The following is a 57,671-nucleotide window of genomic DNA, read 5'->3' as shown; positions in this document are numbered from 1 at the left end:
ACCGCGCTGCTCGCCGCCGTCGCCCGCGACTGCGCCGAACTGGCCCCCGACGGCGTCATCCGCCTCAACGGCCACCGGCGCAACGCCACCGACCTGCTGCACGAGCTCTTCGCGGCGGCGCACCGCACCTCGGCCTACCGCCCGGGACCCACCGAACTCAGCGCCGCGCTCCGGGAGATCGGCGCCGTCGTGCTGATCGACGACGTGGAGTTCGGCGGCGCCCCCCTCCAGGAGATCCTCGACGCCACCCCCGAGTGCGCCTTCGTGATCTCCGCCACCCAGGACGCCCCCGCCCCGGCGGCCGACTCCCGCCTCGAAGAACTCGCGCTTCCCGGGCTCAGCCGCACCGGCTGCCTCGAACTCGCCGAACTCTCCCTGGGCCGCCAGCTCTCCGAGGCCGAGACCGACTGGGCCTCCGATCTGTGGCTGCAGACCGAGGGCCTGCCGCGCCGCTTCGTCCAGGCCGCCGCCCTCCTCAGGGGGCGCGAGGCCGGGGAGCAGGCGCCGCTGCCGGAGAGCGCCGCGCTGACCGCGAGCGTCGCCGGCCTGCTCACCCCGCGCGCCTCGGAGATCCTGCGGTACGCCGTCGCGCTCGGCGGCGAACTGCCGGGCCGCGACCGGCTGGCCGCCTTCCTCCAGGACCCCGCCGCCCCCGAGGCGTACGCCGAACTGCTCGGCAGCGGCCTGCTGACCCAGGCGGGCGGCGGGCACCGGCTCGCCGCGGGCGTGGTGGAGGAGCTCACCGAGGCCGGCTTCGCGGAGGGCGCGCCGGAGCGGGCCCGGACCGCCACCCAGCACTACACCTGGTGGCTGGCGGACACCGTCGTCGCCCCGGAGCGGGTCGCGGAGGAGGCGGGCGCCCTGGTCGCCACCGTCCGCGCCGCGCAGCGCGCCGGGCTCGACGCCGCGGTCGGCGGCCTCGCCCGCGCCGCCGCGCCGCTCCTGGCCGCCTCGCTGCGGTGGAGCGCCTGGGAACGGATGCTGCGCAGCGGCCAGGAGTCCGCCAGGTCGGCCGGGGAGGTGGCCCAGCAGGCCTACTTCCACCACGAGCTGGGCGTGCTCGCCATCTGCCAGGGCCAACTCGACCGTGCACGGGCGGAGTTGGAGGCTTCCACCGCGCTGCGCGCCGTGCTGGCCGACGCGGTCGGCGCGGTCGCGGGCCGCCGGGCGCTGGCCCTGGTCGATGACCTCTCGCGCCCGCCGGCCCCGCCGCCCGCCGCCTTCACGCCCCCGCTGGGCATCCCGCCCGCGGCCTCGCCCGCGCCCCCCGCGCCGGTGCCGGGCCCGCCCGGGTCCGAGGATGCGACCCAGCTCCTCGGACGGGCCGTCGCCCCGGAGGAAGAGACCGGGACGATGGCGCCGGTGGGCAGGCGCGGCGCGCGGAGAAACGTTTTCGCCGCGGGGGCGGGCGCGTTGCTCGTCGCGGTGCTCGGCACCGTGGTGGCCTTCGGCCTCAGCTCGGGCGGCGAGGAGGAGCCGGACGGCGGCACGACCCCCGACCCCGCGGCCACGGACGCCGACACCCCGCTGACCACCGACGAGGACTCCCCCACCGAGGAGGAGACGTCCGCCTCGCCCTCGGACTCGGCCTCGCCCACGGAGTCGGAGTCCCCGAGCGACTCGAACACCTCCGAGGCCCCCGAGGACCCGGCGCGGCCCTCCGGCTCCCCGGACCAGCCGACGGCCTCCGCCTCGGGCGAGGTGGGCTCGGACGGCGGCTCCGGCGGCGGCAGCGGCGACGGCTCCGACGGCGGCTCGCACGGCGGAGGCTCCGCGGACGGCGGCACGGGCGACGGGGGCACCTCGCCCGGCACCTCGGAGGGCACGAGCGAGGGCGGCGACGACGGCGGCTCCGAGGGCACCGACCCGGGCACGAGCGAGGGCGGCTCCGAGGGGACCGACACGGGCGCGAGCGAGGGCACGTCCGAGGGGACGGACGAGGGCACCTCCGAGGGCACCGACACCGGCACCTCGGAGGGCACCGACGCGGGCGGCGACGCGGAGGGCGCCGGCGGCACCCCCACGGGGGCCACCGCCTCGGCGACCGGCAGTTCGCCGACGGCCACGGCCACCGGCGTCGGCCGGGCCTGAACGGGCGGCCGCCCGCCCCGCGTGGCGCCTTCGCGCCGGGGCGCACGGGCGCGAAGGCGCGGGACGTCCCGTGCACGGGACACCCCGTGCGCCGGGCGCCGCGGTTTCGGCGGGCCCCGCGCTCCGGCGGGGCCCGCGGGCTCAGAACAGGCGGAGCTTGTCGTCCTCGATGCCGCGCAGGCCGTCGTAGTCGAGGGTGACGCAGCGGATGCCGCGGTCCGTGGCGAGCGTGCGTGCCTGGGGCTTGATCTCCTGGGCGGCGAACACGCCGCGGACCGGGGCGAGCAGCGGGTCCCGGTTGAGCAACTCCAGGTAGCGCGTGAGCTGTTCCACGCCGTCGATCTCCCCGCGGCGCTTGATCTCCACGGCCACCGTCACCCCCTCCGCGTCCCGGCACAGGATGTCCACGGGGCCGATGGCCGTCGGGTACTCGCGGCGGATCAGCGCATAGCCCTCGCCGAGCGTCTCCATCCGGTCGGCGAGCAGCTCCTGGAGGTGCGCCTCCACGCCGTCCTTGATCAGCCCGGGGTCCACGCCGAGTTCGTGCGAGGAGTCGTGGAGTATCTCCTCAAGCGTGATGATCAGCTTTTCGCCACCCTTGTTCTCCACCGTCCACACCGCGTGGGCTGTCTCCCCCTCCCGCGTGCCGCCGCCCTCCGGCCCCTCCCCGGGCCGGGTCTCGCGCAGGGTGCACGGCGGCGACATCCAGTTGAGGGGCTTGTAGGCGCGGTCGTCCGCGTGGATCGAGACGGAGTTGTCGGCCTTGATCAGGATCAGCCGCGGCGCCGAGGGCAGGTGGGCGGTGAGACGGCCGGCGTAGTCGACGGAGCAGCGGGCGATGACGAGACGCATGAGGTCAGCCTAGAGGCAGCCGGGAGTGCCGCCGACCGGCCCGCCCGCCGCCGCCCCGCCGCCCTCCCGCGCCTTCGCAAGGGCCCACGGCCGGGCCGCGGTCCCGGGCCCGCTGGGGCCAACCGGGGCCGGGGCGCGCCCCGTTGACGGCGCCGTGCCGAGGGCGGGGGCGGGGACGGCCGGGAAGGCGCCGCGGGAAGGGTCCCGGGGCGGCGTGCGGGAAGGGGGCGCCGGGCGGATGGAGGCGGACCGCGGGGGACCGGGGCACGGCGGCGGCACGGCGGCGGGCGGCAACGCGACGGCCGGGGGCGGACGGCGGGAGGGGAGGCGGGAGGGGGCGGCGGGAGGGGCGGCGGAGTGCGGTGCGGCAGGCGGGTCGCGGGTCCCGTGGGGCGGGGCGATATGTCTGCGATAGGCGTGATTCTCCGGTGGCCGGTTATGTGCTCAATCCACTGACATGCACGGGCTAAGACGCCTAACGTTGGCTCGTGGCCGTCGCCGTCCGGACCGCGGGATCACCCGCGAGCGTGGCGACCGTGCGGCGTGGCCGCGGACCAGGTCGGCACGACCCCGCCACCCGGGGGTCCGAGAGGAGAATGCATGTCGCTCGACGTCTCACCAGCATTGTTGGAGCAGGCCGAGCGAGGGGAGGTCGACGAGGCCGAGTTCGTCGACTGCGTCCGAACGTCTCTGCCCTTCGCCTGGGACATGATCAGCAACCTGGTCGCCAGGCTGAAGGTCGACGGCGGCGAGTTCGCCGACAACACGACGCCGCCCCCAAACGAGCACGCCAGGGGGCAGCTGCTGCGCGCGCTCGCAAGCGACGCGATACGGGGAGCGCTGGAGAGGCACTTCGGGGTGCGGCTCGCCTTCCAGAACTGCCACCGGGTCGCCGTCTTCCCGCTCGGCGCCCCGGACGCGGCGCGGGCGCGGTTCACCTCGGTGCGAAGCCAGATCCTCAACCAGTCGCCCGAGTTGCGGGACTGCTGAGGGAATCCGGCGCTGCCGCTCCCTCCGCCGCGGGCGGGAGGAGCGGCAGCACCTCGTCCGCCAGCCGCCGGACGTTCAGCTCCGTGGCCGCCGTGTCCCCCGAGCCCTCGACCAGCAGGGCGAACCGGCTGATCCCGGTGCGCTCGGCGGTGGCGGCCAGCCGGTCCGCGCACAGCCGCGGGTCGCCCACCGGGTGCAGCTCGCTGAGCAGTTCGGTGTAGGCCAGGGGGTCGCGCATCGCGCGCGGGCGGCCGTCGAAGGTCTGGTGGGCGGCCAGGCCCTGCCGCAGCCAGCCGGGCAGCGCCCCGCGCAGCGTCTCCACCGCCTCGGTGTGGCTGTCGCCGACCTGGACCACCCCGGCCGACACGTGGCCGGCCGCGGCGCTGACCTCGCCCGGCACGCCCGCCGCGGCGGCGGCCGACCGCCACAGGGCGACCATCTCCGCCTTCTCCGCGTCGCCGATGTGCATGCCGAGCAGCATCGGCAGCCCGCGCTCGCCGGCCAGCCGCACCGTGCCGGGCGAGGTGCAGGCGACCAGCACGGGCGGTGGCTCCGGGGGCGCGGGGGTGACCGGCACCTCGCGGAAGCGGTAACGCGCTCCCTGCGCGCCCACGCGCTCCGTGCGCAGCCAGCGCAGCAGCAGGTCGAGTGACTCCGGGAAGTCGCGTTCCAGGGCCTCGGCCCCGCCGCCGAAGACCTCCAGGTCGACCCAGGGGCCGCCGCGCCCGACGCCCAGGTCGAAGCGGCCACCGGAGACCAGATGCAGCAGGGCGGCCTGCTCGCCCAGCGCCACCGGGTGCGTCGTGGAGAGCACGCTGACCGCGGTGCCGACCCGGATCTGCCGGGTGCGGCCGAGCAGCAGCGCGGCCAGGGTCGGGGCGGAGGGGCACAGGCCGTAGGGCACGAAGTGGTGCTCGGCGAGCCACACGGTGTCCAGGCCCACCTCGTCGGCGACGACGGCCGAGCGCACCGCCCGGTGCAGCGCCTCGCGTTCGCTCTGCCCGGGGTACCGCCCGGCCAGCACAAAAGTTCCTATCTGCAGCTCGGTCATCGCCCGTTGCCCCTTCCCGCCCGCGGCTGGTGCCCCTTTTCCCAGGGATCAACGGGCGACACGTGCCAAGGGCACGGGCCAGCGGCAATTTTTTCCGATGATCACTTGACGGGTGGGTTTCGCCGGATGCGTAGACTCGACCCCATGTCCCCGCGTCGTAACCGGCCGCGCGGCCGTCGGCAGCCGAGCCCCGTCGGTCACGAAGGACCCCGCGACCCCGGCATCGAGAACACCGAGACCTGGCGGGGCGAGGAGTGGGTGGTCCGCCGCATCGGCGGGTCCGCCGCGGCCAAGCACTACCGCTGCCCCGGCTGCGACCAGGAGATCCCGCCCGGCGTGCCGCACGTCGTCGCCTGGCCGCGGCTGGGCGCCGTCGAGGACCGCAGGCACTGGCACGCCGCCTGCTGGGCGGCCAGGGACCGCCGCGCCGCCCGCCCGCTGCGCTCCCGCAGCGCCCCCAGGTACTGACCACGGCCGCGCCGCCCCCGGCGCCGGCGGGTGCCCTGGCGCCGAACGGGCCGGGGGCGGGCGGGCGTTGACGGGCCCGCCAACGCCCGCCCGGCCTCAGGCGTCGGTGGCGTTCAGCCGGGCGTAGGCCCCCAGCAGGGCGGCCAGGGTGACCCCGGCGAGCAGCCAGAGCAGGGGCCAGCCGGTGGCGTTGTCGCTGTCGTCCATCGGGATGTGGTACAGCGAGGCCAGCCCGTTCAGCGGCGAGAACTGGATCAGCTTCTCGCGGGTGCTCTCCAGGCTGTCGCCCACCATGAAGAGCGCGATGAGCAGCGGCAGCAGCACCACGCCGACCATCGTCGTGATGGCGCCCGCCGAGTGCCGCAGCAGGCCGCCGACGGCCAGGCCGAGCAGGCCGAGCAGCGAGACGTAGAGCGCGGCGCCCACCGTGGCGCCCATCCAGTGCCCGGTGGTCGCCACCAGCTGCCCGTTCTCGACCGAGCCCTCCATGAACGGGTCGTCCTCGGCATAGCCCGGCAGGACCTGGTCGCCGAGCAGGGCGGAGTGGATCAGGCTCGTCAGCAGGCAGGCGACCAGGGTCATGCTGAACGCGAGCAGGAAGAACACCAGCGCCTTGGCCAGCAGGACCCGGCCGCGGTGGGGGCAGGCGGTCAGGGTGGTGCGCATCATGCCGGTGCCGTACTCGGAGGTGATCACCAGCACCCCGAGGGTGATGATGCACAGCTGCCCGAGCATCAGCCCGAAGAAGCCGCCGGCCAGCAGCGGCATGCCCACGTAGTCCTCGCTGCTGAGGGCGAGCGCGAACAGCAGGCCGACGCCGACGGTGAGCGCGAACATGATCACGAGCGTCCACACCGTCGACCTGACCGAGCGGATCTTCGTCCACTCGGAGCGGATGGCGTCGCCCAGGGTCGTCGCCCGTACCGGGATCGGGGAGGCGTAGCCGGGCCCGGGCGTCCCCATCGGCGGCTGCCCGCCCGGGAATTGGCCGGGAGGCTGCCCCGGCACCTGTCCCGGCACCTGTCCGAACGCCCCGGGCGCCGGCTGGTACGCGGCGGGCGGGGGCGCGGCGGCCTGGGGCGCCGGCGGCATCGCCGCGGGCGCGGCGGCCGGGGGGAAGGCGGGCGCGGGCGCCGAGGGCTGCGGGGGCATCGGGGGCGGAGTGCTCATCGGTCGTCCTCGGGGCTGGAGGTGTCCTGGCCGGGCGCGGCGGGTCCCGGCAGCGCCGCGAGCCTGGTGGTCGCGTGCTCGGGGGCGGGCGCCGCCGCGGGCGCCGGATGCCCGCCGGGCGGGGCGGCCGGCGGAGCGGGGGCGGCGGCGGGGGCCGCGGCCGGCACCGGCTGGGCCGGGAGGGGCTGGGCCGGGTGCGGCGGCTGGGCGGCGGCGGGAGGCGCGTACCCCGCCTGCGGCGGGAAGGCGCCGCCGGGGCCGGGCTGCGGGGCCGCCGGGGCGGTCAGCCCGAGGCGCTGGTCGGCCGTCGAGCGGAAGTCGACCGCGCCCTGCGTCATCCGCATGTACGCCTCCTCGAGCGAGGCCTCGTGCGGCGACAGCTCCCACAGCCTGACGTCCGCCGCGTGCGCCAGATCGCTGATCCTGGGCAGCGGCAGCCCGGTGACCCGGAGCGCGCCGTCCGGTTCCGGCAGCACCTGGGCGCCCGCCCCGGTCAGCGCGGCGGCCAGCGCCTCGCGCTGCTCCGGCGCGCCGTCCGGGGTGCGGACGCGGGCGAAGTCGGTGGAGTTGTGCGCGATGAACTCCTTCACCGGCATGTCGGCCATCAGCTGCCCGCGCCCGATCACGATCAGGTGGTCGGCCGTCTGCGCCATCTCGCTCATCAGGTGGCTGGAGACGAAGACCGTCCTGCCCTCGGCCGCCAGGCGCCGCATCAGGTTCCTGACCCACAGGATGCCCTCCGGGTCGAGCCCGTTGACCGGCTCGTCGAAGAGGAGCACCTGGGGGTCGCCGAGCAGGGCCGCGGCGATGCCGAGCCGCTGCCCCATGCCGAGCGAGAAGCCCTTGGAACGCTTCCCCGCCACGTCCTGCAGGCCGACGACCCCGAGCACCTCCTCCACCCGGCGCGCCGGGATGCCGGAGAGCTGCGCCAGGCACAGCAGGTGGGCGCGGGCGCTCCGGCCGCCGTGCTTGGCGTTGGCATCGAGCAGGGCACCCACGGTGCGCGCCGCGTTCGGCAGCTGCCGGTAGGGGTAGCCGCCGATGGTGACGCTGCCGCTGCTGGGGGCGTCAAGCCCGAGGATCATCCGCATCGTCGTCGACTTGCCGGCGCCGTTCGGGCCGAGGAAGCCGGTGACCTTCCCCGGCTGGACCCGGAAGCTCAGGTTGTGGACGGCCGTCTTCTGGCCGTAGCTCTTCGTCAGGCCGACTGCCTCGATCATCGCCTCACCCCGCGGCGGCCGCGCGCCGTAGATACTCGTCCCATTGGGGCTATGACCATATCGGCGCCCGCGTGGTTCCCCGGGCCCGGAGGCGATCCGCTCAGGCGTCCCGCTTCTTCAGCAGCAGATAGCCCCCGAGCAGCGCGGCGATCACCCACAGGGCCATGATGCCCAGGCCCCCCCACGGTCCGTAGGGCCGGTCGTCGGCCTCGACGACGGACATGACGCGCTGCCCCGCCTGGTCGGGCAGGTAGCGGCCGAGCTTCTCGGTGGCGGGGACGTTGGCCAGGATGCTGGAGACCAGGAAGAAGAACGGCATCAGCACCCCGAAGGACAGCATCGGGCTGCGCAGCATCCAGGTCGCCCCCATGGCGAACAGCGCGATCAGCCCCATGTAGAGCCCGCCGCCGAACACCGCCCGCAGCACGCCGGGTTCGCCGAGCGTGGTGCGGTGGTCGCCGAGCATCGCCTGCCCGCCGAAGAAGGCCAGGAAGCTGGTGGCGGTGCCCACCGCGAGCGCCAGCGCGGTGGCGACCGTCAGCTTGGCCGCCATCAGCAGGCCGCGCCGCGGCACCGCGGACAGCGAGGCGCGGATCAGGCCGGTGCTGTACTCGCCCGAGACCACGAGGATGCCGAACGCGATCATGGCCAGCTGGCCGAGGGAGGTGCCGGCGAAGCTGGTGAGGGTGGGGTCGAAGGTGATCCGGTCGGCGGTGGAAAGCTCGTCGAAGGTGTTCCTGATCAGCAGGCTGATCAGCATGCCGAGCGCCACGGTCACCACCACGGCGGCGGCCAGCGTCCAGACCGTGGAGCGCACCGAGGTGATCTTCGTCCACTCGGAGCGCAGCACCCGGCCGGCGGTTGTGGTGTCCACGGCTCAGCCCCCCTGCGCCTGGGGGCCGTGTTCCGCGGCGTGCGCCTGGTACTCCACCGCGCCGCGGGTCAGCCGCATGAACGCCTCTTCGAGCGAGGCCCGCCGCAGGGTCAGCTCGTGCAGCACCAGGCCGTGCTCCGCGGCGAGTTCGCCGATGCGTGGGGCCTGACTGCCCGGCACCTCCAGGCAGTCTTCGCCCTCCCGCACGGGCAGCCCGGCCGCCGCGAGCACGTCCCGCATCCGCTCCGGCTCGGGGGTGCAGACCCGGACGAAGGTGTGGGCGTTCTCCTCGATGAACCGCGCCATGGAGGTGTCGGCCAGCAGCCTGCCCCGGCCGATGACCACCAAATGATCGGCCGTCAAAGCCATTTCGCTCATCAGATGGCTGGAAACAAACACCGTGCGGCCGTCGGCGGCCAATTGCTTCATCAATTGGCGAACCCAGTGAATGCCCTCCGGATCAAGTCCGTTCACCGGCTCGTCGAACATCAGGATGCGGGGATCGCCGAGCATCGCGCTCGCGATCCCGAGACGCTGTCCCATGCCGAGCGAGAAGGACTTGGGACGCTTGCGGGCCACCGCCGTCAGCCCCACGAGTTCCAGCACCTCGTCGATGCGCCGCAGCGGGATGCCGTTGCTCTGCGCCAGGCAGAGCAGGTGGTCGTGGGCCGTGCGGCCCGGGTGCACCGCCCTGGCCTCCAGCAGGGCGCCGATCGCGGTCAGCGGCTCGGGCAGGCGCTCGTACGGCATGCCGTCGATCCGCACCGAGCCGCCCGTCGGGTGGTCGAGGCCCAGGATCATCCGCATCGTGGTGGACTTGCCGGCGCCGTTCGGGCCGAGGAAGCCGGTCACCCGACCCGGCCTGACCGAGAACGTCAGGCCGTCCACGGCCGTCCGCTCCCCGTACCGCTTGGTGAGGCCAGCCAGCTCGATCATGGCCTCGACGCTAAGGCGGCGCAGGGGCCGCCGCCCGGTGAGGCGGCGGCCCCTGCGCCGAAGGAGTGGGGCGCTGGGCCCCAGGGGGGAGCCCCGCTCAGCGGGACTGCTGCGCGGGAACGCCCTTCGTCAGGCCGTCGTCGCCGTCGTCGTCGCCCAGGGAGGCGGCGGCGACCTGGGCGCCGGTCAGCGTGGCCAGCATCTCGCGGACGTTGGTCAGCTGGGCGTTGATGCTGTCGCGGCGGTTGGTCAGGGCGGCCAGCTCGCGCTCGGACTCGCTGCGGATGCGGTCGGCCTTGGCGTTCGCGTCGGCCACGATGTCCTCGGCCTGCCGCTGCGCGGTCTCCACCGTCTGGCGGGCGCGGCGCTCGGCGTCGGTGCGCAGCTTCTCGGCCTCGAGACGCAGCTGCTCGGCGCGGTGCTCGATCTCCGCCAGCCGCTTCTCGGCCTTGGCCTGGCGCGAGGCCAGGTCCCGCTCGGACTGCTCGCGCCGCTTGGCGAGGTTGGTCTCGAAGTCGGCGGCGGCCTGCGCGGCCTTGGCGCGGGTGTCCTCGAAGAGGGCGTCCGCCTCCTCGCGCTTGGCCTGGGCGTCCTTCTCGGCCTCGGCCCGGGTGGCCGCGGCCTCGCCCTGGGCCTTCTCGACGATGCGGGAGCCCTCCTCCTCGGCCTTCGCCTTGCGCTCCGCGGCGTAGCCCTCGGCGTCGTTGCGCACCTGCTGGGCGGCGGCCTCGGCCAGCTCACGGTGCTGCTCCGCGGCCCGCCTGGCCTCCTCGCGCAGATCCTTCGCCTCCTCCTCGGCGAGCCGCAGGATCTTCTCGACCCGGGCGCCGAGGCCGGCGTAGGAAGGCTCGGCGTCGGTGATCTGGGCCTGGGCGTTCTGCGTCTCGAGGTGCAGCTCCTCGATCCGCTTCTCCAGGGAGGTGATACGAGCCAGGGCGCTGTCGCGATCGGCAACGAGCTTCGAAATGCGGTCGTCCACCTGCCCGCGGTCGTAGCCGCGCCGCACGAGCTCGAAGCCGAAGGGGGAGGAAGTGTCGCTCATGGGGTTCCTGTCGATTCAGACGGGTGACTGAGTGGCTGTGTCGGTAACGGGTGGGGCTTGGGCGTGCAGCGCTTCGAGGTTCGAGCTCCTAAAGCCATCGAGACGGCAGAGTCCATGCCCTCTGGGGGCATCATCCTAGGGGGCGAACCGGCGTGTCTTCGAGCGGATGCCGATTCTCTGTGGAGAATGTTCGCCCCATCCGCCCATTGCCGCCGCTCTTTAGAGTGGCTAGCCGCCAGGGCGCTTGCCGCCGGGGCGCGGCGCCCCGGCCGCGGCGGGCACCGTGCCGTTGGCGCCGCCCTTGCCCTGGCCCTTCGGCCCCTTGCCGCCTGGCTTGGGCGCCTCGAAGGACTCCAGGGCCTCCAGCACGTCCTGGACCCGGGAGATCTCCGCGTTGATGTCCGCACGGCGCCGGGAGAGCTTGTCCAGCTCGCGCCGGCCCTCCTCGACCATCCGCTTGGCCTCGCGCTCCGCCTCGGCCCGCTCGCGCTGCGCCTCCCGCTGCAGGCGTGCCCGCTGCTGCTCGGCCTCCTTGAGCAGGGCCTCCGCCTTCTTCACCGCGTCGACCCGGGTCCGGTTCGCCTGCGCGCCCGCCTCGGCGAGCAGCTTCTCCGCGGCCGAGCGCGCCTCGGCACGCTGCTCCTCGGCCGCCTTCATCAGCTTGTCCACCCGCTCGCCCGCGGCCCTGGCCTGCTCGGCGGACTCCCGCCGCGCCCGGTCGTGCAGCTCCTCGACCTCGGCCTCCACCCGGTTGCGCAGCTCCTCGGCCCGTTCCCTTATGGCGGCGGCGTCCCTGCGTGCCTCGTCCAGCAGCTTGTTGGCGTCCTTGCGGGCCTTCTCGACCAGCTCGGCCCCGGCCTGCTGGGCGTCGGCGACGCGGCGGCTCGCCTCCTTGCGGGCCGCGCTCACCATCACGTCGGCCTGCTCCTCGGCGGCCGAGGAGATCCGCAGCGACTCCTCCTGCGCCTTGGCGAGCAGCTCGTCGGCCTGGGCGGCGGCCTCGCTGCGCTTGCGGGCCGCCTCGCGCCGCGCCCGGTCCTGGATCTCGTCGGCCTCGGCCCGGGTGCGCTCCGCCTCCTGCTCGGCCGTGGCCCGCACCCGCTCGGCCTCGGCGATGGCCTCCTTGACGGTCCGCTCGGCCAGCGCGGAGGCCGCCTCCTTCTCCTCGGCGGACTCCCGCAGCACCCGGGCGGCCTCCCGCTCGGCCTCGGCCCGGTGGGTGGCGATCTCGGCCTCGGCCGCCTCCCGGAGGCCGGCCACCGAGTCGCGCACCTGCTGGGCCTTGTGCTCGGCCGCGGCCACCAGGGTCTCGGCCCTGCGCTCCGCGTCGTCCATCCTGGCGCGGGCGGCGGCCCGCAGCTCCTCCGCCTGCTCGCGCGCCTGGGCCCGCTCGCGGTGGGCGGCGTCCCTGGCCTCGGCGAGCAGCCGGTCCCCCTCGGCCCGCAGCCGCGCCGCCTCCTCCTGGGCCGCGGACAGGGCCTCGGCCGCCTCGCTCGCGGTGCGCTCGGCCGCCGCGGCGGCGTCGGCGCGCATCCGGTCGGCGGCCTGCCTGGCCTCCTCGCGCAGCCGGTCGCCCTCGGCGATGGCCTCGCCGCGCAGCCTGACGGCGACCTCCTCGCCCTCGGACCTGGACCTGGCCGCGTCCGTCGCGGCCTCGTCGCGCAGCCGCTGGGCGGCCTCCTCGGCCTGCTCGGTGAGCGTCCTGATCCGCTCGGCGGCCTCGGCGCGCAGCCGCTCGCCCTCCGCGGCGGACTCGGCGCGCAGCCGCTCGGCCTCCACCCGGGCCGCGGCCAGGGCCTCCTCGGCCTCGCTCACCTTCTCCTCGGCCTCGTTGCGCAGCCGCTCGAGTTCGGCCGCGGCCGCCTCCCGCTCGGCCTTGGCCGCCTCCCTGGCCTCGGCCCGCATCCGGCGCGCGGCCTCCTCGGCCTCCTGGGTGGTGCGCTCGGCCCACTGGCCGGCCTCGGTGCGCTGCTTCTCCGCCTCGGTGCGGGCCTTCCGCAGCGCCTGCTCGGCCTGGTTGCGCAGCGTCGTGGCGCGTTCGATCGCCTCGGTGCGCACCCGCTCGCTCTCCGTGGTGGCCGCCGTCCTGGTCTCCTCGGCGTCCGCCTTGGCCTGCCCGAGCAGCTCCTCGGCGCTCGCCGCGGCCTGCTCGATCTGCTGCACGGCCTCCTTGCGCGCCTCCGCGCGCAGCCGCTCCGCCTCCTGCGCCGCCTCGGCCCGCAGCTGCTCGGCCTCGCCGCGCAGCCGCCTGGCCTCCTCCTGGAGCTCGACGGTCTTGGCCCGGTACTCCTTGGTGTCGTCCTGGGCCGCGCCCTTGAGCTGCTCGGCCACGTCGTGCGCCTCGGCGCGCAGCCGGTCGGCCTCGGCCTCCGCCTCCGTGCGCAGCCGCTCGGCCTCCTCGGTGGCGGCCTTCGTGGTCGCCTGGGCGTCCTTGGCCGCCTTGGTGAGCACCTCCTCGGCGGTGCGGGCCGCGTCGGCGAGCTGGGCCGCGTACTCCTCGGCGGACTTGGTCCTGGCCTCCTCGGCGGCCTCGGCCAGCAGCTGCTCGGCCCGCGCCCTGGCCTCGTCGAGGGCCTGCTGCGCCTCGGTGCGGCGCTGCTCGGCGTCCCGGGTGGCCTCGCTGACCATCCTGGCGATCTCCGCCTTGGCGGTGGCCGTGCGCTGCTCGTACTCCGACTCGGCCGCAGAACGCCGCTTGTCCGCCTCGGCCTTCGCCTCGGCGAGCAGCCGTTCCGCCTCCTCGCGGGCGGTCCGCAGCGCGGCCTGCGCCTCGGCGGCCCGCTCCTCCGCCCTGCGGACCAGGGCGGCGGCCTCCTTGCGCCCGGTCTCCGCCTCCTGGGTGGCGCTGGCGCGCAGCTGCTCGGCCCGCTCCCCGGCCTCCTGGGCCTGGGTGGAGGCGGCGTTCAGCAGGCGCTCGGAGTCGGCGCGGGCGCGGCGCAGCAGCTCCTCCGCCTCGGCCCGGGCGCTCTCCGCCTCCATGGCCATCCGCTGCCTGGCCTCTTCGGTCAGCCGCAGCGCCTCGGCCCTGGCCTGGTTGACGGTCCGCTCGGCCTCGGCCCTGGTCTCCTGGAGCAGCCGGCCCGCCTGCGCCTCGCTGCGGGCGCGCAGCTGCTCGGCCCAGGCGACGTTCTCGTTGACGTGCGACTCGACGGTGGACCGGCGCTGGGCGAGCTCCTCGTCGAGGCGCTGGCGCCTGGCGACGGCCTCGGCGTGCAGCTCGGCCTCCATCCTGGCGCGCTGCTCGGCCTGCTCCTGCAGGGCGCGCTGGGACCTGGCCCTGGCCTCGCGCAGCTCGCGCTCGGCGTCGATGCGCATCTGGTCGGCCTGGTGGTGGGCGGTGCGCAGGACCTGCTCGGCATGCGAGGCGGGGTCGCCGTAGACGGGGCGCAGCGCGAGGGCGCGGCGCGCCTCGTGCAGCTTGGCGCGCAGGACCTCGACCTGGTAGCCGAGGTCGTCGGCGTGGTCGACCGCCTTGTCCCGCTCCTTCTTGAGCCGGTCCATTTCGGCTTCGAGCTGCGAGAGGTGGTCGTCAGCCTGGTAGGCGTCGTAGCCCCGCACTGCGCGGTCCCATCCGTCCCCTGGTCGTGGAAAAGCTGATCCGGTCATCGGCCGAACGCGGGACGTGGAGAAAGCTCGTTGCCCCGGCTGGGCCACTCTACCGGCCGGGGCAGCTTGCGTCAGTGGCCCGAGGGGTCTCCTGATGCCGGGGCGGGGGCCGCGGTGACGATTTCCGTCAGCACGCCGTGGCAGTCCTTGGGATGCAGGAACGTGATGCGCGAGCCCATCGAGCCGCGGCGCGGCTGCTCGTAGAGCACCCGGATGCCCTTGTCGCGGATGGCCTCGGAGTCGGCGTCCACGTCGGCGGTGCCGAAGGCGATGTGGTGCACCCCCTCGCCGTTCTTCGCCAGCCACTTGGCGACCGGGGAGTCCTCGCGGATGGGCTGGACGAGCTGGAGCCAGGAGGCGGCGCCGTCGTCGGTGCCGTTGATCCGCAGCATGGCCTCCCGCACGCCCTGCTCCTCGTTCACTTCCGAGTGAAAGACCTCGAAACCATAGGTGTCGCGGTAGAACTCGGCGGTGGCCTCTAGATCGAAACAGGCGATCCCGATGTGATCGATGCGCGTCAACATTCCACCAGTGCAGCGGCATTGGCGGACCCTGGCAACGTGCCGGGTGTCACATGGACGCCCGGCTGACCGGCTGCGTCACGCTCAGTACATTGGCGTGAACCAGCGTTTACTCCTGAATCTCCCGAGGAGAGGCCCATGACCACGACAAATGCGGCCAGAACAGGTTCGGTGATCGTCGCAGGCGCTCGCACTCCGATGGGGCGGCTCCTAGGTTCCCTTAAGACCTTCACAAGCGTCGAGCTGGGCGGGATCGCGATCAAGGCCGCCCTGGAGCGGGCCGGGATCACCGGCGAGCAGGTCGAGTACGTGATCGTGGGCCAGGTCCTCCAGGCGGGTGCCGGGCAGATCCCGGCCAGGCAGGCCGCCGTGCGGGCGGGGATTCCCATGACGGTGCCCGCCCTCACGGTGAACAAGGTGTGCCTCTCCGGGCTCGACGCCATCGCGCTGGCCGACCAGCTGATCCGGGCGGGCGAGTTCGACGTGGTCGTGGCCGGCGGCCAGGAGTCGATGACCGGCGCGCCCCACCTGCTGCCCAAGTCCCGCAGCGGCTACAAGTACGGCGCCGTCCAGATGCTCGACGCGATGGCGCACGACGGCCTCACCGACCCCTTCGAGGGCATCGCGATGGGCGAGTCGACCGAGCGGCACAACGCCCGCCTCGGCATCACCCGCGCCGAGCAGGACGCGGTGGCCGCCGCCTCGCACCAGCGGGCCGCGGCGGCGCGCAAGAACGGGCTGTTCGACGAGGAGATCGTCCCGGTCTCCGTGCCGCAGCGGAAGGGCGAGCCGCTCGTCTTCTCGCAGGACGAGGGCATCAGGCCGGACACCACGGAGGAGTCCCTGGCGCGGCTGCGCCCGGCCTTCAGCGCGGACGGCACGATCACCGCGGGCAGCTCCTCGCAGATCTCCGACGGTGCGGCGGCCGTCGTGGTGATGTCCCGCGCGAAGGCCGAGGAGCTCGGCCTGTCCTGGCTGGCCGAGATCGGCCCGCACGGCAACGTCGCCGGGCCGGACAACTCCCTCCAGTCCCAGCCGGCCCGCGCGATCGCGCACGCGCTGGACAAGGCCGGGCTCACCGTGGCGGACCTGGACCTGATCGAGATCAACGAGGCGTTCGCCTCCGTCGTCGTCCAGTCAATGAAGGAACTCGGCGTTTCGCTCGAAAAGGTGAATGTGAACGGAGGTGCCATCGCGCTCGGCCACCCCATCGGCATGTCGGGGGCGCGGCTCGCGCTGCACCTGGCCCTGGAGCTGCGGCGGCGCGGCGGTGGCATCGGGGCGGCCGGCCTGTGCGGTGGCGGCGGGCAGGGCGACGCCCTGATCCTGCGCGTGCCGCGGTCCTGACCGGCCCCGGGGAAAGGACACGGCTTGGCGACGGTGGACGTTCCCGCGTTGGTCGCCCAGGCCAGGGCCGGACGCCCGCGGGCGGTGGCGAGGCTGATCTCCCTGGTGGAGAACGCCTCGCCGCTGCTGCGCGAGACGATGGCGGCCCTGGCCCCCCACACCGGGCACGCGTACGTGATCGGCCTGACGGGCCCGCCCGGGGTGGGCAAGTCCACGGCGACCTCGGCGCTGGTCGGCGCGTACCGCAGGGCGGGCAGGCGGGTCGGCGTGCTGGCGGTCGACCCCTCCTCGCCGTTCTCCGGCGGGGCGCTGCTCGGGGACCGGGTGCGGATGGCGGAGCACGCCGGGGACCCGGGCGTCTACATCCGCTCGATGGCCAGCCGGGGGCACCTGGGCGGCCTGGCCTGGGCGGCGCCGCAGGCGGTGCGGGTGCTCGACGCGGCCGGCTGCGACGTGGTGCTCGTGGAGACGGTGGGCGTGGGCCAGTCCGAGGTGGACGTCGCGGCGCAGGCCGACAGCACCGTCGTGCTGGTCGCGCCCGGCATGGGAGACGGCATCCAGGCGGCCAAGGCCGGAATCCTGGAGATCGGGGACGTCTTCGTGGTCAACAAGGCGGACCGGGAGGGCGCTTCGGACACGCTCCGCGAGCTGAACCACATGCTCGGCCTCGGCGCCCCCCGCTCCGCCGGGGACTGGCGGCCCGCGGTGGTCGGCGCGGTCGCGGTCCGCGGCGAGGGCATCGACGAGGTGGTCGAGGCGCTCGGCCGGCACCGGGCCTGGCTGGAGGAACGCGGCGAGCTTGCCGCGCGCCGCCTGCGCCGGGCCGCGCGCGAGGTGGAGACGATCGCCCTCACGGCCCTGCGCGGCCGGATCGCCGCGCTGCACGGCGACCGGCGCCTCACGGCGCTGGCCGGGGAGGTGGCCCGCGGCGGGCTCGACCCCTACGGCGCGGCGGACCGGCTGGTCGCGGCGGTCACGGGCGGCTGAGGCCCGCCGGGTTTCGGCCCCGGGCGGCGCGCGGCGCGGGGAAGGCCGTGCGGCCCGCCGTCCCGGGCCGGCGGCGGCGCGGTTCGCGGGCGGCGGTTAGCGGGCGGCGTCAACGGGCACCGGGCGCGGGCGTTGCCCCGGGCGGCGGGCGCCTCAGGCCGCCTGCGCGGCCAGCTCCTTGGCGTAGCACAGCGCGTGGCCCTCGGCCGCGTACCTGCCGAACGGCGGGGTGCGGAGGTACCCCGAGGTGTCGTAGAGGGCGATCGCCTCGGGCTGGAGCACCCCGGTGGCCAGGCGCACCCTGCGCAGGCCGAGCTCGTCGGCGGCCAGCCGCTCCAGCTCCTTCAGCAGCGACCTGGCCAGTCCGCGGCGGCGCGCCCACGGGGCGACGTACATGCGCTTGACCTCGCCGGTGCCGGGTTCCTCGGTCGGCTGCACCGCACCGCAGGCCGCCGGGCGCCCGTCGGCCACGGCGACGAGGTAACGGGCCCCCGGCCGCACCGGGGTCCTGTTGGGCCCGTACCTGGCGACCAGCTCCGCCATGGCCGCCTCCAGCAGGCCGGCCAGACCGGGGTCGTCCGGCGCACGTTCCTCTATAAACATGTCGTCGAGTGTATAGGTATGAGCGCTGCGGCGCGCGAGAGCCCCCGCGTTCGCCCCCGGCGAGGGGGCGGGAGGGGGCGCGGGCCGAAAGCGGAGGAAGGGCGGTGAGGGGCCGGGGGCGGCAGGGGCGGGGGAGGGGCCCCCGTCAGGGGCGGCCGCGGTGCGCGTGCAGGTGCTCGGCGACCGGGGCCAGGGAGCGGCGCAGCGCCGCGAGGTCCTCCGGCGCGAGCAGGTCGAGGAAGTGGCGGCGCACCGACTCGACGTGGTGCGGGGCCACCCGGCGCATGGTGTCCCAGCCGTGCTCGGTGAGGACGGCGAACAGGCCGCGCTTGTCGGAGTCGCAGTTCTCCCGGCGCACCAGGCCGGCCCGTTCCATGCGGGTGATCTGGTGGGACAGCCGGCTCTTGGACTGGAGCGTGGCGGCGGCCAGGTCGCTCATCCGCATCCGGTGGCCCTCCGACTCCGAGAGGTTCACCAGGATCTCGTAGTCGTTCATGGTCAGGCCGAACGGCTGCAGGTCCCGCTCCAGCTGGTTCATGAGCATCCGGGAGACCTCCAGATGGGTACGCCAGGCGCACTGCTCCGCCTCGGTCAGCCAACGGGTGCCGGTCTCGGTGTCCATGGGTGCACTGTAACCAACGCCACCGACCCGGCCCGGGCGCTCGCCTCGGGGGCTGCCACAATGGGAGTGCTTGTGCTTTCTTTCACATGTCGGGGGCACAGGCGGTATATCCCGATATCTCGATACCTCGCATACGTCCGGCGGCCCGCCCCCGCGGGCCGCCTGCGTCCCGTTCCTCCCACGGCTCACGAAAGCGGCTTTCCGATGGATCTCAAGACCGCAGGCGCCCTGCGCCGCCTCCGGCTGGTGTCCGCCCCCGAGGCGGTCTCCTTCCTCGTCCTGCTGGTGTGCTCGGTCCTCAAGCGGACCACCGACTTCGACGCGGTGCCCGTGATGGGCGCGGTGCACGGGCTGCTGTTCATCCTCTACGTGCTCTTCTGGGCCGACGCCTGGAACCGCGCCAAGTGGCCGCTGCGGAGCGCCGCCTGGTACCTGCTGATGTCCGTCCTGCCCACCGGCGGCTTCTTCGCCGAGCGGCGGCTGCGCCGGGCCCAGGACGACGCGGTCATCGCCGCCAGGGCGCGCCGCGAGGGCATCGTCAACGCCTGAGCCCCTCCCGCCCGTAACCCGCGCGGCCCGCTTCGGCTCGACACCGTCCGGAGCCCGGCATTGAGTTGGGGTATCGGTATTCCCGACGTGCCCGGCTGCATCCCGATATGCCGGGTTGTTTCCGGTGTGCGCGGCGCTCGCGATGCCCGCGACGTGCGCAATCCCCGCAGTCTCCGCTGATTCCCGCTGTGTTCGCCGCCCTCGGCGTTCCCGGCGCATGCGGTGCCCGCGGCGTTTGCGGCGTTGTGCGGCAGGCGCGGCGCAGCGCGGAACGTGTCGATGCGAGGAGGGAATTGTGCTGCTCCAGCGGACCCAGCACCTCGGCGACGGCGAGGAAGCGGAGGAAGCGGAGGAAGCGGAGCCCGGTGGCGAAGGCGGCCGCGAGGGCCGCGTGGCCCCCGGGGGCTACGACTACGCGGCCTACAGCTGCCTCGCCGGGCCCCTCGCCGAGCCGGAGCCCGGCTACCGCGTGCGGTACCGCAGCCTGCTCTCGCAGGAGCCGCACCGCCTGCGGGCGTTGCTGCTGATGCTGCTCGGCCCGCTGCTGTCCGCCGTCCTGATGCTGTGGCTGATATGGCCGAGCCACCGCGCCACCCGCGACCACGCGCCCGGCTGGCTGCTCGCCGCCGACGTGACGATGCTCGTCTGCATCGGGCTCGTCGAGCTGTTCCGGCTGGTCAACATCGTCTCCATGGCGCACGCCACCCTCGTCGCCAGGGACCCGGTCCCGGTGGTCCCCGAGCCGGGCACCAGGGTCGCCTTCCTCACCACCTTCGTGCCCGGCCGGGAGCCCCTGGCCACCGTCGAGGCCACCCTGCGGGCCGCCACCCGGCTGACCCACCCGGGGCCGCTCGACGTCTGGCTGCTCGACGAGGGCGACGATCCCGCGGCCCGCCGGCTGTGCGCCGAACTCGGCGTGCACCACTTCAGCCGCAAGGGGATCGCCCGCTGGAACCAGCCGAGCGGCCCGCACCGGGCGCGCACCAAGCACGGCAACTACAACGCCTGGCTGGCGGCGCACGGCGAGGAGTACGACTTCTTCGCCTCCGTCGACACCGACCACGCGCCGCTGCCCGACTTCCTCACCAGGATGCTCGGCTACTTCCGCGACCCCGACGTCGCCTTCGTGGTCGGCCCGCAGGTCTACGGCAACTACGAGGCCCCGGTCACCAAGGCGGCCGAGAGCCAGCAGTTCCTCTTCCACGCCCTGATCCAGCGGGCGGGCAACCGCTACGGCTCCCCGATGTTCGTCGGCACCAACAACGCCGTCCGCGTCCGCGCCGTCCTGGACATCGGCGGGCTGCGCGACTCGGTGACCGAGGACATGGCCACCGGCTTCGAACTGCACCGCAGGGTCAACCCGGCCACCGGCAACCGCTGGCGCTCGGTCTACACCCCCGACGTGCTCGCCGTCGGCGAGGGCCCCTCCACCTGGACCGACTTCTTCTCCCAGCAACTGCGCTGGTCCCGCGGCACCTACGAGACGATCCTGCGCCAGTACGGCCGCGGGCCCCGCGGCCACGCCCCCGGGCCGCTCCTCAACTACTCGCTGATGCTGGCCTTTTACCCCATGGCGGCCCTCACCTGGACCCTCGGGGCCCTCGGCTGCGCCCTCTACCTGCTGCTCGGCGCCTCGGGCACCCAGGTCTCCTCCTCCGTGTGGATGATGCTCTACAGCGACGTCGCCGCCCTCCAGATCGGCCTGTACGTCTGGAACCGCCGGCACAACGTCTCCCCGCACGAGCCCGCCGGCTCCTCGGGCGCCGCCGGCATGGTGATGTCCGCCCTCTCCGCGCCCCTGTACGCCAGGTCGCTGCTGGACGCGCTGCTGCGCCGGGGCAGCGGCTTCGTCGTCACCCCCAAGGGCGGGGCCGCCAGCCGGGACCGGCCCGCCACCTTCCGGCTGCACCTGTACTGGGCGGCGCTGCTCGGGGCCGCGCTCCTCGCCTCCCTGCCGCTCGGCCACACCCACGCGGCCATGCGCACCTGGGCGCTGCTCGCCCTCGCCGTCTGCCTCGGCCCGCCCGGCGTCTGGTCCCTCACCACCAGGCGCGCGGGCCTGCGGGGGGCGCCCGCCCGGACCCGCCGGAGAACCCACCCGCCCGCGCCCGCGGGCGAGACGGAACCGCACCCCGAGGCCAGGCCCGAGATGGCCGTGACGAGTGGGAGCCGACCATGACCTACCGCCCGGGCAACCGCCTGAAGAAGACCGTCCTCGGCACCGGCGCCGCCCTGCTGCTCGCCGGCCTGAACATGCCCGCCGCCCTGAGCTTCGCCACCGAGCGGCTGCACGAGTACCGCATCTCACGCCCCGCGTACCAGGCGCGCTACGGCTCCTGGGAACTGGTCGACGTGCCCGAGGAGTTCCGGGTCAACTCCATCCACGCCGCGCTCCTGCACACCGGGAAGGTGCTCCTGGTCGCCGGCTCGGGGAACGACCGGGAGCAGTTCGACGCGGGCACCTTCGCATCCGTGCTCTGGGACCCGGAGAAGAACACCTTCAAGAAGATCCCCACCCCCGAGGACCTCTTCTGCTCGGGCCACGCCGCCCTGCCCGACGGCAACCTCCTGGTGGCCGGCGGCACGGCGCGCTACGAGGTGCTCGGCGACGCCGTCACCCACGCGGGCGGCCCGATGCTGCTGAAGAACGAGGACCCCGACCGGGGGCGGACGTTCCCCGCGGGCACCACGCTGCGCGGCCCGGACGGGGACGCGTACCGCACCGAGTCCGCCGTCACCCTCCCGCCCGCGGGCAAGGAGGGGGCCGGCCGCAACGTGCGGATCACCGCGAGCGAGGCACGCGTCTTCGTCTCCGCCGTCGAGGAGGGGGAGGAGGGGGTGACCACCGAGCCGGCCCAGTACGAGATCGCCGGGCTGCGCGGCGCCGACGCCCGCAACCTCTACGGCCTGGCCGGCGCCCTCACCCTGGAGGACCAGGACTATCAGGGCATCAGGGCCGCCTACGAGTTCGACCCGGAGGCCGAGCGCTACGTCCAGGTCGACCCGATGGCCGAGGCCCGCTGGTACCCCACGCTCACCACGCTGCCCGACGGCCGGGTGCTGACCGTCTCCGGGCTCGACGACGTGGGCGAGGTGGTCCCCGGCATCACCGAGATCTACGACCCGGAGACCAGGACCTGGTCCAAGGGCCCCGAGCGCTACTTCCCCACCTACCCGGCGCTCTTCCTCACCCAGGGCGGCGAGCTGTTCTACACCGGGGCCAACGCGGGCTACGGGCCGGCCGACAAGGGCCGCGTCCCCGGCCTGTGGGACCTGGAGACCAACAGCTTCACCGAGATCGGCGGCCTCACCGACGCCGACCAGCTGGAGACCGCGGCCTCCCTGCTGCTGCCGCCCGCCCAGAGCCAGCGGTTCATGCTGCTCGGCGGCGGGGGCGTGGGGGAGTCGGAGAAGGCGACCGCGCGCACCGCGCTCATCGACCTCACCGAGGAGCGGCCCCGCTACCACGACGGGCCGCCGCTGCCCCAGGGCACCCGCTACCTGAGCAGCGTGATCATGCCGGACGACACCGTGTTCACCACCGGCGGCTCCCGGGACTACCGGGGCCGGGGCCGCAGCGACATCCTCAAGGCGCAGTTCTACGACCCGGCCGCGAACGCCTTCACCCCGGCCGCCGCCCCCACCGTCGGCCGCAACTACCACTCCGAGGCGCTGCTGCTCCCCGACGGGCGGGTGGCGACCTTCGGCTCCGACCCGCTGTTCGCCGACAAGGACAACACCCGCGCGGGCACCTTCGAGAAGCGCATCGAGGTCTACACCCCGCCCTACCTCTTCGACGGCCGCGAGCAGCGCCGCCCGGTCCTCGGCGAGGGCCCCGAGGAGGCCCGGCTCGGCGCCACCGTCCGCTTCGCCACCGGCGACGCCGACCGCATCGCCACGGCCAGGCTGATGCGGCCGAGCGCGGTCACCCACACCACGGACGTCGAACAGCGCTCGATCCGGCTCGACGTCAGGCGCGGGCACGGCGAGGTGGCCCTCACCCTCCCCGAGGACCCCTCGCTGGTCCCGCCCGGCTGGTACATGCTCTTCGTCACCGACCGGGAGGGCACCCCCTCCGAGGCGGCCTGGCTGCACATCCCCGCCTGACCGCGTCGCGCCCGGCCGCCCCCGGCCCCTGGCCCGCAGACCCCAGCCCCCGCCGCCCGCACCCGCCGGGCCGCGGGGGCCGGGCCGCGCGGCCGGGGGCTCAGGAGGCGCGCCCGGCGGCGGCCTCGGCCAGCGCGAGCCCGTACTCCGGCCACCAGGTGCCGGCGGGCGGCCCGCCGCGGCACTCGCCGTCGGACTCGCCCGGCCGCTTGATCCACAGGTAGGCGTCGATCAGCGGGTCGCCGGTGTGGGCGGTGGGCGGCTCGCCCAGGGCGCGGCCCGGCGGGTTGCACCAGGGCTCGTCCACGCCCTCCCAGGGGCCGTTGCCGTTGCGGCTGGTGTCCACGACGAAGTGCGCGCCGTCGAGCAGCGCGGACAGGCGGTGCCCGTACTCGGCGCTGTCCTGGAGGGTCTGGAAGTTGGAGACGTTGAGCGCGAAGCCGTCGGCCCGGGCGATGCCGGAGCGCCGCAGCGGGTCGGTCAGCAGGGCCGGGTCCTCGATCCAGCTCGGGTTGCCCGCGTCGAGGTAGACCCGGGTGTGCGGCTGCGCCTTCAGCCGCTCCACCGCCTCGGCCAGCGCCCGGTAGCGCTCGTCGACGTACATCGAGGCGGTGCAGCCGTCGGCCGTGTGCGGCACCGCGTCCGGCTCCAGGACCACCAGGGCGTGGGCCTCGCCGATGGCCTCCGCGAACGCCCCGATCCAGCGCCGGTAGGCCGCCGCGTCCCCGGCGCCGCCCTCCGAGTACTGGCCGCAGTCCCGGTGCGGGATGTTGTAGGCCACGAGCACCGCCGTGCTGCCGTCGGCCGCGGCGGCCGAGGTGATCCGCCGCACCTGCGCCGCCGGGTCGCGGTGGCCCGAGGGCCAGAAGGCGAGCGGGCGCTCGGAGATCAGCCGCAGCGTCCGCGCGTCCCCGGACCGGCCGGCCTCCTCCCAGCGGGCGACCTGGCGGGCGGCCGGGCTGTCCGGGTCCACCCAGAACCGCTCCTCGACGCCCGCGGCCGGCGCGGTGGCCGCCGAGGCGCCGTCGCCCGGCGCTCCCGCGGGCGAGTCCCCCGAGCAGCCGAGGAGGAGGGCGGCGAGCAGCGGGGAGCACAGGGCGGGGCGCAGCGGGGAACGGCGGCGGAAAAGGCTGATGAGGCGGCCGTACATGGCGTCATCGTGCCACGGCGGAGCGTGCCCGCCGGGTAACGGCGGGTGACAGCGGGTGGCGAGGGGCCGCGCGGGACGGCGGGCGAGCGGCCCTGGGCCCTTGGGGGGCGGCCCCCGGGTACCGGGTTCGGGAGACCGGTCGTATGACCAGCCGGTAGGGTCACTGTCGTGCCCAAGCCGCTCAGTCTCCCGTTCGACCCCATCGCCCGCGCCGACGAGTTGTGGAAGAAGCGCTGGGGAGCCGCGCCGGCCATGGCCGCGATCACCTCGATCATGCGCGCCCACCAGATCCTGCTCGCCCGGGTGGACGCGATCGTGCGGCCCTACGATCTCACCTTCGCCAGGTACGAGGCGCTGGTGCTGCTCACCTTCAGTCGTAAGGGTGAACTGTCGATGTCCAAGATCGGCGAGCGGCTGATGGTGCACCCCACCTCGGTGACCAACACCGTGGACCGGCTGGTGCGCTCGGGCCTGGTCACCAAGCGGCCGAACCCGAACGACGGCCGCGGCACCCTGGCCTCGATCACCGACAAGGGCCGGGAGGTGTGCGAGGCGGCCACGCGGGACCTGATGGACGCGGAGTTCGGCCTCGGCGCCTACGACGCGGCGGCCTGCGAGGAGATCTTCACGCTGCTGCGCCCGCTGCGGGTGGCCGCCCACGACTTCGACGGCGCCGCGGAGGCGGCGGGGCGCGGGGACGACGGCGGCGAGCAGGGCTACGGGGTCTGGGAGCCCGAGGGGCCCGGGGAAGATCGCCCCGAATGACCCGTTAGGCTCGGGCACATGAAGCGGAGTGTGCTCACCCGGTACCGGACCCTCGCCTACGTCACCGCGGTGATGCTGCTTGCCCTGTGCGGCTGCATCCTGGTGTACGGCTTCAACAGCGGCGAGACGGTGCCGCTCGTGGTGGCGCAGGTGCACGGCGTGCTGTACATCGTCTACCTGGTCTGCGCCTTCGACCTCGGGCAGAAGGCCCGCTGGCCCTTCGGCAAGCTGATCTGGGTGCTGCTCGCCGGGACCATCCCGACCGCGGCCTTCTTCGTCGAGCGCCGGATCACGGCCCAGGTCCTGCCCCTGGTCGCCGAGGAGGAGGCCGAGCCGGCCCAGGTCTGAACAGGCCTGAGCGGGTGCTCGGGTGCTGAGCAGGTCCAAGCGGATCTGCCGGGCCTCGCGCGGGCGCGCGGCACGGCGGGCGCCGCGGTTAGTAGGACGACCAACTATATCGCAGTAGATTGGCGTCATGGACGCTGACGCCATTTCCGCCGGCCGCCAACGATGGCAGGCCCGCTTCGACGCGGCCCGTACCCGGGACGCCGACTTCACCACGCTCTCCGGCGACCCCGTGGAGCCCGTGTACGGCCCGCGGCCCCATGACACCTACGAGGGCTTCGAGCGCATCGGATGGCCCGGGGAGTTCCCCTTCACCCGCGGCCTCCACCCCACCGGCTACCGCGGCAGGACCTGGACGATCCGCCAGTTCGCCGGCTTCGGCAACGCGGAGCAGACCAACCGGCGCTACCGGATGATCCTGGACGCGGGCGGCGGCGGGCTCTCCGTCGCCTTCGACATGCCCACGCTGATGGGCCGGGACTCCGACGACCCGCGCTCCCTGGGCGAGGTCGGCCACTGCGGGGTGGCGATCGACTCGGCCGCCGACATGGAGACCCTCTTCCGCGGCATCCCGCTGGGCGAGGTCACCACCTCCATGACGATCAGCGGCCCGGCGATCCCCGTCTTCTGCATGTACCTGGTCGCCGCCGAGCGGCAGGGCGCCGACCCGGCGGCGCTCAACGGCACGCTCCAGACCGACATCTTCAAGGAGTACATCGCGCAGAAGGAGTGGCTCTTCGAGCCGGGGCCCCACCTGCGGCTGATCGGCGACCTCATGGAGTACACCGCCCGCCGCATCCCCGCCTACAAGCCGCTGTCGGTGTCCGGCTACCACATCAGGGAGGCCGGGGCCACGGCCGCGCAGGAGCTGGCCTTCACCCTGGCCGACGGCTTCGGCTACGTGGAGCTCGGCCTCGCCAGGGGCCTGGACGTCAACACCTTCGCGCCCGGCCTGTCCTTCTTCTTCGACGCGCACATCGACTTCTTCGAGGAGATCGCCAAGTTCCGGGCGGCCCGCCGGATCTGGGCCCGCTGGATGCGCGACGTGTACGGGGCCACCGCGGAGCGCGCCCAGTGGCTGCGTTTCCACACCCAGACCGCGGGCGTCTCGCTCACCGCCCAGCAGCCGTACAACAACGTCGTGCGGACGGCGGTCGAGGCGCTGGCCGCCATCCTGGGCGGCACCAACTCCCTGCACACCAACGCCCTGGACGAGACCCTGGCGCTGCCGAGCGAGCAGGCCGCCGAGATCGCGCTGCGCACCCAGCAGGTGCTGATGGAGGAGACCGGCGTCACCTCCGTCGCCGACCCGCTGGGCGGGGCCTGGTACGTGGAGCAGCTCACCGACCGGATCGAGACCGAGGCGGAGAAGATCTTCGAGCAGATCAAGGAACGGGGCAGGCGCGCGGTCCCCGACGGGAAGCACCCCATCGGGCCGATCACCTCGGGGCTGCTGGCCGGCATCGAGGACGGGTGGTTCACCGGGCAGATCGCCGAGGCCGCCTTCCGCTACCAGCAGGCCCTGGAGAAGGGGGAGAAGCGTGTCGTCGGGGTCAACTGCCACACCGGCTCCGTCACCGGCGACCTGGAGATCCTGCGGGTGAGCCACGAGGTGGAGCGCGAGCAGGTCAAGGCGCTCGCCGCGCGCCGCGCGGCCCGGGACCAGGCGGCGGTGCACGGCGCGCTGGCCGCGCTGCGGGAGGCGGCCCGGGGGGAGGCCGGCCTGATCGAGCCGATGCTGGAGGCGGTGCGCGCGGAGGCCACGCTCGGCGAGATCTGCGGCCTGCTGCGCGAGGAGTGGGGCACCTACAGCGAGCCTCCCGGGTTCTGACCCGAGGGGGCGCGGCGGCGCGGCCCGCACCCCCCGCGGGCGGGCCCGCCGCCGGGGCGCGGGCCGCCGGGCGCGGGCGCGTACCCGAAGGGGGCGCGGAGGGGGGAGACTGGTGCCATGCAGCCACGCAACATGTCCATGAGCGGAGCCGTTGACCTCTCCGCGGTGAAGGCGGCCGCCGAGGCCAAGCAGAAGGCCGAGCAGGCCAGGGCACAGCGGGCGGCCCAGCCGGGCGGTGAGGCGGCTGCCGCGGCGCCGCTGGTGATCGACGTCGACGAGGCGGGCTTCGAGCAGCAGGTGCTCCAGCGCAGCACCGAGGTGCCCGTGGTCATCGACTTCTGGGCCGACTGGTGCCAGCCGTGCAAGCAGCTGAGCCCGATCCTGGAGCGCCTCGCCGAGGAGTACGCCGGCAAGTTCGTGCTCGCCAAGATCGACGTCGACGCCAACCAGATGCTCTTCCAGCAGTTCGGGGTGCAGGGCATCCCCGCGGTCTTCGCCGTGCTGGCCGGGCAGGCCCTGCCGCTGTTCCAGGGGGCGGCCCCCGAGCCCCAGGTGCGGCAGGTCCTCGACCAGCTGATCGCCGCGGCCGAGCAGCGGTTCGGCATCGTCGGCCAGCCGGTGGACCCGGCCGCTGCCGCCGCCGCGCGCGAGGCGGGCCCGCCCGCCCCGCCGGTCAACCCGGCGCTGGCCGCGGCGCACGCCGCGCTGGACGCCGGGGACCTCGGCGGCGCCATCCAGGCCTACGAGAACGTGCTGTCCGAGGAGCCGGGCGACGTGGAGGCCAAGCTCGGCCTGGCCCAGGCGAAGCTGCTCAGCCGCGTGCAGGGCGCGGACGCCGAGAGCGTCCGCAAGGCCGCGGCCGAGCGGCCGGGGGATGTGCAGGCCCAACTGGCCGTCGCCGACCTGGACTTGGTGGGCGGGCACGTCGAGGACGCCTTCGGCAGGCTGGTCGCCACGGTGCAGCGCACCGCGGGCGAGGACCGGGAGGCCGCCCGGCTGCGGCTGCTGGAGCTGTTCGAGGTCGTCGGCGCCGAGGACCCCAGGGTGAGCAGCGCGCGCTCGGCGCTGGCCCGCGTGCTTTTCTAGCCATTCGCCCCGGGGCACGCGCCGGCGCTCATCCGAGTGCTCCGCGGCTCATCCGCCCTACGGCGGCCGCGTTTTACCAAAACTTGGTAATCGCGGCCGCCATTACCGTCTGTAGTGGCGGTGCGAGGTTTCCTTGCGGTTACGTCCGTTTGGTGGCCGAGTGTGCCTTTCTGGTGGGTGCACATGGGGTGCGGCTCGCCGCGTATGCGGCATTGCGTTCTCACACGCGCATTACCCGTTAGTAACGAACCCCTTGTGCCGCAGCGTGAGATGCACCACGATCGGCCAAGCCGATGGAGCCACACGTCGGTCTCGGAACAGGGGGGTTCCCGCCACGGTGGGACCTGTTTCGCAGCGAGCCGCGTCCAATCAGCGGTCAGTGGCTTGTCGCCGGGGTGCAGCCCGGGGATACGCGCGTCTCCTCTCCGGCCCGGCGCGGCTGTACTGACCCAAGGGGCCTCGCAGGGGCTTGGAGATGTTCGTCCGAAAAGGAGGAAAGTCATGGAGTCACAGGCTCGCGGCGGCACCAGATGGCGGCGGTTCGGTCTGGTCATGGTGCCGAGCGTGGCCGCTACCGCCGCGATAGGTGTCGCCCTGGCCCAGGGTGCGCTGGCCGCGTCGCTCAGCATCTCTGGGCAGGAGTTCAAGGTGCACGTCGACCGCCTCGTGGGCGAGGGCTTCGCCCAGTACGGCACGGTCATCGCGCCTTCAGGGGAGGGCCACGTGGCGGCCGCGGTGTCCGCGTTCGACCACGCCGACCTGTACAACCTCTGCCAGAGCGTCGTCGTTCCCGTCCCGCTGTTCGGCGATGTCACGTTGGTGATCAATGCCGGCTCCGACGAGGAGAATCCGGCGGAGGCCGACAACCTGTTCATCGACGTGGCCCAGCTGGACGCCGACGCCACCTTCAGCAACGTCAACATCGGCGTGGACACCGCGGATGTGAGCGGCGGTGCGCCCAGCGACTGGTACCACGGCGCGCCGGGGACGTTCGCCCAGAACGCCGACAGCGTCGTGCTCACGGACGTCGAGCAGACGGCCTGGGCCACCACCGCCGGGACGTTCAAGCTCAGCGACCTGTCCCTGAGGCTGTACAACGGCGGCCACGAGTGCTTCTGACGGTCTGAAAGGGACCGAGCGCGGGGCGGGGGCGTGCCGGAGGGGCCGCGCCCCCGTCCCCGGGAGCCGTATCGTGCATCCCGCCACCACAACCGTGTCATCAGGGGAGTACGTGCCGTGAGCACCAACACCGAGGAACTGCCGAAGACGTCCTGGACCGCGCACCTCACCAGGGCACGGGCGGCCTTCCGGGCCTTCAGGTGGCGCAGGCCGTTCTGGGCGGGGCTGTTCGTGATGATCGCCGGACTGCCCATTCTTTACTTTCCGTACGCAAACCTGACGCTGGGGCAGCTCACGATCCGCATGGCCACCACCGGGGGGGCCGGCTCTCTGGTCATCGGCATCCTGCTGATCGTGCTCGGGCTCGCCACCTGGTTCCAGCCGCACGTGCGGATATTCGCCGGCGTCGCCGCCATCATGCTTTCGCTCGTCTCGCTGGTCGTCTCCAACTTCGGCGGCTTCCTGATCGGGTTCTTCTTCGGGCTCGTGGGCGGCGGGATGAGCATCGCGTGGGTCCCGGGGCAGGCCGCCCCGGCGCCGGCGCAGGACGCGGGGGCCCGGCCGGTGCCCGAGCCGAGCCCCGGCACCGGGAGCGCGCTGGCCTCCTTCGGGTCGGGGGCGCCCGAGCCCGAGAAAGACACGGGGAAGGTGAACGAACGTGCCGAGTGACGAGATAGCCACGGCGCGGGACGAGGGTGACGCGGGGGACGCGCGGCAACCCGTCCGCAGGAAGACGCTGTTGCGGCGCCTGCACATGCCGGTGGGCAAGGCCATCGCGCTGGCGGCGATGCCCTCGGCGGCCCTGATGGGCATGGGGTTCACGTCCCCGCTCGCCAAGGCGGACCCGCAGCCGGCCAACCCGTTCCAGGACGGCCCCTGCGTGGAGATCCCGGACGAGGGACTGCCCGAGGAGTACGCGGAGCTGTTCGAGACGGCCGAGGGCGTCGAGACGGACCCGGGCGCCGAAGACCCGGAGGACGACGCCGGTGACGGTGCGGATGCCGGGGACGCCGCGGAGGAGGGCGCGGGCGAGGCCGCGGAGGACGGCTCGGGGGACGAGGCGGACGCGGACGGGACGCGCGAGGCGGACCAGGGCGGGCGGCAGGGGGCGGCGGAGGACTCCCGTGAGCCCGCGGACGAGCGCGAGGAGGACGGCGGTTCCGCGGACTCCCCGGAGACGGACGAGAACCAGGGTGGCGCGGAGGACGGCGAGGAGGCGGAGACCGGGGAAGGCGAGGACGCGGAGTCCGGCTCGTCCGGCGGCCTGCTCGGCGGGCTGCTCGGCGGGGTGGGCGACACGCTCGGCGGGCTCGGGAACGCCGTCGGCGGCCTCCTGGACCCGAGCGGGCGGCAGGCCGGGGAGGAGACCGGCGAGCGGGACGCGGCGGGCCAGGACGAGGCCCCGGCCGGCGACGCCGGCCAGGACGGGCAGGAGGCCCGGGACGGCGCCGCGGAGGACGGGGAGTCCGGCGGCGCCGCGGACGAGCCGGAGGGCGAGGAGGCCGGCGACGAGGCGGAGGGCTCCGGGGACGCCGAAGGCGCCGGGGACGCCGGGGACGCCGGGGACGCCGAGGCGGACGACGGGACCGCGGAGGACGCGGCGGGCGACGAGGCCGGCGCCGCGGACGAGGAGGCGCAGGACCCGGCGGCCGGGGACCCCTTCGCGCCCGACGACCAGGGCAGGCTCCCCTACCCCTGCCCCCTGGAGCTGGAGGTCGCGGGCACCGGCGAGCAGACGCCCATGACCCTGCCGAACGACCCCTGGTACCTGCAGGCCAGCTCACTGCTGCTGCGGGGACTGCACTACCACGGCGTCGTCAACGTCGTCACCGCCGACGGCTCGGTGAAGCAGGTGCTCAAGTTCACCGCGGAGAAGGTGGACATCGGCGACCTGCACCAGATCGTCGACGCGGAGAACGGCGTGCGCTACCACGTCGCGACCGCGCCCGGCTCCAACTCGACGTTCAGGAACGGCACGGTGACCATGTACACCGAGCGGCTCCAGGGCAACCTCTTCGGCCTTATCCCGACCGTCTACGACCCCGCCCACCAGCCGCCGCTCGACCTGCCGCTCGCGTACTTCACCGACGTCTTCGTCGCGCAGGCCGGGCAGTTCGGCGGCGACCTGACGCTCCAGGGCATGAACATGTACACGACGGAGGACGGGCCGACGCAGATTCCCGACTGACGCGCGTTGAACGGGCGGTTCACCACGGCAAACCGGGGCGAACCGCCCTCGCGCGCCCGCCGCACGCGGCCCGTGCGACGCCGAAGGCCCGGCGGCGCACGGGCCGCGGCGCGTGCCGGGCCCGGCGCGCCGGGGGCGCGCCGCGGTGGCCTCAGACGCCGTGCTGCCGGCCGCCGAGGTGGTGGACGCGGACCATGTTCGTGGTGCCGGGGACCCCGGGCGGGGAGCCGGCGGTGATGATCATGGTGTCGCCCTGCTGGTAGCGGTTGAGCCGCGTCAGCTCCGCGTCGCAGAGCTCGACCATCTCGTCGGTGTGGTTGACGTGCGGCACCACGGTCGTCTCGACGCCCCAGCTCAGCGTGAGCTGGTTGCGGGTGGCGGGCTCCGAGGTGAAGGCCAGGATCGGCTGGGTGGCGCGGTAGCGGGACAGGCGCCTGGCGGTGTCCCCGGACTTGGTGAAGGCCACCAGCGCCTGGGCGCCGAGGAAGTCGGCCATCTCGCAGGCCGCCCTGGCGACGGAACCGCCCTGCGTGCGCGGCTTCTTGCCGGCGACCAGCGGCTGCAGGCCCCGGGAGAGCCACTCCTGCTCGGCGGCGACGACGATCTTCGACATCGTCTTGACCGTCTCCACCGGATACCGGCCGACCGAGGACTCCGCGGAGAGCATCACCGCGTCCGCCCCGTCCAGGATCGCGTTGGCCACGTCGGAGGCCTCGGCGCGGGTGGGCCGGGAGTTGGTGATCATGGACTCCATCATCTGGGTCGCCACGATCACCGGCTTGGCGTTGCGGCGGCACATCTCGATCAGCCGCTTCTGCACCATCGGGACCTTCTCCAGCGGGTACTCGACCGCCAGGTCGCCGCGGGCCACCATCACGCCGTCGAAGGCGAGGACGACCTCCTCCATGTTGTCGACCGCCTGCGGCTTCTCGACCTTGGCGATCACCGGGACCCGCCGGCCCACGCGGTCCATCACCCGGTGCACGTCGCGGACGTCGGCGGCGTCGCGCACGAAGGAGAGGGCCACCATGTCCACGCCGAGCCGCAGCGCGAACTCCAGGTCCTCGACGTCCTTCTCGGAGAGCGCCGGGACGTTGACCGCGACGCCCGGCAGGTTGATCCCCTTGTGGTCGGAGACCACGCCGCCCTCGATGACGATGGTCCGCACCCGCGGCCCGTCCACCTCGGTGACCTGGAGGGCGACGTTGCCGTCGTTGATGAGGATGGTCTCGCCCTTGGCCACGTCGCCCGGCAGGCCCTCGTAGGTGGTGCCGCAGATGGAGCGGTCGCCCGGGACGTCCTCGGTGGTGATGGTGAACTCGTCGCCGCGCTTGAGCTCCACGGGCCCGTTGGCGAAGGTCTGGAGCCGGATCTTGGGGCCCTGGAGGTCGGCGAGCACGCCGACGGCCTTCCCCGTCTCCTCGCTGGCCTTGCGGACGCGGTGGTACCGCTCCTCGTGCTCCTGGTGCGAGCCGTGGCTGAAGTTGAACCGGGCCACGTTCATGCCGGCGTCGATCATCGACTTCAGCATGTCGAAGGAGTCGACGGCGGGGCCCAAGGTGCAGACGATTTTGGAACGGCGCATGACAGCGATCCTATCGTTTTGTTCCGCGGCGGAATTATGCGGATTGCTCAGGGGACACCAGCGCGTAGGTCTGGGTGGCGATCTCCAGTTCCTCGTCCGTGGGCACCACGGCGACCGCGACCCGAGCGTACTCCGGCGAGATGAGCCGGGGCTCGCCCGAGCGGGCCGCGTTGCGCCCCGGGTCCACGGCGAGCCCGAGGACCTCCAGGCCCTCGATCGCCGCGGCCCGCACGGGGGCGGAGTTCTCCCCGACCCCGGCCGTGAACACCACCGCGTCCACCCGGCCCAGCACCGCGACGTAGGCGCCGAGGTACTTGCGCAGCCGGTGGATGTAGACGTCGAACGCCAGCCTGGCGGCCGCCTCGCCCCGCTCCGCCCGGTCGAGCACCTCGCGCATGTCGTTCGCCCCGCACAGGCCCAGCAGCCCGGAGCGCTTGTTCAGCAGGGTGTCGATCTCGTCCACCGTCAGCCCGCCCCGGCGCGCGAGATGGAAGACGACCGCGGGGTCGAGGTCGCCCGAGCGCGTGCCCATCACCAGGCCCTCCAGCGGGGTGAGGCCCATCGAGGTCTCCACGCACCTGCCGCCGGCCACCGCGGAGGCCGAGGCGCCGTTGCCCAGGTGCAGGACGATGACGTTGACCTCGGCCACCTCCCGGCCGAGCAGCGCGGCCGCCCGGCGCGACACGTAGGCGTGCGAGGTGCCGTGGAAGCCGTAGCGGCGGATCAGATGCGCGTCCGCGGTGGCGGCGTCGATCGCGTAACGGGCCGCGTGCTCGGGGATGGTGGCGTGGAAGGCCGTGTCGAAGACCGCGACCTGCGGCAGGCGCGGGTTGAGGGCCAGGGCGGTCCTGATGCCCGTCAGATTGGCGGGGTTGTGCAGCGGCGCAAGCGGCACCAGGCGCTCGATCTCCGCCAGCACCTCGTCGGTCACCAGCGTCGGCTCGGTGAACGACCGGCCGCCGTGCACCACCCGGTGCCCGACGCCGGCCAGCTCCGCCGAGCCGAGGCCGAGCCCGTCCGCGTCCAGCTCCTCCGCCACCAGGCGCAGGGCCTGCTCGTGGCCGGCGATCCGCTCCCGGCGCTCGCGGCGCCGGCCGCCGGCCGGGGTGTGGACCAGCCGCGGCGCCTCCTCGCCGATGCGCTCCACCAGGCCGGTGGCCAGGCGGCGGTGGCCCCTCATGTCGAGCAGCTGGTACTTCACGGAGGAGGAGCCGGAGTTGAGCACCAGCACCCGGGTCGCGCCGCTCACCGGCCCGCCTCCCGCCCCGCCGCGCCGGCGCCCGCCCCGCCCGCCGGGCCGCCCGGGTCGTCCGCGGGGGCCACGTCCTGGGCCTGCACGGCCGTGATCGCGACCGTGTTGACGATGTCCTGCACCAGGGCCCCGCGCGAGAGGTCGTTGACGGGCTTGCGCAGGCCCTGGAGCACCGGGCCGACGGCGACGGCGCCCGCCGAGCGCTGCACCGCCTTGTAGGTGTTGTTCCCGGTGTTCAGGTCCGGGAAGATCAGGACGGTCGCCTGCCCGGCCACGGCCGAGCCCGGCAGCTTCGTCGCCGCCACCGAGGGCTCGACCGCCGCGTCGTACTGGATCGGGCCCTCGACCCGCAGGTCGGGGCGGAGTTCGCGCACCAGCCCGGTGGCCTCGCGCACCTTGTCCACGTCGGCCCCGCTGCCCGAGGTGCCCGTCGAGTACGAGAGCATCGCCACCCGCGGCTCCACGCCGAACCTGGCCGCGGTGGCCGCGGACTGGATCGCGATGTCGGCCAGCTGCCCGGCGTCGGGGTCGGGGTTGACGGCGCAGTCGCCGTACACCAGGACCTTGTCCGCGAGGCACATGAAGAAGACCGAGGAGACGATGGCCGCGCCGGGGCGGGTCCTGATGACCTCGAAGGCGGGGCGGATGGTGGCGGCCGTGGAGTGCGCGGCGCCCGACACCATGCCGTCGGCGAGCCCCTCCTCGACCATCAGCGTGCCGAAGTAGGACACGTCGCCGACCACGTCAAAGGCCAGCTCCGGGGTGACGCCGCGGTGGGCGCGCAGCCGGGCGTACACCTCGGCGAAGCGCTCCCGCAGCGGTGAGGTGGCCGGGTCGACGACCCGCGCGGCGGCCGGCCCGCCGGGCTCCGCCCGCCTCCCGAACCCCGCCGCCCCCGGTTCCGCCGCGCCCTCGCGCGGTTCTTCCGGTTCTTCCGGCCCGAGCAGCCGCAGGCCCAGGCCCAGGTCGGCGACGCGCTTGCGGATCGCGTCCGGCTCGCCCAGCAGCGTCAGGTCGCACACGTTGCGCCGCAGCAGGATCTCCGCGGCCCGCAGCACCCGCTCCTCCGTGCCCTCGGGCAGCACGATCCGGCGCCGGTCGGCGCGCGCCCGTTCGATCAGCTCGTGCTCGAACATCATCGGGGTGACCCGGTCGCTGCGCACCACCGAGAGCCGCTCGGTGAGCGCCGCGGTGTCCACGTGCGTCTCGAACAGGCCCAGTGCCAGCTCCGCCTTCCGCGGCGCCGCCGCCGTCAGCCGCCCCTCCAGGCCGGAGACCGCGGTGGCGGTCGGGTAGGAGCCCTCGGGGACGGCGAGCAAGGGCGTGCCGGGCGCGAGCCGTTGGGCCAGCGCCATCGTCTGCGGGCCCGGCCGCTCGCCGAGGGTGAGCAGCAGCCCCGCGAGGGGCGGGGCGCCCGCCGAGTGGGCGGCGAGCGCGCCGACGACCAGGTCCTCGCGGTCGCCGGGGGTGATGACCATGCAGCCCTCGCGCAGCGCGGTCAGGAAGGTGGGCAGCATCGCGCCGCCGAACACGAAGTCGCGGATGTCCCTGGCCAGGCCGCTCGCGTCGCCGAGCAGGACCTCCGCGCCCAGCTCCTCGGCGACCTGCGCCACCGTCGGCGCGGCGAGCGCCGGGTCCTCGGGCAGCGCGTACACCGGCTCCGGCAGCTGGGCGCCCAGCTCGCGGACCGCGCGCAGGGTGTCGCCCTCCCGCACCCGGTTGGCGATCACGGCGATGACGTCGCAGCCGAGCGAGGTGAACGCGTGCCTGGCGTTGCGCACCTCGGCGACCACCGACTCCGCGCCCTGGCCGTGCCCGGCGACCACGGCGAGCACCCCGGCGCCGAACTCGTTGGCCAGCCGCGCGTTCAGCGCCAGTTCGGCGGGCAGTTGCGTGTCGGCGTAGTCGGTGCCGAGCACGAGCACCACCTCGAACGCGCGGGCCACCTCGTGGTAGCGGTCCAGGAGCGCGGTCACCAGCTCGTCGGTGCCGCGCTCGGCGAGCAGGGCCGCCGCCCGGTCGTATGCCATCCCCGTGGCCGCCGCCGCCGTCTGGGTGAGCCGGTAGCGGGAGCGCAGCAGCGCGAACACGCCGTCCTTGTCGTCCTCGCCGCCCTCGGGCTCGTGGGCGAGCGGGCGGAATACCCCCACCCGGTCCACCTGCCGGGTCAGCAGCTCCATGACCCCGAGCTCGATCACCTGCCGGCCGTCGCCCCGGCCGATGCCGGCCACGTACACACTGCGCGTCACAGTCCCGTTCCGTCCCGTCCCACCGATCGCAAGCCCGCCGTGGCACTGGCCGGGCAGTATGCCCCGGGGATCGGTGGGGAACGCGCGCCCGCGCGCACGTCCCGCCCGCCGGTCCTCCGGCGTACTTTTGACCGTACCCGCGGCAGCCCTTGGGGCGCGCGGCGGGTTCGTGAGCGCCGTTAGAGCGCGCCCCCGGACCGTGACAGAATTCCGAGCGGCCTCGAAGGCGCGGCCGACCAACCATAGCGAGCAGGAGAGCATGCCCCATGAGAATCGGAGTTCTCACCGCAGGCGGCGACTGTCCTGGTCTGAATGCTGTGATCCGCTCGGTCGTGCACCGGGCAGTGGTGGACCGCGCGGACCAGGTCATCGGATTCGAGGACGGCTTCAAGGGGCTCCTCGAAGGCCGCTACCGTGAGCTCGACATCAACGCGGTGAGCGGCATTCTCGCGCGCGGCGGCACGATTCTCGGCTCCAGCCGCCTGGAGCGGGCCCGGCTGCGCGAGGCGTGCGACAACGCGGAGGCGTTCCGCCGCAAGCTCAGCCTGGACGCGCTGATCCCCATCGGGGGTGAGGGCACCCTGACCGCGGCCCGGATGCTGGCCGACGCCGGCATCCCGGTGGTGGGCGTGCCCAAGACGATCGACAACGACATCTCGGCCACCGACCGCACCTTCGGCTTCGACACGGCCGTCGGCGTCGCCACCGAGGCCATCGACCGGCTGAAGACGACCGCCGAGTCGCACCAGCGGGTGATGGTGGTCGAGGTGATGGGGCGGCACGCGGGCTGGATCGCGCTGGAGGCCGGGATGGCGGGCGGCGCGCACGGGATCTGCATCCCGGAGCGGCCCTTCCAGGTGGACAGCCTGTGCAAGATGATCGAGGACCGGTTCACCCGCGGCAAGAAGTTCGCCGTGATCTGCGTGGCCGAGGGGGCCAGGCCCGCCGAGGGCTCGATGCCCTACGAGCGGGGCGAGATCGACGCCTACGGGCACGAGCGCTTCCGCGGGATCGGCACCCTGCTGGCCGGCGAGCTCGAACACCGCCTCGGCACCGAGGCCAGGCCGGTCATCCTCGGTCACATCCAGCGCGGCGGCACCCCCACCGCGTACGACCGGGTGCTGGCCACCCGCTTCGGCTGGCACGCGGTGGAGGCCGCGCACCGGGGCGAGTTCGGGATGATGACCGCCCTGCGCGGCACCGACATCGTGATGACGCCGCTGGCCAGCGCCACGATGGAGCTGAAGCGGGTCCCGCAGAACCGGATGGACGAGACGGAGGCCGTCTTCTAGGGGGCTTCCCCTCGGCGGCCGTGCGCCGCCCGGGCCGGGAACCCGCCGCGGGGCGGGGGCCGGGCCCGGGCGGCGCTTTTTTTGCCTGCCAGGCGCGCCGCGCTGCGGGCGCGCCGCGGCGGGTCCCGCGCCGCGGTCCCCCCCCGCCGCGGCGCGCGGCCGGCCCGTGCCGAGCTCTCTGCCGGTGCCCGGGGCCGATACGGGGGCTGTCCCCACTGTCAGCGGCTGTCAGCGGCTGTCAGTCTCCTGTGCGGGGGCTGACAGCGCGGCCCGGCAGCCTGGTCTGCATCGGACGTGAAGATCCGCAATCACCCATGGAGGGGAGCTCTCGTGACATACGCCTTCCAGGCCGAGGGCCTGGTCAAGCGCTTCGGCCAGACCACCGCGCTGGCCGGCGTCGACCTGGCGGCCCGCCCCGGCACCGTGCTCGGCGTCCTGGGGCCGAACGGCGCCGGCAAGACCACCGCGGTCCGCATCCTGGCCACGCTGCTGCGGCCGGACGGCGGCCGGGCCTCGGTCGCCGGCTACGACGTGGTCAGGCAGCCCGACGAGGTCCGCCGCAGGATCGGCCTCACCGGCCAGTACGCCTCCGTCGACGAGGACCTGACCGGCATGGAGAACCTGGTGCTCATCGGCCGGCTGCTCGACCTGTCCAGGTCCGAGGCCCGCGTCAGGGCCGCCGCGCTGCTGGAGCAGTTCGACCTCACCGAGGCGGGCGGGCGCCGGGCCGGGACCTACTCGGGCGGCATGCGCCGCCGGCTCGACCTGGCCGCCAGCCTGGTCGCCAGGCCCGAGGTGGTCTACCTCGACGAGCCGACCACGGGCCTCGACCCGGCCAAGCGGGACGACGTGTGGACGCTGGTCAGGGAGCAGGTCGCCGAGGGCGTGACCGTGCTGCTGACCACCCAGTACCTGGAGGAGGCCGACGCGCTCGCCGACGAGATAGCCGTGATCGACCACGGCTCGGTCATCGCGCACGGCACCCCGCACGAGCTGAAGGCCGTCGTCGGCGGCCAGACCCTGGAGGTACGGCCGCTGAACCCGGCCGACGTGCCCGCGGTGGCCACCCTGCTCGAAGGGGTCACCGGACACCGCCCCGACTCGCCCGCCAGGGGCGTGCTCAGCGTGCCGGTGGACGGGGACGCGGCGCTCGCGCCCGTGGTCGCGCTGCTGGCCGAGCAGCGCATCGAGGTCACCGAGCTCTCGCTGCGGCTGCCCAGCCTGGACGAGGTGTTCTACTCCCTCACCGGGGAGCGCGCCGACCGGGAGGCGCAGGGCAGCGGCGAGCGGGACGGCAGTCCCGGCGGCGAGCCGGGCCGGCCGGGCACGCAGGACAGGAACGAACCCGACGCGCGGGGCCCGCGGGAGGAGTCTCCCCGGGGACACCTCTCCGGCGCCGCGCAGGCCCGCACCCCGCAGGCCACGAACCGGAAGGAGGCGCCCGCCGCATGAGCACAGAGACCGCCGTCCGCCCGGCCGCCCTCGGCGGCCCGCGCCGCAGCAGCCCCGGTTTCCGGGTGCTCTCGCACAGCCTCACCCTGGCCTGGCGCAGCCTGGTCAAGACCCTCCGCACCCCGGAGCAGCTGATCGACGTCACCCTGCAACCGGTGATCTTCGTCGTGATGTTCCTCTACCTGCTCGGCGGGGCCGTCTCCGGTTCCACCGACGAGTACCTGAGGTTCCTGCTCCCGGCGATCATGGTGCAGACCGTGGTCTTCGCCACGGTCTCCACGGGCGTCAACCTCAACACCGACATCAAGAAGGGCGTCTTCGACCGGTTCCGCAGCCTGCCGATCGCCAGGTCGGCGCCGCTGCTCGGCTCCGTCCTCGGGGACATGGTCAGGTTCGTCGTCTGCATCGCGGTGCTGCTCGGCTTCGGCTACGCCCTCGGCTTCCGGATCGGGACCGACCCGTTCTCGGCGCTCGCCGCCTGCCTGCTGGTCATGGTCTTCGGCTTCGCGCTGATCTGGGCCTCGGTGGTGATCGGCGTCGTCGCCAGGGAGCCTGGCAGCGTGCAGGGGATCATGTTCATGCTGATGTTCCCGCTGACCTTCGGGACCAACATGATCACCCCCACCGACACCCTGCCCGGCTGGCTGCAGTGGTGGGTCAAGGTCAACCCGGTCACCGACGTGATGGAGGCCGCCCGCGGGCTGCTCACCGGGGGCGCGGTCGCCGGGCCCGTCACCCACACCCTGCTGTGGTCAGTGGGCCTGTTCGCGGTGTTCTTCCCCCTCGCGGTCCGCTGCTACCGCCGCAAGGCGTAGCAGCGCGCAGGACTCCTCCCGCGGCAGGGCCAGCCCCCGGTCGTAGGCGGCCCGGTAGGCGTCGGCGCCGAGCTCGGCGCGCAGGCGTTCCACCAGGGCCGCCACGTCCGGGTTCAGCGGGTCGGCCGCGCCGCGCACCCCGGTGGAGGCGCCCAGCGCCCGCGCCGCCCGCTCGGCCTCGCCGCGGGCGGCGCACAGGCACGCGACCGCCACCCCGACCGCGCCGGCCACCGGCATGTCGCGGACGTCGAGGGCCTCGTCGAAGGCCGCCACCAGCCGCTCGGAGGCCCGGTCCAGGTCGCCTTCGGCGAGGTCGATGAGCGCGTGGCTCGCGCCGAGCAGCGCGCTGAGCTGGGGCTGGGCGAAGGTGTGCCGCGCGAACACCTCCGCGACCTTCTCGTAGTGCGCCCTGGCCTCGGCGAGCTCGCCCGAGTAGCGGGCCAGGTCGCCCAGCACGATCATGGCGTGGGCGTATGCGTGCGGCCCGTCCCCGCGCCGCCGCGACCGCTCCGCGATGCCCGCCAGCTCCTCCGCGACCCCCTCGGTCTGGCCGGCGTAGATCCGCAGGCCGGCCAGCCGCAGGCTCAGCTGCTCCGGCTCGTCCTCGGTGTGCAGCGTCCGCATCAGCCGCATCGCCTCCTCGAAGGCCGCGGCCGCCTCGGGGAGCTCGCCGGCGAGCCGGTGCGCCTCGCCCAGTACGGAGAGCGTCATCCCCAGCCCCCAGCGGTCGCCCGCCCGCCTGAACTCCTCGGCCGCCAGGTCGAGTTCCTCGTGACCGGCGGTGAAGTTGCCCTCGTTTTCCCGGATCGCTGCGCGCATCAGGCGCAGCATCCCGCGCACCCACGGGTCCTCCTCGCGCAGTCCGCGCTGCGTCAGCCGCAAGCCCTCCGCCTCCCGGTCGCCGAACATCGCCAGACCCGGTTCGAGGACCGCGAGGATCTTCGGCCGCGGACCGTCGCCCGCCTTCCGCAGCTGCTCGCGCAATTCCTCGGCGGCCGCCTCCGCCTCCTGCGGGTGGCCGCTCGCCGCCTTGCTGAGCACCTGGAAGCCCAGGGCGACCGCCCGGCTCTCCCAGGGGGACTCGCCCGGCACGCCGAGGGCCAGGTCAAGCCAGTGCGCCGCGTCCGGGTGGGTGCCGCGCATCGTCCAGAACATCGCGAGGGCGGCGGCCAGCCGCACGGCCGTCGCCGCGTCCTCGGTGCCGACCGCGTGGTGCAGGGCGGCCAGCAGGTTGTCCCGCTCGGCCATCAGCAGGTCGATCCACTCGATCTGCTCGGGCCCCCGCAGCCGCGGCTCCGCCGTCTCGGCGAGCTCCAGGAAGTACGCGGCGTGCGCGTCCCGCACCCGGCGGGCCCTGCCCTGCTCGGCCAGCCGCTCCAGGCCGTACTCCCGCAGCGTCTCCAGCATCCGGAACCGCGGGGTGGCCGCGTCGGCGCTGGGGGCGCGCTGCAGCAGGGACTTGTCCGCGAGCGAGGTCAGCAGGTCGAGGGCCTCGGGCCCCGGCACCCCGCACACCCCCTCCGCGGTCTGCGGGGTGACCCCGCCGGAGAACACGGCCAGCTGCTCGGCCAGATCGCGCTCGGGCCCGGTGAGCAGTTCCCAGCTCCAGGCGACGACCGCACGCAGCGTCTGGTGCCTGGGCATCGCGGTGCGGCTGCCGCCGGTCAGCAGCCGGAACCTGTCGTCGAGCCTGGCGGCCAGGTGGCCGGGGTCGAGGGAACGCAGCCTGGCCGCGGCCAGCTCGATCGCCAGCGGCAGCCCGTCCAGCCGGCGGCAGATCTCCACGACCGCCGCCACGTTCGAGTCGTCCACGACGAACCCGGGCCGCACGGCGACCGCCCGGTCGGTGAACAGCCGGACCGCCGGGGTGGCGACCGCCTCCTCGGCCGGCGCCTCGGGCCTGGGCAGCCGCAGCGGGCCGACCGGGGACAGGGTCTCCCCGAGGATGCCGAGCGGTTCCCTGCTGGTGGCCAGGATGTGCAACTCCTCGCAGCCGCCCAGCAGGTGGTCGGCCAGCAGCGCGGCCGCCGCGACCAGGTGCTCGCAGTTGTCGAGCACCAGCAGGCTCCGCGGCCCCGACAGCGCCTGGACCAGCAGGCCGAGGGTGTCCTGCCGGACCGGGGTGCGGCGCGGGTCGACCCGCAGCGACAGCGCGCCGCCCAGCGCGTCGAGCACCGCCTGCGGCACGTCCTCCTCTCCGGTGACCGGGGCCAGCTCCGCCACCCACACGCCGCCGGGGAAGTCCTCGGCCAGCGCGGCGGCCGTGGTCGTCGCCAGCCGGGTCTTGCCCGCGCCCCCCGGGCCGACCAGGGTGACCAGGCGGTTCTCCGCGGTCTGCTTGGCGATCAGCCGCAGTTCCTCCTCCCGCCCGATGAAGCTGGTCAGCGCGGCCCGCGGCCTGGCGGGGCGCGGCCACGCCCCGGCCGGCGCCGGGCCGGGCGGCGTGGCCCGCAGCAGCGCCAGGTGCAACTCGCGCAAGGCGGGGGAGGGGTCCGTGCCGAGCTCCTCGGCGAGCAGGCCGCGGTACTCCTCGTAGGCGGCCAGGGCCTCGGCGTGCCGGCCGGCCGCGTACCTGGTGCGCATCAGCAGGCCGCGCGGGCGCTCCCGCAGCGGCTGTGCCGCGACCAGCTCCTCCACCTCGGCCACCACCTCCGCGGCGCGGCCCAGCGCGAGCTCCGCCTCGTACAGGTCCTCCCGCGCGGTCAGCCGCAGCTCCTCCAGGCGGGCCGCGGGCGCCAGGGCGTACGCGGTCTCGCCGGCGTCGGCCAGCGCGGGCCCGCGCCACAGGGCCAGGGCCTCGCGCAGCAGGCCCGCCGCCTGGGCCGCCTCGCCCGCGGCCAGCGCCCGGTGCCCCTGCGCGGCCAGCTGCTCGAAGCGGAAGGCGTCCACCGCCTCGGGCGGCACCGCCAGCCGGTAGCCGCCGGGCTCGGAGACGATCACGTCGGGGCGGGGCAGCGCGCGGCGCAGCCTGGAGACCAGCGACTGGAGGGCGTTGGCCTGGTCGGCGGGCACCGCCTCGCCCCACACGGCGTCGGCCAGCGCCTCCACCCGCACCGGGCACCCGGCGTCGAGGGCGAGCCGGATCAGCAACGCGCGCAGCCTGGCCCCGCCGATGGCGAGCGGACGTCCTTGGGTGGGGCCCACCTGGAGTGGCCCGAGAATGCCGACCTGCACGCGAGCCAGTCTCTCACCGGTGCCGCGGGGCGGACCGCCCGCAGGCGCCCGCCGCCCGGGGCCGGCGTCCCGGGCGGCACGCCGCGCGGCTCAGTGGCCGTGGCCGAGATCCGCGGGGTCGGTGTTCGCGCCGCACAGCACGACGCAGACCTCCTCCGCGGGCGCGGGCACGTAGGCCCCGCAGCGCAGCGCCGCCCAGGCGGTGGCCGCCGCGTGCTCCACGGCGAGCCGGTGCTCGTGCCACAGCGCCCGCCTGGCCGCCACGATCTCCGCGTCGGGCACGAGCACCGAGGCGGCGTGCGGCCGGCCGGCCCAGTACAGGGCGTCGGCCGAGACGCGCCGCGCGCCGAGGGAGTCGGCGGCCACCGAGTCCACCGGCACGTCCACCGGCGCCCCGGCCGCCAGCGCCGCGTGCAGGGCGCGGCAGCGTTCCGGCTCGACCGCCACCACGCGGACCCCGTGGGCGGCGGCCGCGGCGGCCACCCCGGCGAACAGCCCGCCGCCGCCCACCGCGACCAGCACGGTGGTGGTCCCGGGCCGGGCGGCGAGGATCTCCTCCAGCAGGGTGCCCGCGCCCGCGGCGATCAGCGGGTGGTCGTAGGCGTGTGAGGCCAGCGCGCCGGTGGCGGCCGTGAACTCCGCACAGGCGGCCGCCGCCTCCGCGTACTCGGCGCCCACCTGCCGTACCTCGGCGCCGAGTTCGCGCAGCAGCGCCACCTTGACGGCGGGCGCGCCCACCGGCAGGAAGACGGTGGCCGGAATGCCCCGCCTGCCGGCGGCCCAGGCGCAGGCGAGGCCGGCGTTGCCCCCGGAGGCGATGGCGATGCCGGCCTCGGGGACCGCGGCCGACTCCAGGTGGGCGGCGGTGAAGTTCAGGGCGCCGCGGGCCTTGAAGGACCCGGTGTACTGGAGGAATTCGAGCGCGAAGGACAGCCGGGGCCCGCCGGCCGCCAGCGCGGCCGGCCGCACCTGGCCCTCGATGCGCCCCGCGGCCGCCTTGATGTCGTCGTATCCGAGCACGCCCCACCGTAGCCACGGCCGCGGCCCGCTGTCGACGGGCGGCGGCGGGCGGCGGCGGGCGGGCCGTTCGGTGGGGGCCGCCCGGCCGTGGGATAGGTTCACACACCATGAATGTTGCGATCACATCCGGCCATGTTGTTCCGATTGCGGGCGAGCCGATCGACGGCGGCACCGTGCTGATACGCGACGGCAGGATCGCCGCCGTCGGCCCGGACGCGGAGGTGACCGTTCCCGAGGGCGTCCGCACCGTCGACGCCGCGGGCCGCTGGGTGCTCCCCGGCTTCGTCGAGGCCCACGGTCACCTCGGCGTGCACGAGGAGGGCGACGGCTGGGAGGGCAACGACACCAACGAGATGACCGACCCCAACGGGGCCAGGCTGCGCGCCCTCGACGCCATCAACCCCGCCGACCGCGGCTTCGCCGACGCCCTGGCGGGCGGCGTGACCAGCGCCGTCGTCAAGCCGGGCTCGGGAAACCCGATAGGCGGCCAGACCGTGGCCGTCAAGTGCTGGGGCCGCAGCGTCGAGGAGATGCTGATCCGCGAGCCGGTCAGCGTGAAGAGCGCGCTCGGCGAGAACCCGAAGCGGGTCTACGGCGAGAAGAAGCAGCTGCCCTCCACCCGGCAGGGCGTGGCCGCGGTGATCAGGGACGCCTTCACCAGGGCGCAGGACTACCGGGCGCGCCGCGAGCACGCCGCCGCCGAGGGCAAGCCCTTCGACCGCGACCGCACCCTGGAGGTGCTGGTCCGGGTGCTCGACGGGGAACTGCCGTGGTGCCAGCACACCCACCGCGCCGACGACATCTCGACCGCGCTGCGGCTCGCCGACGAGTTCGGCTACCGCGTCGTCATCAACCACGGCACCGAGGCCCACCTGCTGGCCGACGAGATCGCCCGCCGGGAGGTGCCGGTGATCAGCGGGCCCCTCTTCACCACCCGCAGCAAGGTGGAGCTGCGCAACCGCACGCTGGCCAACCCCGGCATCCTCACCCGGGCCGGGGTGAAGGTCGCGATCACCACCGACCACCCGGTGATCCCGATCAACTTCCTGGTGCACCAGGTGACGCTGAGCGTCAAGGAGGGCCTGGAGCGCGAGGGCGCGCTGCGGACCATCACCCTGAACCCGGCCGAGATCCTCGGGCTCGACGACCGGATCGGGGCGCTCAGGCCCGGCCTCGACGGGGACGTGGTGATCTGGTCGGGCGATCCGCTCGACGTGATGAGCCGCGCCCTTCAGGTCTTCGTCGAGGGCCGCGAGGTCTACACCTACGACGAGGCCGCCCGCGAGGGCCGGGTCGCCGACCCCTACTACCGCGAGGCCGTCTGACCCGCCACCGGCCAGCGGCCCACGCCCGGGAGCCCCGGGCATGGGCCGCTGGCCGGCTCGGGCCCGGCTCAGGCCGGGCGCAGCCAGAGGGTGGCCAGGGGCGGCAGCGTGGGGGCGATGCTCGCCTCGTGCCCGTGGCTGGGGTGGCTCTCCGCCTTCAGCGGCTCGGCGTTGCGCACCCCGCCGCCGCCGTACGTCGCCGCGTCGGTGTTCAGCACCTCGGCCCAGGCCGGGACCTCGGCCGGGACGCCGAGGCGGTAGCCGTGCCTGACGACGGGCGAGAAGTTGCAGACCACGAGCAGCTGCGAGCCGTCGGCGGCCCGGCGCAGGAAGGCGAGCACGTTGTCCGAGGCCGCCTCCGCCTCGATCCAGGCGAAGCCGGCCGGGTCGCCGTCGAGCTCCCACAGCGCGGGGGTGTCGCGGTAGAGGGCGTTCAGGTCGTGCACGAGCACCTGCACGCCCAGGTGGTCGTCGGCCGCCCCGTAGGCGGGGTCGAGCACCCACCACTGCGGGCCCTCGGCCTCCGACCACTCCGCGCCCTGGGCGAACTCCTGGCCCATGAAAAGCAGTTGCTTGCCGGGGTGGGACCACATCCAGGCCAGGAACGCGCGGTGGTCGGCGCGGCGGCGCCACCAGTCGCCCGGCATCTTGGAGACCAGGGCCCGCTTGCCGTGCACCACCTCGTCGTGCGAGATCGGCAGGATGTAGTTCTCCGCGTAGGCGTACACCATCGAGAAGGTCAGCTGGCCGTGGTGCCAGGCCCGGTGCACCGGGTCCTTCGACATGTACTGCAGCGAGTCGTGCATCCAGCCCATGTTCCACTTGAAGCCGAAGCCGAGCCCGCCGCGGTCCACGGACCTGGTGACGCCGTCCCAGGCGGTGGACTCCTCCGCGATGGTCACCACGCCGGGGCAGCGCCGGTAGACCGTGGCGTTCATCTCCTGGAGGAACGCGACCGCGTCCAGGTTCTCCCGGCCGCCGTGCTCGTTGGGCAGCCAGCCGCCCTCCGGCCTGGAGTAGTCCAGGTAGAGCATCGAGGCGACGGCGTCCACCCGCAGGCCGTCGACGTGGTACTCCTCGCACCAGTAGACGGCGTTGGCGACCAGGAAGTTCCGCACCTCCCGGCGGCCGTAGTCGAATTCGAGGGTGCCCCAGTCCGGGTGCTCGGACCGGCGCGGGTCCTGGTGCTCGTAGCAGGGCTCGCCGTCGAACCGCGCCAGCGCCCAGCCGTCCTTGGGGAAGTGCGCGGGCACCCAGTCGATCAGCACCCCGATGCCGGCCCGGTGCAGCGAGTCGACCAGGTGCTTGAACTCGTCCGGGGTGCCAAGGCGGGCCGTGGGCGCGTAGTAGCCGGTGACCTGGTAGCCCCAGGAGCCCCCGTAGGGGTGCTCGGCGGGCGGCAGCAGCTCGACGTGGGTGAACCCCAGGTCACGGACGTAGGCGGGCAGTTCGACGGCCAGCTCCCGGTAGCCGAGCCCGGGCCGCCAGGAGGGCAGGTGCACCTCGTAGACCGACATCGGGGCGGCGTGCGGCGCCCGCTGCGCGCGCCGCCGCATCCAGGCCGCGTCCCGCCACTCGTGGGTGCTCTCGTGCACGATCGAGGCCGTGGCGGGCGGGCACTCGGCGCGCCTGGCCATCGGGTCGGCCCGCAGCGTGTGACTGCCGTCGGGGCAGCAGATGTCGAACTTGTACAGCGCGCCCGCCTCCACGCCGGGCAGGAACAGCTCCCACACCCCGCTGGCGCCAAGCGAGCGCATCGGGTGCCGGGTGCCGTCCCAGGCGTTGAAGTCGCCGGCCACCCGCACCCCGCGGGCGTGCGGGGCCCAGACCGTGAAGCGGGTGCCGCGCACCCCCTGGTGGGTCATCGGCCGCGCCCCCAGCGCCTCCCAGAGCCGTTCGTGGCGGCCCTCGGCGATCAGGTGCACGTCGAGCTCGCCGAGCGCGGGCAGGAAGCGGTACGGGTCGTGCACCGGCACCGGGCCGGCCTCGGCGCGGGTGACCAGCAGCGCGTCCTCCCCGGGGCCGGGCAGCTCGGCCTCCGGCAGGACGGCGGAGAACAGGCCGCCTGGCTCGGGGCTCAGCTCGGTGCCGAGCGCGCTCACCCGGCGGGCCCCCGGCTGGAGGGTGCGGATCAGCACCCCGCCCGGCACCCGGTGGGCGCCGAGCAGGGCGTGCGGGTCGTGGTGTTCTCCCCTGAGCAGGCGGGTGCGTTCCTCGGTGGGCAGATGCATCGTGTGTCTCGCTTCAGTCCGGTGCGGCGGCGAGGCGGCGGATCGCCGCCATCGGGACGTGCAGCCACGCGGGGCGGTGCCGGGCCTCGTAGAGGACCTCGTAGACGGCCTTGTCCGTCTCGTACGCCCGCAGCAGCTCGACCTGGTCCATCGGGTCCACTCCCGAGGCGTCCGCATACCCGCGGCAGAAGGCGGCCCGGTTGGCGCGGGACCAGGCGTCGACCCAGGCCCCCGAGGCGCGGTGCTGGCAGGCCGCGTAGTCGAAGGACCTGAGCATGCCGGCGATGTCGCGCACCGGGGGTCCTGGCAGGCGGCGGTCGGCGAGGGGCCGCGCGGGCTCCCCCTCGAAGTCGATCACCGACCAGTGGCTGGTGCCGTGCGCGGACTCGGGCGCGAGCAGCACCTGCCCCAGGTGCAGGTCGCCGTGCAGCCGCTGCACGGGGCAGGTGCCGCCGCGCCGCGCGAACGCCGCCAGCGCCGCGTACGTCCTGCCGAGGCCGTCCCGGAAGGGGCGCAGCGCGGGCACCGCGGCGGCGGCGTCGGCGAGCCGCCCCGCCATCGCCTCCGCGGTGGCCTCCAGATCCTCGCGGCCGAGTTCCGAGGTGGGCAGGGCGGCGGCGAGCGCGGTGTGCACCTCGGCCGTGGCCATGCCGAGGGAGTGCGCGGCCTGGGTGAAGTCGGTGCGGGCGCTCAGCGAGGCGATGGCCAGCTGCCAGCCGTCGGTGCAGCCCGCCAGGTAGGGCTGGAGCACGCCGAGGGTCAGCGGCTCGCCCACGGCGCCGGCGGCGGCGCTGGGGAAGGCGGCCTCGAACCAGGCCGAGGGGGCGGGCACCCGGGTGCACCCGGCCTCGGCCAGGGCGAGCGGCAGCTCCAGGTCGGGGTTGACGCCGGGGCTGACCCGGCGGAACAGCTTGAGGATGTGCTGCTCGCCGTACACCACCGAGGAGTTGGTCTGCTCGCCGGTCAGCACCCTGGCGTCGAGTCCCGAGGGGATGGCGGAGCCGGGGGCGCGGCCGAAGGAGAGGCTGCCGAGCCGCCCGGGGGCGCGCAGCCGTTCCAGCAGCAGGGTGGCGAGCCTGGGGTCGTCGAGCGCCTCGTACACCGCCCGGCCGCGCAGCGGGCCCTCGGTGGGGCGGCCCACGAGGCCGCCGCCGAGCGCGGGCGGCAGCACGGGACGCACCCCGAGGAGCAGCTGGTAGCAGTCGCCCGCGGCCGGCCGGCCCGCGTCCTGCTCCCGGGTGCGCACCAGCAGGTGCAGCAGCCCGGGCGTGTGCCCCTGCGCGGTGCAGGGCAGCAGCTCGGTGGCGGAGACCAGGGTGAGGGCGCTGAGCGGGCGGCCCTTGCCGGCGAACCAGCGCTGCCGCGGCAGCCAGCGGGCGAGCGGCCCGGTGAGGGAGCGCAGCAGGGCGCTGCCGTGCGGGGCGGTGACGAGCGGGAGGCTGGCGGGCGCCGTCCGGGGCGGGGAACTATCCGACGAACTATCCGACATGGCGTCCGACCTGGCGTCCTTTCCCCGAGCACACGAATTGTGTGACGAAGTGTCGCGGATCGCCGTGGCCGTTGCGGTGGCCGCGCGGGACGTGTCGTCAAGGAACGGCCGTGCGGGTGAGTCCCGTGACGCGGATGGGGGCCGGATGAGGGCGGGGCGGCCGGGGAGGGATCACCGCCTGGCCGCCCGGGGGAACGCGGGGTGGGGGGCTTCCCCCAGAGTGGTGCTGGGGGAGCCTTTCCTTTGGGGCCGCCCGCCGCGGCCCGGGGTTCCGGTACGGGGCGTGGCCCCGCCGGGTGCGGATCAGGGCCTCAGGAGACGGCGCCCTTGCGCAGCCGGAACCAGTAGAAGCCGTGTCCTGCCAGGGTCAGCAGGTACGGCAGCTCGCCGATCGGCGGAAAGCGGACGCCGCCGATCAGCTCCACCGGCACGTACCCGGCCCAGGGGCGCAGGTCGAGTTCGGTGGGCTGGGAGAAGCGCGAGAAGTTGTTCACGCACATCACCAGGTCGTCCTGGTACTCGCGCAGGAAGCCGAGGACGGCCGGGTTGGAGGAGGGCAGCTCCGCGTACGAGCCGAGCCCGAAGGCGTGGTTCTGCTTGCGGATCTCCACCATCCGCCGCGTCCAGTGCAGCAGCGAGGCGGGGGAGCTCATCGCCGCCTCGACGTTGGTCACCTGGTAGCCGTGGATGGGGTCCATGATCGTGGGCAGGAAGAGCCGTCCCGGGTCGCAGGAGGAGAAGCCGGCGTTCCTGTCGGGCGTCCACTGCATGGGGGTGCGCACGGCGTCCCGGTCGCCGAGCCAGATGTTGTCGCCCATGCCGATCTCGTCCCCGTAGTACAGGATCGGCGAGCCGGGCAGGGACAGCAGGAGCGCGGTGAACAGCTCGATCTGGTTGCGGTCGTTGTCCAGCAGCGGGGCCAGCCGCCTGCGGATGCCGATGTTGGCGCGCATCCGCGGGTCCTTGGCGTACTCCGCGTACATGTAGTCGCGCTCCTCGTCGGTGACCATCTCCAGGGTCAGCTCGTCGTGGTTGCGCAGGAAGATCCCCCACTGGCAGTTGGTCGGGATCTCGGGGGTCTTGGCGAGGATTTCCGAGACCGGGTAGCGGGACTCGCGGCGCACCGCCATGAAGATGCGCGGCATGACGGGGAAGTGGAAGGCCATGTGGCACTCGTCGCCCCCCTTCTCGTAGTCGCCGAAGTAGTCGACGACGTCCTCGGGCCACTGGTTGGCCTCGGCCAGCAGCACCGTGTCGGGGTAGTGGGCGTCGATCTCGCGCCGCACCCGCTTGAGGAAGGCGTGGGTGGCGGGCAGGTTCTCGCAGTTGGTGCCCTCCTCGGCGAAGAGGTAGGGCACGGCGTCGAGGCGGAAGCCGTCGATGCCCAGGTCGAGCCAGAACCTGAGCGCGGAGAGGATCTCCTCCTGCACTGCCGGGTTGGCGTAGTTGAGGTCCGGCTGGTGCGAGAAGAAGCGATGGAAGTAGTACTGCTTGCGGACCGGGTCGAAGGCCCAGTTGGAGGTCTCGGTGTCGACGAAGATGATCCGCGCGTCGCCGTACTGCTTGTCGTCGTCGGCCCACATGTAGTAGTCGCCGTAGGGCCCGTCGGGGTCGCGGCGCGACTCCTGGAACCAGCGGTGCTGGTCGCTGGTGTGGTTCATGACGAAGTCGATGATGACCCGCATGCCGCGCTGGTGGGCGGCGTCCACGAACTCGACGAAGTCGGCCAGGTCGCCGAACTGCGGCAGCACGTCGTTGTAGTCCGAGACGTCGTACCCGCCGTCGCGGAGCGGCGACTTGAAGAACGGCGGCAGCCACAGGCAGTCGATCCCGAGCCACTGCAGGTAGTCCAGCCGTGCGGTGAGCCCTTTCAGGTCGCCGATTCCGTCGCCGTTGCTGTCCTGGAAGGAGCGGACAAGGACCTCGTAGAAGACCGCGCGCTTGAACCACTGCGGGTCGCGATCGCGGGCTGGCGTGTCCTCGAACGTGTCGAGGACCGGCTCATTGACGCTCATGGTTGGGTGACCCTCCGGTCTGTGAGGACGGTCGCAGGGCCAAGATGTGTGCCGAGGAGGCGTATGCGTCAGCACGGCCCGGCTCAAGCCGCACATAGTTGTCCCTGCCCCAGTAGTAGGTCGCTCCGGTGAGCTCGTCGCACACCGGGAAGGGCTCGGCGCCACCTTCCTGCGCGGGCGTGAGGCCGCACCCATGGAGTTGCGCCATATCCAACGAGATCGTCGCTTCGTGGGTGTGGTGGGGATCGAGGTTGACCACGATGAGCACGCAGTCGGCGTGCGGTGTCCGCGTGCGCTTGGAGTAAGCCAGGATGTGCTCGTTGTTGGTGCGGTGAAAGTGCAGATCGCGAAGCTGACGCAAGGCGGGGTGCCGGCGTCGCAAGTGGTTCAGGAGGGTGATCAGGGGGGTGATGGCGAGGCCCTCGGCCTCGGCGCGCGCCCAGTCGCGCGGCCGCAGCTCGTACTTCTCCGAGTGCGCGTACTCCTCGCTCCCGGGCGCCGCCGGGGTGGCCTCGCACAGCTCGTATCCGGCGTACACGCCCCAGCTGGGGGAGAGCGTGGCGGCCAGGACGGCGCGCGTCTCGAAGGCGGGCCGCCCCCCGTGCTGCAGGTAGGCGTGCAGGATGTCGGGGGTGTTGACGAAGAAGTTGGGGCGCATGTACGCGGCGGCGTCCCCGCTGAGCTCGGTGAGGTACTCGGTGAGCTCGTCCTTGGTGTTGCGCCAGGTGAAGTAGGTGTAGCTCTGCTGGAATCCGATCTGGGCCAGGGTGTGCATCATGGCGGGTCTGGTGAAGGCCTCCGCGAGGAAGATGACGTCCGGGTCGGTCCTGTTGATCTCCGCGATCACCTTCTCCCAGAAGAGCACCGGCTTGGTGTGCGGGTTGTCCACGCGGAAGATGCGTACCCCGTGTGCCATCCAGAAACGGAGAATGCGCAGGGTCTCGTCGACCAGCCCGCGGAAGTCCTGCTCGAAGGAGATCGGGTAGATGTCCTGGTACTTCTTCGGCGGGTTCTCGGCCGAGGCGATGGTGCCGTCAAGGCGCCGCCTGAACCACTCCGGGTGCTCCTTGACCCACGGGTGGTCGGGGCTGCACTGGAGCGCGAAGTCGAGGGCCACCTCGAGGCCGAGTCCCGCCGCGGCGCGGACGAAGGCGTCGAAGTCCTCCAGGGTGCCGAGGTCGGGGTGGACGGCGTCGTGGCCGCCGTCGGCCGAGCCGATCGCCCAGGGGCAGCCGACGTCCTCGGGGCCGGCGGTGAGCGAGCCCCCCGGGCCCTTGCGGTAGGAGACGCCGATGGGGTGCACCGGGGGCAGGTAGACGACGTCGAAGCCCATGGCGGCGATGGCGGGCAGGCGCTCGGCGGCCGTGCGCAGGGTGCCGGAGACCGGGGGCGCGCCGGGGCGCAACCGCGCGCCCTCGGAGCGCGGGAACAGCTCGTACCACGCGCCGAACAGCGCGCGCTCCCGCTCCACGAGCAGCGGCATCGGCCGGGAGGAGGTGAGCAGTTCGCGCAGCGGATGGCGGCGCAGCACCTCGGTGACGGCGGGCGCGAGCGCGGCGGCCAGCCGGTCGGCGCCGGACAGGCCGGGGTCGCCGAGCGCCTCCGCCGCCCGGAGCACGATCCTGCGGCCCTCCAGCTTGGGCACGCCCGCGGCGGCCTGCCGCAGGAGGGCGGCGCCCTCGGCGAGGGTGAGTTCGGTGTCCACGCCCGCCGGGATCTTGGCCTTGGCGACCTCCCGCCAGGTGGCCACCGGGTCGCCCCAGGCCTCCACCGCGTAGGTCCAGCGGCCCTCGCAGTCCGGGGTGACCTCGGCGCCCCAGCGGTCGGTGCCCGGGGCGAGTTCGCGCATCGGCGTCCACGGCCCGCCGCGCCCCCTGGGGTCGCGCAGCACCACGTTCGCGCCCACGGCCTCGGCGCCCTCCCGGAAGACGGTCGCGGTCACCAGGAAGGTCTCGCCTGGCACCGCCTTGACCGGGCGGCGCCCGCAGTCAACGCGGGGCTGGACGTCGAGAACGGGGATGCGACCGATCATGTGGGGACCACCTGGAGGCGTGAAGGGGACACTTCGCCCCCGCGTGGGGGCTTTTATCGACTCTGCGTCCCTTTGTATCGGTTTCGCCGCTTAGTGGCCGCTCGTGGGGATGGTCGCCCTGGGGCGCGTTCACCCGGCTGGTGGCGCGGAAGCCCCGCCGCCCCGGCGGCGCCCGGGCGGCCGTGCAACGACCGGGCCCCCACGCCCTGGGGGACGTGGGGGCCCGGCGGTGGGGGTGATCGGCGGTGGCCTTCACCGGTGGCCGGCCGGCGCCGGCGGGCGGACGCCGGCCGGCGGACCTCACCGGTAGCTGATGTCGGACTCCGCGTACCGGCAGTGCGAGCCGTCGGGTCCGCTGCCGCTCTCCTCGGGCTCGTCGCCCTCGTCGTTGCCGATGTACCGCTGGCAGGGCGTCACCTCGCGGTCCTCGTCGCCGACGAGCGTGATGTTCCTGAGCGTCGCCGTGTCGCCGTAGTTCTCGTTGATGCCCGCCACCCGGCTTGCGGGCACGGTCAGTTCGACCCCGTCGAGGACCGCGTCCCGCTGGTACTGGGTGGAGCAGTTGCCGCAGGAGCGGTAGAACGTGGTGAAGTCCTCGGCGGCGAAGTTCCGGACGGTCAGCGTGCCGCCGCCGTTGTGCTGGAACACCTTGTCCTCGCCGTTCCTGGCCGCGCCCCCGGTGACGAGGAACTGCGAGTCGGCGTCGCCCCGGAAGGTGGCCGCGTCCTCGCCGATGTCCTCCCACCAGACGTTCTCCAGCGTGCAGCTGCCCTCGCAGTGCACGCCGTCGGCCCCGGGCGAGCCGATGAGGACGTTGCTCAGCGTCCCGCCCTCCTCCACCTCGAACACCGGGTCCTGGTCCTCGCCCTGCCCGCCGTCGCCGAGGCCGGAGCCGGGCACGTACCGCACGTTGCCGCCGTCGAAGTCGCCGTCCACGGTGATCGTCTCGTCGACCACGACCTCGTCCGTGGCCTCGGGCCAGTCCGCGGCCAGGGGCGCCGTGCTCTCGCCGGTCCGGTACGCCGCGGGGGCCGCCCCCTCCGTGGCGGTGGCCGCCCGCGCGGCGGCCCGCTCGGCGAGCGGCGCGCCCGCCGGGACGCCGCGCAGGGCGGAGGGCGCCACGTCGAAGGAGTTCGCGCCCGACTCGCCGATGGCGAAGCTCGGGTAAGGCGGCTGGTTGTAGGCGGTGTTCTGCCAGGCCACGCCGGTGCGGTACATGCGGTCCTGCAGCAGTGCCGGGACCGAGATGTTGGTGGCGACGTCCGTGGAGTAGATCCGCAGCGCGCTGCTGTCCGTGGTGCGCCAGATCACCTCCTCGCGCCAGTCGCCGAGGATGTCGGCGGAGAGCACGGGCACGGCCTTGGTGCCGTTGTCGGAGGCCACGCCAGAGGCGGTCAGCAGCCGGGTGTCGCCGCTCGGCCCGTACTTGTCGATGTGGGTGTCGTCCAGCAGCTCGCGGCTGGCGTCGCCGTCCCACCAGGCCAGGAAGTTGACGCTGGAGGGCTTGCGGCCGACGGCGTCCCCGTCCACGTTGCGCAGCGAGTCGTCGTGGGCCGACCAGAACTCCGCGCCCGGGTTGCCCGCCCAGATGTCGCCGGCCACCCCGCGCCCGTTGTCGGAGCCGGAGGCGGTCTGCCACAGCACGTTGCCGTTCTGCGGGTCGATGTAGAGGGAGCCGGGCTGTCCCGAGGACTCGGAGACCTTGAAGTACTCCAGGCCCGGGTTGTCCGGGTCGAAGTCGCCCAGGTGCTGCGCGTCGCCGTGCCCGGTGCCGGTGGACCACAGGGGGTCGCCGTCGTCGTCCACGGCCATCGCCCCGTAGACGATCTCGTCCCGGTTGTCGCCGTCCACGTCGCCGACGGAGATGTTGTGGCTGCCCTGCCCGGCGTAGCGGGAGCCCTCGTCGTCGCTGTCGAAGACCCAGCGCTGCGTCAGCGAGGAGCCGTCGAAGTCCCAGGCGGCGATGACCGAACGGGTGTAGTAGCCGCGGCACATGATCAGCGAGGGGTGCGAGCCGTCGAGGTAGGCGGTGGCGGCCAGGAAGCGGTCCACGCGGTTGCCGTAGTCGTCGCCCCAGTCGGCGACGTTGCCCCGGGCCGGCACGTAGTCCACGGTGTCGACGGCCGCGCCGGTGGCGCCGTCGAACATGGTCAGGTACTCGGGGCCGCTGAGCACGTAGCCGCTGCTGTTGCGGTAGTCGGCGCTCGCGTTGCCGATGACGTGGCCCTGCCCGTCCACGGTCGCGTCCGCGGTCTTCATGGCGACCTCGGCGGAACCGTCGCCGTCGTAGTCGAACACCTGGAACTGCGTGTAGTGCTGGCCCGCCCGGATGTTGCGGCCCAGGTCGATGCGCCACAGCCGCCGGCCGCTCAGGGTGTAGCCGTCCACGTAGACGTTGCCGGTGACGCCGGACTGCGAGTTGTCCTTGGAGTTGCTCGGGTCCCACTTGAGGACGATGTCGAGCTGCCCGTCGCCGTCGAGGTCGCCCACCGAGGCGTCGTTGGCCGAGTAGGTGTAGCCGGAGCCGCCGGCGGGCGGGCTGAGCGGGATGTCCCTGGTGGCGTCGGGCATCACCACCGCCTCGGTGGACTCCCGCAGCTCCACGCCGCCGGAGACGGTGGCGACGGTGTACGCGGCGCTCGGCTTGGCGCCCTCGTCGAGGAAGTCCGTCACGCCGGTCAGCGGCTCCTCGTTGACCCGGGTGCCGTCCCGGTAGAGGTTGAAGGCGACGTCGTCCGGGTCGGTGGCCAGCAGGCGCCAGCTGACGAGGTTGCCCTCGCCCGTGCCCACGCTGACCAGCCCGCGGTCGAGGCGGTCCATCTGGTACCCGGCCGGCTCCTGCGCGGCGGCCGCCGGGGCCCGGCCGCCCGCCTGTGCGGAGCCGGCGGCCTGGGCGAGCGCGGTCAGCCCTCCGGTGGTGAGTGCGGTGGCGAGCCCGAGGGCGAGCAGCATCCTGCCCGGCCTTCTTGCGCCTTTGCGGTGCACGGTTGGCACGCGTCTCTCCTGATCTCGTGGGGGGATTGTTCACGCGGCTGTTGCCGCCGCATGCCGGCCGGGTTGCCGAGCCCCGCGGAATCCTCGGAAACGTCATAAGTGCGCCGCTTTGCACGCCGGTTGTCCGCTTTTCGCGCCGTAGATATCAGGTCGGTATCGCCTATCTACGCGGGTTCACAGCTATGTTCCTGCGCAGTAATGTGCCTGCACCGAACGCCGTACCACCGCCGACCCATGAGGTGGACAATGCGCATAGCAAGACCCAAAGCCGCGCGGATTCTCGCGGCCGCCGTCGCGATCGGACTGGTCGTCAGCGGCTGCGCGAGCGAACGCGACGATGGCGACTCCGAGGGCGACTCGGACACGTTCGTCTTCGGGAACGCGGGTGACCCGGCCTCTCTCGACCCGGGACTCGCCAGCGACGGTGAGACGTTCCGGATCACCCACCAGGTTTTCGAAACGCTGCTGACCCACGAGTCGGGGACGGCGGAGCTGACCGGCGGGCTGGCCGAGAGCTGGGAGAGCAACCCCGAGGGCACCCAGTGGACGTTCCACCTGCGGGACGGAGTGAAGTTCCACGACGGCGCGGACCTGACCGGCGAGGTGGTCTGCCAGAACTTCGACCGTTGGTACAACTGGACCGGCACATACCAGAACACGACATTGTCGTATTACTGGCAGGCGGTGTTCGGCGGCTTCGCGCACAACGAGAGCGAGGAGACGCCGGAGCCCAACTACGTGGGCTGCACGGCGCCGGACGACCTGACCGCCGTCATCGAGGTCGCCCATCCCTCGGCCAACTACCCGGGCGGATTCTCCGTCGAGGCATTCGGAATCCAGTCGCCGAACGCCATCGAGGCCATGGCCGAGGACGATCCGAGCGGCGAGGGCGAGAACATCACCTTCCCCGACTACAGCCAGGAGGCGGGCGTCGTCTCCGGCACCGGCCCCTTCGAGATCAGCGAGTGGGACAAGAGCAACGGGGAGGTCACCCTCAAGCGGTTCGACGACTACTGGGGCGACCGCGCGGGAGTGAGCACCCTCGTCTTCCGCACCATCCCGGAGGAGGACGCCAGACGCCAGGCGCTCCAGGCGGGCGACATCGACGGCTACGACCTGGTCGCGCCGGCCGACGTGGAGACGCTGGAGGCCGACGGCTTCCAGGTCCCGGTCCGCGACGTGTTCAACATCCTGTACCTCGGCATCACCCAGGACAGCGACCCGGC

The 57,671-nt window shown here is 73.9% G+C and carries 40 protein-coding genes and 3 pseudogenes (2 of these 43 only partly in view); 20 read left to right on the top strand and 23 right to left on the bottom strand.

The annotated features are described in order from the left end of the window. Positions 1-2,091, top strand: partial view of an ATP-binding protein gene (locus D7294_RS17670; RefSeq protein ID WP_120680799.1) — the 3' portion only. It extends 297 nt beyond the left edge of the window; 2,091 of the gene's 2,388 nt are visible here — the last part of the coding sequence; its start codon lies off the left edge, out of view; the stop codon is at positions 2,089-2,091. A gap of 141 nt (positions 2,092-2,232) precedes the next feature. Here the strand turns inward: D7294_RS17670 and nucS are convergent, their stop codons facing one another. Beyond that, positions 2,233-2,943 carry an endonuclease NucS gene (nucS, locus tag D7294_RS17665; RefSeq protein ID WP_120680797.1) on the bottom strand — a complete coding sequence of 237 codons (711 nt, stop codon included), beginning with the start codon at positions 2,941-2,943 and terminating at the stop codon, positions 2,233-2,235. Positions 2,944-3,543: 600 nt separating this feature from the next. Here nucS and D7294_RS17660 point away from each other — a divergent pair. After that, the gene (locus D7294_RS17660) at positions 3,544-3,933 is read left to right on the top strand and encodes an SCO5389 family protein (protein WP_120680795.1); all 390 of its coding nucleotides are present in this window, start codon (positions 3,544-3,546) and stop codon (positions 3,931-3,933) included. On the opposite strand, the gene D7294_RS17655 is transcribed toward D7294_RS17660, so the two are convergent. Continuing rightward, positions 3,902-4,975 carry an LLM class flavin-dependent oxidoreductase gene (locus tag D7294_RS17655; RefSeq protein ID WP_120680926.1) on the bottom strand — a complete coding sequence of 358 codons (1,074 nt, stop codon included), beginning with the start codon at positions 4,973-4,975 and terminating at the stop codon, positions 3,902-3,904. The genes D7294_RS17660 and D7294_RS17655 overlap by 32 nt on opposite strands. A gap of 153 nt (positions 4,976-5,128) precedes the next feature. Between D7294_RS17655 and D7294_RS17650 the strand changes: the two genes are divergently transcribed. Next, entirely contained in the window at positions 5,129-5,452 is a 324-nt protein-coding gene (locus D7294_RS17650) for an ATP/GTP-binding protein (protein WP_120680793.1), read from the top strand. 96 nt (positions 5,453-5,548) lie between these two features. On the opposite strand, the gene D7294_RS17645 is transcribed toward D7294_RS17650, so the two are convergent. The 7 genes from D7294_RS17645 to mce form a co-directional block, all read right to left on the bottom strand. Further along, entirely contained in the window at positions 5,549-6,622 is a 1,074-nt protein-coding gene (locus D7294_RS17645) for an ABC transporter permease (protein WP_241562436.1), read from the bottom strand. Beyond that, positions 6,619-7,842: an ABC transporter ATP-binding protein gene (locus tag D7294_RS17640; RefSeq protein ID WP_174248373.1), complete on the bottom strand. Its 1,224-nt coding sequence runs from the start codon at positions 7,840-7,842 to the stop codon at positions 6,619-6,621. Before D7294_RS17640 ends, D7294_RS17645 begins: the two co-directional genes overlap by 4 nt. A 100-nt stretch (positions 7,843-7,942) precedes the next feature. Beyond that, complete coding sequence (locus tag D7294_RS17635) at positions 7,943-8,716, bottom strand: ABC transporter permease (protein WP_120680791.1); 774 nt, start codon at positions 8,714-8,716, stop codon at positions 7,943-7,945. A gap of 3 nt (positions 8,717-8,719) precedes the next feature. Then, the gene (locus tag D7294_RS17630) at positions 8,720-9,652 is read right to left on the bottom strand and encodes an ABC transporter ATP-binding protein (RefSeq protein WP_120680789.1); all 933 of its coding nucleotides are present in this window, start codon (positions 9,650-9,652) and stop codon (positions 8,720-8,722) included. A gap of 97 nt (positions 9,653-9,749) precedes the next feature. Further along, positions 9,750-10,694, bottom strand: coding sequence for a coiled-coil domain-containing protein (locus tag D7294_RS17625; RefSeq protein ID WP_120680787.1), 945 nt, complete (start codon positions 10,692-10,694; stop codon positions 9,750-9,752). A gap of 228 nt (positions 10,695-10,922) precedes the next feature. Next, entirely contained in the window at positions 10,923-14,252 is a 3,330-nt protein-coding gene (locus D7294_RS17620) for a hypothetical protein (RefSeq protein ID WP_120680785.1), read from the bottom strand. 119 nt (positions 14,253-14,371) lie between these two features. Beyond that, on the bottom strand, positions 14,372-14,824 hold the full coding sequence (gene mce, locus D7294_RS17615) for a methylmalonyl-CoA epimerase (protein ID WP_120680783.1): 453 nt from the start codon (positions 14,822-14,824) through the stop codon (positions 14,372-14,374). A gap of 135 nt (positions 14,825-14,959) precedes the next feature. Here mce and D7294_RS17610 point away from each other — a divergent pair, with 135 nt between their 5' ends. Then, positions 14,960-16,168, top strand: a complete 1,209-nt coding sequence (locus tag D7294_RS17610; protein ID WP_120680781.1) for an acetyl-CoA C-acetyltransferase — start codon at positions 14,960-14,962, stop codon at positions 16,166-16,168. A 33-nt stretch (positions 16,169-16,201) separates the two neighbouring features. Further along, positions 16,202-17,155, top strand: coding sequence for a methylmalonyl Co-A mutase-associated GTPase MeaB (gene meaB / locus D7294_RS17605; protein WP_120680779.1), 954 nt, complete (start codon positions 16,202-16,204; stop codon positions 17,153-17,155). Between the two features lie 153 nt (positions 17,156-17,308). Here the strand turns inward: meaB and D7294_RS17600 are convergent, their stop codons facing one another. Then, positions 17,309-17,758 (bottom strand): GNAT family N-acetyltransferase, encoded by a 450-nt coding sequence (locus tag D7294_RS17600; RefSeq protein WP_120680777.1) that lies wholly within the window; start codon positions 17,756-17,758, stop codon positions 17,309-17,311. A gap of 145 nt (positions 17,759-17,903) precedes the next feature. Beyond that, positions 17,904-18,380, bottom strand: a complete 477-nt coding sequence (locus tag D7294_RS17595; RefSeq protein WP_120680775.1) for a MarR family winged helix-turn-helix transcriptional regulator — start codon at positions 18,378-18,380, stop codon at positions 17,904-17,906. A gap of 204 nt (positions 18,381-18,584) precedes the next feature. On the opposite strand from D7294_RS17595, the gene D7294_RS17590 reads away from it, so the two are divergent. The 3 genes from D7294_RS17590 (at position 18,585) to glxA (ending at position 23,036) form a co-directional block, all read left to right on the top strand. Then, positions 18,585-18,929 (top strand): DUF3817 domain-containing protein, encoded by a 345-nt coding sequence (locus tag D7294_RS17590; protein ID WP_120680773.1) that lies wholly within the window; start codon positions 18,585-18,587, stop codon positions 18,927-18,929. A 391-nt stretch (positions 18,930-19,320) separates the two neighbouring features. Next, a complete protein-coding gene (locus D7294_RS17585) occupies positions 19,321-21,108 on the top strand; it encodes a glycosyltransferase family 2 protein (protein WP_241562445.1) in 1,788 nt (595 codons plus the stop codon). Next, the gene (gene glxA / locus D7294_RS17580) at positions 21,105-23,036 is read left to right on the top strand and encodes a radical copper oxidase GlxA (protein ID WP_120680769.1); all 1,932 of its coding nucleotides are present in this window, start codon (positions 21,105-21,107) and stop codon (positions 23,034-23,036) included. Before D7294_RS17585 ends, glxA begins: the two co-directional genes overlap by 4 nt. 100 nt (positions 23,037-23,136) lie before the next feature. Here glxA and D7294_RS17575 read toward each other — a convergent pair whose 3' ends face one another. After that, positions 23,137-24,186, bottom strand: coding sequence for a glycoside hydrolase family 6 protein (locus tag D7294_RS17575; RefSeq protein WP_120680767.1), 1,050 nt, complete (start codon positions 24,184-24,186; stop codon positions 23,137-23,139). Positions 24,187-24,354: 168 nt separating this feature from the next. On the opposite strand from D7294_RS17575, the pseudogene D7294_RS17570 reads away from it, so the two are divergent. From D7294_RS17570 to D7294_RS17540, 7 genes and pseudogenes are all read left to right on the top strand, one after another. Continuing rightward, positions 24,355-24,855: pseudogene (locus D7294_RS17570) on the top strand (MarR family winged helix-turn-helix transcriptional regulator); the annotation flags it as partial. 114 nt (positions 24,856-24,969) lie between these two features. Beyond that, positions 24,970-25,299, top strand: a complete 330-nt coding sequence (locus tag D7294_RS17565; protein WP_120680763.1) for a DUF3817 domain-containing protein — start codon at positions 24,970-24,972, stop codon at positions 25,297-25,299. 127 nt (positions 25,300-25,426) lie between these two features. Beyond that, positions 25,427-27,127: a coenzyme B12-dependent isobutyryl-CoA mutase large subunit gene (locus D7294_RS17560; RefSeq protein ID WP_120680761.1), complete on the top strand. Its 1,701-nt coding sequence runs from the start codon at positions 25,427-25,429 to the stop codon at positions 27,125-27,127. Positions 27,128-27,244: 117 nt separating this feature from the next. Beyond that, positions 27,245-28,213 (top strand): tetratricopeptide repeat protein, encoded by a 969-nt coding sequence (locus D7294_RS17555; RefSeq protein WP_120680759.1) that lies wholly within the window; start codon positions 27,245-27,247, stop codon positions 28,211-28,213. Between the two features lie 501 nt (positions 28,214-28,714). Beyond that, complete coding sequence (locus D7294_RS17550) at positions 28,715-29,332, top strand: DUF6230 family protein (RefSeq protein WP_120680757.1); 618 nt, start codon at positions 28,715-28,717, stop codon at positions 29,330-29,332. Between the two features lie 117 nt (positions 29,333-29,449). Next, positions 29,450-30,001, top strand: a complete 552-nt coding sequence (locus D7294_RS17545; RefSeq protein WP_174248372.1) for a DUF6114 domain-containing protein — start codon at positions 29,450-29,452, stop codon at positions 29,999-30,001. Next, positions 29,991-31,520: a hypothetical protein gene (locus tag D7294_RS17540; RefSeq protein ID WP_147450855.1), complete on the top strand. Its 1,530-nt coding sequence runs from the start codon at positions 29,991-29,993 to the stop codon at positions 31,518-31,520. The genes D7294_RS17545 and D7294_RS17540 overlap by 11 nt, the downstream gene beginning before the upstream one ends. A 151-nt stretch (positions 31,521-31,671) precedes the next feature. Here the strand turns inward: D7294_RS17540 and pyk are convergent, their stop codons facing one another. Genes pyk through pta form a run of 3 tightly spaced genes read right to left on the bottom strand, consistent with a single transcriptional unit; the run spans position 31,672 to position 36,606 of the window. Continuing rightward, positions 31,672-33,105 carry a pyruvate kinase gene (gene pyk, locus D7294_RS17535; protein WP_120680753.1) on the bottom strand — a complete coding sequence of 478 codons (1,434 nt, stop codon included), beginning with the start codon at positions 33,103-33,105 and terminating at the stop codon, positions 31,672-31,674. A 34-nt stretch (positions 33,106-33,139) separates the two neighbouring features. Then, on the bottom strand, positions 33,140-34,354 hold the full coding sequence (locus D7294_RS17530; RefSeq protein ID WP_120680751.1) for an acetate kinase: 1,215 nt from the start codon (positions 34,352-34,354) through the stop codon (positions 33,140-33,142). Beyond that, entirely contained in the window at positions 34,351-36,606 is a 2,256-nt protein-coding gene (gene pta / locus D7294_RS17525) for a phosphate acetyltransferase (RefSeq protein ID WP_120680750.1), read from the bottom strand. Before pta ends, D7294_RS17530 begins: the two co-directional genes overlap by 4 nt. Before the next feature lie 266 nt (positions 36,607-36,872). Between pta and D7294_RS17520 the strand changes: the two genes are divergently transcribed. The 3 genes from D7294_RS17520 (at position 36,873) to D7294_RS17510 (ending at position 40,165) form a co-directional block, all read left to right on the top strand. Next, complete coding sequence (locus D7294_RS17520; protein ID WP_120680748.1) at positions 36,873-37,898, top strand: ATP-dependent 6-phosphofructokinase; 1,026 nt, start codon at positions 36,873-36,875, stop codon at positions 37,896-37,898. Between the two features lie 330 nt (positions 37,899-38,228). Next, on the top strand, positions 38,229-39,350 hold the full coding sequence (locus D7294_RS17515; RefSeq protein WP_120680746.1) for an ATP-binding cassette domain-containing protein: 1,122 nt from the start codon (positions 38,229-38,231) through the stop codon (positions 39,348-39,350). Further along, on the top strand, positions 39,347-40,165 hold the full coding sequence (locus tag D7294_RS17510; RefSeq protein WP_120680744.1) for an ABC transporter permease: 819 nt from the start codon (positions 39,347-39,349) through the stop codon (positions 40,163-40,165). The genes D7294_RS17515 and D7294_RS17510 overlap by 4 nt, the downstream gene beginning before the upstream one ends. Here D7294_RS17510 and D7294_RS33735 read toward each other — a convergent pair. Both D7294_RS33735 and D7294_RS17500 read right to left on the bottom strand, forming a co-directional pair. After that, positions 40,103-43,339: an AfsR/SARP family transcriptional regulator gene (locus tag D7294_RS33735; RefSeq protein WP_277751101.1), complete on the bottom strand. Its 3,237-nt coding sequence runs from the start codon at positions 43,337-43,339 to the stop codon at positions 40,103-40,105. The two genes, D7294_RS17510 and D7294_RS33735, sit on opposite strands and share 63 nt — an antisense overlap. A 90-nt stretch (positions 43,340-43,429) precedes the next feature. Continuing rightward, complete coding sequence (locus tag D7294_RS17500) at positions 43,430-44,359, bottom strand: serine/threonine dehydratase (RefSeq protein ID WP_120680739.1); 930 nt, start codon at positions 44,357-44,359, stop codon at positions 43,430-43,432. A 107-nt stretch (positions 44,360-44,466) separates the two neighbouring features. Here D7294_RS17500 and D7294_RS17495 point away from each other — a divergent pair, with 107 nt between their 5' ends. After that, complete coding sequence (locus D7294_RS17495) at positions 44,467-45,684, top strand: amidohydrolase (RefSeq protein ID WP_120680737.1); 1,218 nt, start codon at positions 44,467-44,469, stop codon at positions 45,682-45,684. A gap of 68 nt (positions 45,685-45,752) precedes the next feature. Here the strand turns inward: D7294_RS17495 and glgB are convergent, their stop codons facing one another. The 6 genes and pseudogenes from glgB to D7294_RS32485 form a co-directional block, all read right to left on the bottom strand. Further along, a complete protein-coding gene (glgB, locus tag D7294_RS17490) occupies positions 45,753-47,915 on the bottom strand; it encodes a 1,4-alpha-glucan branching enzyme (RefSeq protein WP_174248367.1) in 2,163 nt (720 codons plus the stop codon). Positions 47,916-47,928: 13 nt separating this feature from the next. Next, a complete protein-coding gene (locus tag D7294_RS17485) occupies positions 47,929-49,404 on the bottom strand; it encodes a maltokinase N-terminal cap-like domain-containing protein (protein WP_120680733.1) in 1,476 nt (491 codons plus the stop codon). Between the two features lie 311 nt (positions 49,405-49,715). Continuing rightward, positions 49,716-51,419 carry a maltose alpha-D-glucosyltransferase gene (gene treS / locus D7294_RS17480; RefSeq protein ID WP_120680731.1) on the bottom strand — a complete coding sequence of 568 codons (1,704 nt, stop codon included), beginning with the start codon at positions 51,417-51,419 and terminating at the stop codon, positions 49,716-49,718. Next, positions 51,406-53,451: an alpha-1,4-glucan--maltose-1-phosphate maltosyltransferase gene (locus D7294_RS17475; protein ID WP_120680729.1), complete on the bottom strand. Its 2,046-nt coding sequence runs from the start codon at positions 53,449-53,451 to the stop codon at positions 51,406-51,408. The genes treS and D7294_RS17475 overlap by 14 nt, the downstream gene beginning before the upstream one ends. A 300-nt stretch (positions 53,452-53,751) precedes the next feature. Then, positions 53,752-54,423 (bottom strand): annotated as a pseudogene (locus D7294_RS33240) (pectate lyase); the annotation flags it as partial. Positions 54,424-54,591: 168 nt separating this feature from the next. After that, positions 54,592-56,403: pseudogene (locus D7294_RS32485) on the bottom strand (rhamnogalacturonan lyase); the annotation flags it as partial. A 288-nt stretch (positions 56,404-56,691) separates the two neighbouring features. Between D7294_RS32485 and D7294_RS17465 the strand changes: the two are divergent. Further along, positions 56,692-57,671, top strand: the 5' portion of a protein-coding gene (locus D7294_RS17465; RefSeq protein ID WP_120680727.1) for an ABC transporter substrate-binding protein. 691 nt of this gene lie beyond the right edge of the window; only the first 980 of its 1,671 coding nucleotides appear in the window; the start codon lies at positions 56,692-56,694; the stop codon falls past the right edge of the window.

The sequence above is a fragment of the Streptomyces hoynatensis genome, from assembly GCF_003626535.1.
GTDB lineage: Bacteria > Actinomycetota > Actinomycetes > Streptomycetales > Streptomycetaceae > Streptomyces > Streptomyces hoynatensis.
This window is presented reverse-complemented; position numbering and strand designations above follow the sequence as displayed.

Coding starts and splice junctions, on each gene's coding strand:
- D7294_RS17645 (WP_241562436.1), bottom strand. CDS start 6,622: ATGAGCACTCCGCCCCCGATGCCCCCGCAGCCCTCGGCGCCCGCGCCC.
- glgB (WP_174248367.1), bottom strand. CDS start 47,915: ATGCATCTGCCCACCGAGGAACGCACCCGCCTGCTCAGGGGAGAACAC.
- D7294_RS17660 (WP_120680795.1), top strand. CDS start 3,544: ATGTCGCTCGACGTCTCACCAGCATTGTTGGAGCAGGCCGAGCGAGGG.
- D7294_RS17565 (WP_120680763.1), top strand. CDS start 24,970: ATGAAGCGGAGTGTGCTCACCCGGTACCGGACCCTCGCCTACGTCACC.
- D7294_RS17555 (WP_120680759.1), top strand. CDS start 27,245: ATGCAGCCACGCAACATGTCCATGAGCGGAGCCGTTGACCTCTCCGCG.
- D7294_RS17485 (WP_120680733.1), bottom strand. CDS start 49,404: ATGTCGGATAGTTCGTCGGATAGTTCCCCGCCCCGGACGGCGCCCGCC.
- D7294_RS17520 (WP_120680748.1), top strand. CDS start 36,873: ATGAGAATCGGAGTTCTCACCGCAGGCGGCGACTGTCCTGGTCTGAAT.
- D7294_RS17600 (WP_120680777.1), bottom strand. CDS start 17,758: ATGTTTATAGAGGAACGTGCGCCGGACGACCCCGGTCTGGCCGGCCTG.
- D7294_RS17550 (WP_120680757.1), top strand. CDS start 28,715: ATGGAGTCACAGGCTCGCGGCGGCACCAGATGGCGGCGGTTCGGTCTG.
- D7294_RS17495 (WP_120680737.1), top strand. CDS start 44,467: ATGAATGTTGCGATCACATCCGGCCATGTTGTTCCGATTGCGGGCGAG.
- D7294_RS17630 (WP_120680789.1), bottom strand. CDS start 9,652: ATGATCGAGCTGGCTGGCCTCACCAAGCGGTACGGGGAGCGGACGGCC.
- D7294_RS17475 (WP_120680729.1), bottom strand. CDS start 53,451: ATGATCGGTCGCATCCCCGTTCTCGACGTCCAGCCCCGCGTTGACTGC.
- D7294_RS17510 (WP_120680744.1), top strand. CDS start 39,347: ATGAGCACAGAGACCGCCGTCCGCCCGGCCGCCCTCGGCGGCCCGCGC.
- nucS (WP_120680797.1), bottom strand. CDS start 2,943: ATGCGTCTCGTCATCGCCCGCTGCTCCGTCGACTACGCCGGCCGTCTC.
- pyk (WP_120680753.1), bottom strand. CDS start 33,105: ATGCGCCGTTCCAAAATCGTCTGCACCTTGGGCCCCGCCGTCGACTCC.
- glxA (WP_120680769.1), top strand. CDS start 21,105: ATGACCTACCGCCCGGGCAACCGCCTGAAGAAGACCGTCCTCGGCACC.
- D7294_RS17575 (WP_120680767.1), bottom strand. CDS start 24,186: ATGTACGGCCGCCTCATCAGCCTTTTCCGCCGCCGTTCCCCGCTGCGC.
- D7294_RS17650 (WP_120680793.1), top strand. CDS start 5,129: ATGTCCCCGCGTCGTAACCGGCCGCGCGGCCGTCGGCAGCCGAGCCCC.
- D7294_RS17560 (WP_120680761.1), top strand. CDS start 25,427: ATGGACGCTGACGCCATTTCCGCCGGCCGCCAACGATGGCAGGCCCGC.
- mce (WP_120680783.1), bottom strand. CDS start 14,824: ATGTTGACGCGCATCGATCACATCGGGATCGCCTGTTTCGATCTAGAG.
- D7294_RS17640 (WP_174248373.1), bottom strand. CDS start 7,842: ATGATCGAGGCAGTCGGCCTGACGAAGAGCTACGGCCAGAAGACGGCC.
- D7294_RS17595 (WP_120680775.1), bottom strand. CDS start 18,380: ATGGACACCGAGACCGGCACCCGTTGGCTGACCGAGGCGGAGCAGTGC.
- D7294_RS17610 (WP_120680781.1), top strand. CDS start 14,960: ATGACCACGACAAATGCGGCCAGAACAGGTTCGGTGATCGTCGCAGGC.
- treS (WP_120680731.1), bottom strand. CDS start 51,419: ATGAGCGTCAATGAGCCGGTCCTCGACACGTTCGAGGACACGCCAGCC.
- D7294_RS17590 (WP_120680773.1), top strand. CDS start 18,585: ATGGATCTCAAGACCGCAGGCGCCCTGCGCCGCCTCCGGCTGGTGTCC.
- D7294_RS17625 (WP_120680787.1), bottom strand. CDS start 10,694: ATGAGCGACACTTCCTCCCCCTTCGGCTTCGAGCTCGTGCGGCGCGGC.